Annotated in this window: 48 protein-coding genes (1 of these 48 running past the window's edge); 32 read left to right on the top strand and 16 right to left on the bottom strand. The window is 66.4% G+C overall.

The genetic code is table 11. The features are described from left to right. The 4 genes from KVP70_RS12850 to KVP70_RS12835 form a co-directional block, all read right to left on the bottom strand. Positions 1-286: the 5' end (the start) of an ABC transporter substrate-binding protein gene (locus KVP70_RS12850; protein WP_217942625.1), read on the bottom strand. 797 nt of this gene lie to the left of the window's left edge; only the first 286 of its 1,083 coding nucleotides appear in the window; its start codon is at positions 284-286; its stop codon lies off the left edge, out of view. Between the two features lie 108 nt (positions 287-394). Beyond that, a complete protein-coding gene (locus KVP70_RS12845; protein WP_217942624.1) occupies positions 395-919 on the bottom strand; it encodes a PRC-barrel domain-containing protein in 525 nt (174 codons plus the stop codon). 140 nt (positions 920-1,059) lie between these two features. Beyond that, complete coding sequence (locus KVP70_RS12840; RefSeq protein ID WP_217942623.1) at positions 1,060-2,529, bottom strand: sensor domain-containing diguanylate cyclase; 1,470 nt, start codon at positions 2,527-2,529, stop codon at positions 1,060-1,062. A gap of 51 nt (positions 2,530-2,580) precedes the next feature. Beyond that, the gene (locus tag KVP70_RS12835) at positions 2,581-3,951 is read right to left on the bottom strand and encodes a short-chain fatty acyl-CoA regulator family protein (RefSeq protein WP_217942622.1); all 1,371 of its coding nucleotides are present in this window, start codon (positions 3,949-3,951) and stop codon (positions 2,581-2,583) included. 140 nt (positions 3,952-4,091) lie between these two features. On the opposite strand from KVP70_RS12835, the gene KVP70_RS12830 reads away from it, so the two are divergent. Genes KVP70_RS12830 through mmsB form a run of 5 tightly spaced genes read left to right on the top strand, consistent with a single transcriptional unit; the run spans position 4,092 to position 9,562 of the window. Beyond that, a complete protein-coding gene (locus KVP70_RS12830) occupies positions 4,092-5,594 on the top strand; it encodes a CoA-acylating methylmalonate-semialdehyde dehydrogenase (protein ID WP_217942621.1) in 1,503 nt (500 codons plus the stop codon). Between the two features lie 5 nt (positions 5,595-5,599). After that, complete coding sequence (locus KVP70_RS12825) at positions 5,600-6,760, top strand: acyl-CoA dehydrogenase family protein (protein WP_217942620.1); 1,161 nt, start codon at positions 5,600-5,602, stop codon at positions 6,758-6,760. Continuing rightward, on the top strand, positions 6,757-7,542 hold the full coding sequence (locus tag KVP70_RS12820; RefSeq protein WP_217942619.1) for an enoyl-CoA hydratase: 786 nt from the start codon (positions 6,757-6,759) through the stop codon (positions 7,540-7,542). Before KVP70_RS12825 ends, KVP70_RS12820 begins: the two co-directional genes overlap by 4 nt. Continuing rightward, positions 7,535-8,662: an enoyl-CoA hydratase/isomerase family protein gene (locus KVP70_RS12815; protein WP_217942618.1), complete on the top strand. Its 1,128-nt coding sequence runs from the start codon at positions 7,535-7,537 to the stop codon at positions 8,660-8,662. Before KVP70_RS12820 ends, KVP70_RS12815 begins: the two co-directional genes overlap by 8 nt. Before the next feature lie 12 nt (positions 8,663-8,674). Continuing rightward, positions 8,675-9,562 carry a 3-hydroxyisobutyrate dehydrogenase gene (gene mmsB, locus KVP70_RS12810; protein ID WP_217942617.1) on the top strand — a complete coding sequence of 296 codons (888 nt, stop codon included), beginning with the start codon at positions 8,675-8,677 and terminating at the stop codon, positions 9,560-9,562. Between the two features lie 3 nt (positions 9,563-9,565). Here the strand turns inward: mmsB and KVP70_RS12805 are convergent, their stop codons facing one another. Both KVP70_RS12805 and KVP70_RS12800 read right to left on the bottom strand, forming a co-directional pair. Next, positions 9,566-10,804, bottom strand: coding sequence for a D-amino acid dehydrogenase (locus KVP70_RS12805; protein WP_217942616.1), 1,239 nt, complete (start codon positions 10,802-10,804; stop codon positions 9,566-9,568). Positions 10,805-10,808: 4 nt separating this feature from the next. Continuing rightward, complete coding sequence (locus KVP70_RS12800; protein ID WP_229224789.1) at positions 10,809-12,077, bottom strand: serine hydrolase domain-containing protein; 1,269 nt, start codon at positions 12,075-12,077, stop codon at positions 10,809-10,811. 149 nt (positions 12,078-12,226) lie between these two features. Between KVP70_RS12800 and KVP70_RS12795 the strand changes: the two genes are divergently transcribed. The 7 genes from KVP70_RS12795 (at position 12,227) to KVP70_RS12765 (ending at position 20,195) form a co-directional block, all read left to right on the top strand. After that, positions 12,227-13,111 carry an N-acetylmuramic acid 6-phosphate etherase gene (locus tag KVP70_RS12795; RefSeq protein ID WP_217942615.1) on the top strand — a complete coding sequence of 295 codons (885 nt, stop codon included), beginning with the start codon at positions 12,227-12,229 and terminating at the stop codon, positions 13,109-13,111. Positions 13,112-13,136: 25 nt separating this feature from the next. Continuing rightward, positions 13,137-14,027: a LysR family transcriptional regulator gene (locus KVP70_RS12790; RefSeq protein ID WP_217942614.1), complete on the top strand. Its 891-nt coding sequence runs from the start codon at positions 13,137-13,139 to the stop codon at positions 14,025-14,027. Positions 14,028-14,223: 196 nt separating this feature from the next. Continuing rightward, the gene (locus KVP70_RS12785) at positions 14,224-16,989 is read left to right on the top strand and encodes a TonB-dependent receptor (protein ID WP_262311688.1); all 2,766 of its coding nucleotides are present in this window, start codon (positions 14,224-14,226) and stop codon (positions 16,987-16,989) included. Next, positions 16,989-18,020 (top strand): S66 peptidase family protein, encoded by a 1,032-nt coding sequence (locus tag KVP70_RS12780; RefSeq protein ID WP_217942613.1) that lies wholly within the window; start codon positions 16,989-16,991, stop codon positions 18,018-18,020. The genes KVP70_RS12785 and KVP70_RS12780 overlap by 1 nt, the downstream gene beginning before the upstream one ends. Positions 18,021-18,102: 82 nt before the next feature. After that, positions 18,103-18,579: a helix-turn-helix domain-containing protein gene (locus KVP70_RS12775; RefSeq protein WP_217942612.1), complete on the top strand. Its 477-nt coding sequence runs from the start codon at positions 18,103-18,105 to the stop codon at positions 18,577-18,579. After that, positions 18,540-19,295, top strand: a complete 756-nt coding sequence (locus KVP70_RS12770; RefSeq protein WP_229224787.1) for a nucleotidyl transferase AbiEii/AbiGii toxin family protein — start codon at positions 18,540-18,542, stop codon at positions 19,293-19,295. The genes KVP70_RS12775 and KVP70_RS12770 overlap by 40 nt, the downstream gene beginning before the upstream one ends. Positions 19,296-19,397: 102 nt before the next feature. After that, entirely contained in the window at positions 19,398-20,195 is a 798-nt protein-coding gene (locus KVP70_RS12765) for a ferritin-like domain-containing protein (RefSeq protein ID WP_217942611.1), read from the top strand. Between the two features lie 14 nt (positions 20,196-20,209). Here KVP70_RS12765 and KVP70_RS12760 read toward each other — a convergent pair whose 3' ends face one another. Continuing rightward, the gene (locus tag KVP70_RS12760) at positions 20,210-21,010 is read right to left on the bottom strand and encodes an AraC family transcriptional regulator (protein WP_217942610.1); all 801 of its coding nucleotides are present in this window, start codon (positions 21,008-21,010) and stop codon (positions 20,210-20,212) included. Between the two features lie 97 nt (positions 21,011-21,107). Between KVP70_RS12760 and KVP70_RS12755 the strand changes: the two genes are divergently transcribed. Next, complete coding sequence (locus tag KVP70_RS12755) at positions 21,108-22,265, top strand: FAD-dependent oxidoreductase (protein WP_217942609.1); 1,158 nt, start codon at positions 21,108-21,110, stop codon at positions 22,263-22,265. A 22-nt stretch (positions 22,266-22,287) separates the two neighbouring features. Here the strand turns inward: KVP70_RS12755 and KVP70_RS12750 are convergent, their stop codons facing one another. From KVP70_RS12750 to KVP70_RS12740, 3 genes are read right to left on the bottom strand one after another with little or no spacing between them, the layout of a single operon-like run. Continuing rightward, positions 22,288-23,220: a diguanylate cyclase domain-containing protein gene (locus KVP70_RS12750; protein ID WP_217942608.1), complete on the bottom strand. Its 933-nt coding sequence runs from the start codon at positions 23,218-23,220 to the stop codon at positions 22,288-22,290. A 13-nt stretch (positions 23,221-23,233) separates the two neighbouring features. Next, positions 23,234-27,805, bottom strand: coding sequence for a PAS domain S-box protein (locus KVP70_RS12745; RefSeq protein ID WP_217942607.1), 4,572 nt, complete (start codon positions 27,803-27,805; stop codon positions 23,234-23,236). A 16-nt stretch (positions 27,806-27,821) separates the two neighbouring features. Next, positions 27,822-28,193 (bottom strand): response regulator, encoded by a 372-nt coding sequence (locus KVP70_RS12740; RefSeq protein WP_217942606.1) that lies wholly within the window; start codon positions 28,191-28,193, stop codon positions 27,822-27,824. A 150-nt stretch (positions 28,194-28,343) separates the two neighbouring features. On the opposite strand from KVP70_RS12740, the gene KVP70_RS12735 reads away from it, so the two are divergent. The 8 genes from KVP70_RS12735 (at position 28,344) to KVP70_RS12700 (ending at position 38,795) form a co-directional block, all read left to right on the top strand. Beyond that, positions 28,344-28,868, top strand: a complete 525-nt coding sequence (locus tag KVP70_RS12735; protein WP_307730275.1) for a chemotaxis protein CheW — start codon at positions 28,344-28,346, stop codon at positions 28,866-28,868. Then, the gene (locus tag KVP70_RS12730; protein WP_217942604.1) at positions 28,865-30,364 is read left to right on the top strand and encodes a CheR family methyltransferase; all 1,500 of its coding nucleotides are present in this window, start codon (positions 28,865-28,867) and stop codon (positions 30,362-30,364) included. The genes KVP70_RS12735 and KVP70_RS12730 overlap by 4 nt, the downstream gene beginning before the upstream one ends. After that, complete coding sequence (locus KVP70_RS12725; protein WP_217942603.1) at positions 30,361-30,900, top strand: chemotaxis protein CheW; 540 nt, start codon at positions 30,361-30,363, stop codon at positions 30,898-30,900. Before KVP70_RS12730 ends, KVP70_RS12725 begins: the two co-directional genes overlap by 4 nt. Next, positions 30,893-32,911 (top strand): response regulator, encoded by a 2,019-nt coding sequence (locus KVP70_RS12720; RefSeq protein WP_217942602.1) that lies wholly within the window; start codon positions 30,893-30,895, stop codon positions 32,909-32,911. Before KVP70_RS12725 ends, KVP70_RS12720 begins: the two co-directional genes overlap by 8 nt. Continuing rightward, positions 32,908-33,939 (top strand): chemotaxis-specific protein-glutamate methyltransferase CheB, encoded by a 1,032-nt coding sequence (gene cheB, locus KVP70_RS12715; RefSeq protein WP_217942601.1) that lies wholly within the window; start codon positions 32,908-32,910, stop codon positions 33,937-33,939. Before KVP70_RS12720 ends, cheB begins: the two co-directional genes overlap by 4 nt. Beyond that, the gene (locus KVP70_RS12710; RefSeq protein ID WP_217942600.1) at positions 33,936-36,845 is read left to right on the top strand and encodes a response regulator; all 2,910 of its coding nucleotides are present in this window, start codon (positions 33,936-33,938) and stop codon (positions 36,843-36,845) included. Before cheB ends, KVP70_RS12710 begins: the two co-directional genes overlap by 4 nt. Before the next feature lie 26 nt (positions 36,846-36,871). Then, positions 36,872-37,249 carry a response regulator gene (locus KVP70_RS12705; RefSeq protein WP_217942599.1) on the top strand — a complete coding sequence of 126 codons (378 nt, stop codon included), beginning with the start codon at positions 36,872-36,874 and terminating at the stop codon, positions 37,247-37,249. 76 nt (positions 37,250-37,325) lie between these two features. Beyond that, positions 37,326-38,795, top strand: coding sequence for a CHASE3 domain-containing protein (locus KVP70_RS12700; RefSeq protein ID WP_217942598.1), 1,470 nt, complete (start codon positions 37,326-37,328; stop codon positions 38,793-38,795). Here the strand turns inward: KVP70_RS12700 and KVP70_RS12695 are convergent, their stop codons facing one another. Then, positions 38,796-39,464: a DUF6901 family protein gene (locus KVP70_RS12695; RefSeq protein WP_217942597.1), complete on the bottom strand. Its 669-nt coding sequence runs from the start codon at positions 39,462-39,464 to the stop codon at positions 38,796-38,798. Positions 39,465-39,598: 134 nt separating this feature from the next. On the opposite strand from KVP70_RS12695, the gene KVP70_RS12690 reads away from it, so the two are divergent. The 4 genes from KVP70_RS12690 to KVP70_RS12675 are packed head-to-tail and all read left to right on the top strand — an operon-like array spanning position 39,599 to position 43,815. Further along, positions 39,599-39,982 carry a translational machinery protein gene (locus tag KVP70_RS12690; protein ID WP_217942596.1) on the top strand — a complete coding sequence of 128 codons (384 nt, stop codon included), beginning with the start codon at positions 39,599-39,601 and terminating at the stop codon, positions 39,980-39,982. A gap of 40 nt (positions 39,983-40,022) precedes the next feature. After that, the gene (locus KVP70_RS12685; protein ID WP_217942595.1) at positions 40,023-41,384 is read left to right on the top strand and encodes an MBL fold metallo-hydrolase RNA specificity domain-containing protein; all 1,362 of its coding nucleotides are present in this window, start codon (positions 40,023-40,025) and stop codon (positions 41,382-41,384) included. Further along, on the top strand, positions 41,381-42,919 hold the full coding sequence (locus tag KVP70_RS12680; protein WP_217942594.1) for a thymidine phosphorylase family protein: 1,539 nt from the start codon (positions 41,381-41,383) through the stop codon (positions 42,917-42,919). Before KVP70_RS12685 ends, KVP70_RS12680 begins: the two co-directional genes overlap by 4 nt. Next, positions 42,919-43,815: a ribose-phosphate pyrophosphokinase gene (locus KVP70_RS12675; protein WP_217942593.1), complete on the top strand. Its 897-nt coding sequence runs from the start codon at positions 42,919-42,921 to the stop codon at positions 43,813-43,815. The genes KVP70_RS12680 and KVP70_RS12675 overlap by 1 nt, the downstream gene beginning before the upstream one ends. Before the next feature lie 5 nt (positions 43,816-43,820). Here KVP70_RS12675 and cadA read toward each other — a convergent pair whose 3' ends face one another. The 4 genes from cadA to KVP70_RS12655 form a co-directional block, all read right to left on the bottom strand. Continuing rightward, positions 43,821-45,665 (bottom strand): cadmium family heavy metal-translocating P-type ATPase, encoded by a 1,845-nt coding sequence (gene cadA / locus KVP70_RS12670; RefSeq protein WP_217942592.1) that lies wholly within the window; start codon positions 45,663-45,665, stop codon positions 43,821-43,823. After that, positions 45,658-46,428, bottom strand: a complete 771-nt coding sequence (locus tag KVP70_RS12665; RefSeq protein ID WP_217942591.1) for a substrate-binding periplasmic protein — start codon at positions 46,426-46,428, stop codon at positions 45,658-45,660. The genes cadA and KVP70_RS12665 overlap by 8 nt, the downstream gene beginning before the upstream one ends. Before the next feature lie 12 nt (positions 46,429-46,440). Further along, positions 46,441-47,379, bottom strand: a complete 939-nt coding sequence (locus KVP70_RS12660) for a porin (protein ID WP_217942590.1) — start codon at positions 47,377-47,379, stop codon at positions 46,441-46,443. A gap of 189 nt (positions 47,380-47,568) precedes the next feature. Beyond that, entirely contained in the window at positions 47,569-48,615 is a 1,047-nt protein-coding gene (locus KVP70_RS12655; RefSeq protein WP_217942589.1) for an ABC transporter substrate-binding protein, read from the bottom strand. Between the two features lie 209 nt (positions 48,616-48,824). Here KVP70_RS12655 and KVP70_RS12650 point away from each other — a divergent pair, with 209 nt between their 5' ends. From KVP70_RS12650 to KVP70_RS12620, 7 genes are all read left to right on the top strand, one after another. Continuing rightward, positions 48,825-50,657 carry a glycoside hydrolase family 35 protein gene (locus tag KVP70_RS12650; protein ID WP_217942588.1) on the top strand — a complete coding sequence of 611 codons (1,833 nt, stop codon included), beginning with the start codon at positions 48,825-48,827 and terminating at the stop codon, positions 50,655-50,657. 172 nt (positions 50,658-50,829) lie between these two features. After that, positions 50,830-51,519, top strand: a complete 690-nt coding sequence (locus KVP70_RS12645; protein WP_217942587.1) for a hypothetical protein — start codon at positions 50,830-50,832, stop codon at positions 51,517-51,519. Continuing rightward, positions 51,512-52,438 carry a hypothetical protein gene (locus KVP70_RS12640; protein WP_217942586.1) on the top strand — a complete coding sequence of 309 codons (927 nt, stop codon included), beginning with the start codon at positions 51,512-51,514 and terminating at the stop codon, positions 52,436-52,438. Before KVP70_RS12645 ends, KVP70_RS12640 begins: the two co-directional genes overlap by 8 nt. Then, positions 52,375-53,358: a hypothetical protein gene (locus tag KVP70_RS12635; protein WP_217942585.1), complete on the top strand. Its 984-nt coding sequence runs from the start codon at positions 52,375-52,377 to the stop codon at positions 53,356-53,358. The genes KVP70_RS12640 and KVP70_RS12635 overlap by 64 nt, the downstream gene beginning before the upstream one ends. A 136-nt stretch (positions 53,359-53,494) precedes the next feature. Continuing rightward, positions 53,495-54,808 (top strand): hypothetical protein, encoded by a 1,314-nt coding sequence (locus KVP70_RS12630; protein ID WP_217942584.1) that lies wholly within the window; start codon positions 53,495-53,497, stop codon positions 54,806-54,808. Positions 54,809-54,853: 45 nt separating this feature from the next. Next, positions 54,854-55,210, top strand: coding sequence for a hypothetical protein (locus KVP70_RS12625; RefSeq protein ID WP_217942583.1), 357 nt, complete (start codon positions 54,854-54,856; stop codon positions 55,208-55,210). Continuing rightward, the gene (locus KVP70_RS12620) at positions 55,200-55,508 is read left to right on the top strand and encodes a hypothetical protein (protein ID WP_217942582.1); all 309 of its coding nucleotides are present in this window, start codon (positions 55,200-55,202) and stop codon (positions 55,506-55,508) included. The genes KVP70_RS12625 and KVP70_RS12620 overlap by 11 nt, the downstream gene beginning before the upstream one ends. A 192-nt stretch (positions 55,509-55,700) precedes the next feature. Here the strand turns inward: KVP70_RS12620 and KVP70_RS12615 are convergent, their stop codons facing one another. Beyond that, positions 55,701-57,413 (bottom strand): hypothetical protein, encoded by a 1,713-nt coding sequence (locus tag KVP70_RS12615; RefSeq protein ID WP_217942581.1) that lies wholly within the window; start codon positions 57,411-57,413, stop codon positions 55,701-55,703. Positions 57,414-57,671 lie beyond the last annotated feature (258 nt).

Here is a 57,671-nt window from a genome sequence, read left to right as displayed (position 1 = left end):
ACACGCCCAGCCGGTTCCAGAAGCCGCCTTTCTCGACGTCGAAATCGATGGCCACACGGTTGATGCTCAGGTTCTTGCCCTCCACCAGGCCGCTCTCCTGCAGCGACTTGATAAAGCCGGTGTAGGCTTGCTGGTAGGGTTCGATGTCGGTGACCTGCAATATCTCGACCTTGAAGACGCGGGCGTCGTCCATGGTCTCTGGCGGCAGGGGTTCGAAGGCGAGGGCGGGGAGGTTGCCGGCGCACAGCGCCAGCGCGATCAGGGGAAGTGCGATGGATTTTTGCATGGTGGGTCTAATTGCTGTCGATGCAATAATTAGACCAGAGATGCCCGTCAGGCACGCTCGCAATCGCATGCCTTGACGAGCCAATCTGCGCGTTCTGTGGGCCAGCCGCTACAGGTTGCCGCTGCCGCTGCCGCTGCTGCCAGGGGTGGTGCGGCTGGCGCTGGCGCCCGGATCGCTTTGCAGACTGCCGGTGCCGGTGCCCATCACGCTGCCGCTGGCGGTGCGGGCGCCGGGGGCGTTCTGCTGGGTGCCGTAGAAACTGTGGATCTGGCTGCTGAACTCGGCGCTGGCCATGTCGGGCCAATTATCCTTGTTGAAGCCGGGGGCGTTCTTCAGGTGCTCTTTCGAAACATCCAGCAGGAAGCGTTTGTTGGCGGTATCGAGTTGCATGGCCTGCCAGGGGACGGCGAACAGCTTGTCGCCCATGCCCAGCCAGCCGCCGAACGACAACACCGCATAGGCAACCTGGCCCTGGCGCATGTCGAGCATGATTTCCTTGATGTCGCCCAAGTCTTCGTCCTGGAGGTTGTAGACGTCTTCACCGATCAGTGTGTCGGCGCCCATCAGCCGAGGGCCGGGGCCGGCCGAGGTATCGCTGTAAATGCCATAGGTATCGCGGTCTAGGTAGCTCATGTTGGTCTCCAGATGGTGAGTAAGGTCCCTCGTTGGATCGCGAGGTGACAACGCTCATCATGCTTGGAGCATCCCGGTACAGCTATAGGTGCGCGAGCGGTGTGGCTGTAGGACAGGACTGAGTTCCTGGGGAACCAAACTCAGGCCGCCGCCGCCACCACCCGGTTGCGGCCGTCCCGCTTGGCACGGTACAGCGCGTGATCGCTGCGTTCTATCCATGCTTCATGACCGGGGTCTGCCGGATTGACGAGTGCGATGCCGACGCTGACCGTGAAGTGGAAAACGCCGTGCTCACTGGCCACCGGCGCCGCCGCCACGCGGCTGCGCAGGCGTTCGGCGAAGTAGTAGGCGCCTTCGGCGTCGGCTTGTGGCAGGATGATGACGAATTCCTCGCCGCCGTAGCGGCAGGCGCAGTCCACCTCGCGCGACAGGGCGCGGATCGCAGTCGCCAGCACCCGGATCGCCTCATCGCCGACCGGGTGGCCGTGGCGGTCGTTGATCTGCTTGAAGTGGTCGATATCGATCATCACCAGCGCCGCCTGCGCGCCAAGCCGCTGGGCCCGAAGCCATTCGGCGGCGATGCGCTCGTCCGCCACGCGCCGGTTGTGCAAGCCGGTCAGGCTGTCGGTGCCGGCCAGCATGTACAGCCGCTGGTTCGCATGGCGCAAGTCGGCCAGCAACTGGTTGGTCAGCGTCTGCCAGTGGATGAACATGTGATAGCCGAACACGGCGATAAACACGACGATCAGCGCGAACACCCAGTAAAACGCCCAGGTCGTATCGCGCGCCACCTCCAGCGCCCGCGCCAGCCCCGCAGGAATGGCGGCCGCCTGTGCCTGCAGCAGATTGTCGGCCAGTTGCAGGGTGACGAAACCGTAGACCAGCACGCCGATCGTCACGCAGCCGAGCCAGCGCAGCACTGAACCGCGCGGATCGCGGCTGGATTCCACCAGCAGTTGCGGCCGTTGCTGTTGCCAGCGCTCCAGGTGCGGCCACATCAGCGCCAACACGGGCGCGCAGAGCAACACGCTTTGCAGGAAGGCGCCCAGCCACCAGCCCTGCCAGATCGGCAGCAGGGCAGTAGAGTCGATGCGGTTGGTGTAGCACCAAACCAGCGCGCCGCTCGAACTGAAGATCGCGCCGACGAATGCCAGCTGCACGTAGAGCAGCATCGCCCCCACGCTGGTCAGGCGCCGGCTGGCGGAAATGGCCCGGTAACCCAGCCCCATGACCGCGAAGCCGAGCGGATTGGCGCCGCTGAACAGCAGCGCCCAGGGCAGCGGCATGCCGCCGTACAGGGCCAGTGTCAACGTCGCCAGATAGGCCGGAATGGCGCCCCACCACCAGCCGCAGGTGAGCGTCCACAGCAGGCAGATCACCAGCGGCGGATAAACGGTGATGTACAGCTCGACCCCGCCCAGCCGCACCGGCAGGCCGGACCATTTGTAGATCACGGAAGCCAGCCCCAGCCCGATACTGGCGGCCAGCGACAGCAGCCACAGCGCCGCGATTGTCCGCTGTTCGGCCCGGTCGCCGTGCCGGAACAGCCGACGCACCGACACGGCGCGCGCCATCTGCGGCAGCTCCGACGGCGGCTGGCTATGTTTCATGGAGAAATCCTAGTTGCATACAGGATTGTAGCGCGAGGCGATGTCGATTTGCTATGCCGGCCGGACGGCCACAGGTTTTTGTCGCAAGATGGACGGAAACGCCCGTTGCGGACAGTCATTGCGTTCGCAGACTTTGCACCCGTTGCCGATCGGCGTGGCGACGTCCGGATTGGCCAGGTCCAGGCCCTTGGCGTACACCATGCGCTGCGCCTGGCTGATATCGCAACCCAGCGCGATGGCAAACGACTTGCCCGGCGCCATGAAGCCGGCCGGACCGCTGCTGACCTGGCGCGCAATCCACAGATGGGTGCTGCCATCCGGCATGCGCGCCACCTGTCGCAACACCTGGCCCGGCAGGCTGAACGCCTCATACACCACCCACAGCGGACAAGTGCCGCCCGCGCGGGAAAAGTGGAAGGCCGCCGCCGACTGCCGCTTGGAAATATTCCCGGCCCGGTCCACGCGCACGAAAAACACCGGCAGGCCGGCAAATCCCGGACGCTGCATGGTGCTGAGCCGGTGGCAAACCGCCTCGAAGCTGACGCCGAACTGTCCCGCCAGCAGCGCGATATCGTAGCCGCAAGCCTCGGCTGCCGCCAGAAAGCGGCGGTAGGGCAGCCTGACCGCCCCGGCAAAGTAGTTCGACAGCGCCAGGCGCGCGCCATCCCGCGTTGCGTCGCTGGAAAACGATGCTGCCCGCACCAGCGACGCGATCGTCTCCCCCTGTTCCAGCAAGCCCAACTGCGCCGCCATTTGAAACGCACGTTGCCCTTCAGTGATCGTATCGGGCAGCCAAAGTATTTTTTGATCTGGATGATATTGTCGCCGCGCCGCCGGCAGCCCGGACTGATGCGAGGCCAGCACCGTCACGCCATGCCGCTCGGCCAGCCGGCGCTGCAAGGCGGCCGCGTCTGGGTCCATCTGCAACTCGGCGGCGCGGTCGAGCTCATCGATATAGTTCTGGCGCTGGTTCAGGTAATCGCGCACTTCCTCATCCACCGAGGGCGGCGCCACGCTGATGCCGCGGTTGCCGTCGTCGAACTGCGATTCCAGCGCCGCCGCGCGCCCGGCCACCATGCGGTAGCGGCTCTGCATCTGCACGATGGCGCGCGCCACGCCCGGCATGTTCTCGACCAGCGTCTTCAGTTCCGCCAGCGGGGTATCGGCGTCGGGCAGTTCGCTGAAGGCATCGCGCAGGTCGGCCACCAGCCCGGCGCTGTCGTGCTCGGAAAAAATCTGCGGGTCCACGCCCAGCACCGCGCCCACCCGCAACAGGATGGATACGGTCAGCGGCCGCTGGTTGCGCTCGATCTGGTTCAGGTAGCTGGGCGAAATGTCCAGCAGCTTGGCCAGCGCGGCCTGGGTCAGCTTGCGTTCCTCCCGCAAGCGCTGCAAACGCACTCCCATGAAAACCTTAGACATCTTCGCAACCTTCGCAAAATTCCGGCATCAGCTTCGCAATTCCTCGCATTTTTACGTCTTTACGCTTGTTTGCAATAAGCGAATAATGCAAACAATTAGCAAAAAACGCAAGCTTTTGAAACACCACCAGGAGACCGACGATGACCACAGCTATCCCCACCGTACCCTTGCTGATTAACGGCGAATGGGTCGAATCCCGCACCACTGTCTGGCGCGACGTCGTCAACCCGGCCACCCAGGAAGTGCTGGCCCGCGTCCCGTTCGCCACCGTGGACGAAGTGGCGCAGGCGGTTTCCGCCGGCCAGCGCGCCTTCAAGACCTGGCGTAAAACGCCGATCGGCGCGCGCGCCCGCATCTTCCTCAAGTACCAGCAGCTGATCCGCGAAAACATGGCCGACCTGGCCGCCACGCTGACCGCCGAACAGGGCAAGACCCTGCTCGACGCCGAGGGCGACATCTTCCGCGGCCTGGAAGTGGTCGAGCACGCCGCCAACATCGGCTCGCTGCAAATGGGCGAGTTCGCGCAGAACGTGGCCGGCGGCGTCGACACCTACAGCGTGCTGCAACCGCTGGGTGTGTGCGCCGGCATCACACCGTTCAACTTCCCGGCCATGATACCGCTGTGGATGTTCCCGATGGCCATCGCCTGCGGCAACACCTTCGTGCTCAAGCCGTCCGAGCAGGACCCGCTGGTGACGGTCAAGCTGGTCAGGCTGGCGCTGGAAGCCGGCATTCCGGCAGGCGTGCTGAACGTCGTGCACGGCGGCGAAGAGGTGGTCAACGCCCTGTGCGACCATCCCGATATCCGCGCCGTGTCCTTCGTCGGCTCCAGCCATGTCGGCAAGCATGTGTATGAACGCGCCACGCTGTCCGGCAAGCGCGCCCAGTGCATGATGGGCGCCAAGAACCACGCCGTCGTGCTGCCGGATGCGAACAAGGAACAGACCCTGAACCAGCTGCTGGGCGCGGGCTTCGGCGCCGCCGGCCAGCGCTGCATGGCGGCGTCGGTCGCGGTGCTGGTGGGCGAGGCGCGCGCATGGCTGCCGGAGCTGGTGCGGAAGGCCGCTGCGCTGTCGGTCGGCGCCGGCAAGAACAATCCCGACCTCGGCCCCGTCATTTCCTGCGCCGCCAAGGAGCGCGTGCTGGCGCTGATCGGCAAGGGCCTGGAGCAGGGCGCCCAGCTGGCGCTGGACGGCCGCGCCATCAAGGTCGACGGCTACCCGAACGGCAACTTCATCGGCCCGACCATCCTGTCCGGCGTTAAGCCCGGCATGGCGGTGTATGACCAGGAAATTTTCGGACCGGTGCTGATCGTCGTCGAGGCCGACACGCTGGACGAGGCCATCGCCCTGGTCAACGCCAACCCGAACGGCAACGGCACCGCGCTGTTCACGCAAAGCGGCGCCGCCGCGCGCAAGTTCCAGGAAGACATCGACGTCGGCCAGGTCGGCATCAACGTGCCGATTCCGGTGCCGGTCCCGCTGTTCAGCTTTACCGGCTCGCGCGGCTCCAAGCTGGGCGACCTGGGACCGTACGGCAAGCAAGTGGTGCTGTTCTATACCCAGACCCAGACCATCACCCAGCGCTGGTTTGCGGACGCGGCCTCGGTCGGCCAGGTCAACACCACCATCAGCCTGAAGTAATGAGCATGGACTTCGCGCTCAACGAAGAGCAGCAAGCCTTCCAGCAGGCGGCGCGCGAGTTTGCCGAGGGCGAGCTCACGCCCAACGCCGCCCGCTGGGACGCGGAAGGCCACTTCTGCCGCGGGACGCTGGCCAAGGCGGGCGAACTCGGCTTCTGCGGGCTGTACACGCCGCAGCATCTCGGCGGGCTCGGCCTGTCGCGGCTGGACGCGTCCATCGTCTTCGAAGAGCTGGCCGCAGGCTGCACCTCCACCACCGCCTACCTGTCAATCCACAACATGGCGACCTGGATGGTGGCGCGCTGGGGCAGCCCGGCCGTGTGCGAGCACTGGGTGCCGCGTCTGGCCAGCGGCCAGGCGCTGGCCAGCTACTGCCTGACCGAAGCGCAAGCCGGTTCGGACGCGGCCTCGCTGCGCACCCGCGCCGAACGCCAGGGCGACCGTTATGTACTCAACGGCAGCAAGGCCTTCATCTCGGGCGCCGGCAGCACCGACCTGCTGGTGGTGATGGCGCGCACCGGCGACAGCGGCGCCGCCGGCATCTCGGCCTTCGCGGTCCCGGCCGACACGCCCGGCATCAGCTTCGGCAAGAACGAAGAGAAGATGGGCTGGAAAAGCCAGCCCACCTGCGCCATCCATTTCGACAACGTGGCGATCCCGGCCGCCAACCTGCTCGGCGAGCCGGGGCAGGGCTTCGCCATCGCGATGAAGGGCCTGGACGGCGGCCGCATCAACATCGCCGCCTGTTCGGTCGGCACGGCGCAGGCGGCGCTGGCGCGGGCCGGCAATTATCTGAAGGAACGCATCCAGTTCGGCCGCGAGCTGGCGCAGTTCCAGGCCCTGCAATTCAAGCTGGCTGACATGGTGACCGAGCTGGTCGCCGCGCGCCAGATGGTGCGCCTGGCCGCGTGGAAGCTGGACCGGGAAAGTCCGGACGCCAGCGTCTACTGCGCCATGGCCAAGCGCTTCGCCACCGACGCCGGCTTCGCCGTCGCCAACGAAGCGCTGCAACTGCACGGTGGCTACGGCTACATCCGCGAGTATCCGCTGGAGCGCCACGTGCGCGACACGCGGGTGCATCAAATCCTCGAAGGTACCAATGAAATCATGCGCCTCATCGTCGGCAGGGCCATCCTGCGCGAGGGCGCCACGGAGCACATCAAATGAATAAAACCTACGCGAACCTGCAAGTCGAACGGCGCCAGCACACGGCCGTCGTCACCCTCGACAACCCGCCAGCCCACACGTGGACGCTGGAAAGCCTGGCGGCACTGGCCGAACTGGTGGCCGACCTGAACGCCGAGCGCGACATCTACGCGCTGGTGATCACCGGCGGCGGCGCCAAGTTCTTCTCGGCCGGCGCCGACCTGAAACTGTTCGCCGACGGCGACAAGGCCGTGGCGCGGGCGATGGCGCAGCGCTTCGGCAAGGCATTCGAGGCCTTGTCCGGCTTCCGCGGCGTCAGCATCGCCGCGATCAACGGCTACGCCATGGGTGGCGGGCTGGAGTGCGCTTTGGCCTGCGACATCCGCATCGCCGAAGAGCATGCGCAAATGGCCCTGCCGGAAGCGGCGGTCGGCCTGCTGCCGTGCGCCGGCGGCACCCAGCAACTATCGTGGCTGGTCGGCGAAGGCTGGGCCAAGCGCATGATATTGTGCGGCGAACGTATCGACGCGCGGCGCGCGCTGGCGATCGGGTTGGTGGAGGAAGTGGTCGCCACCGGCGCCGGATTGGATGCGGCGCTGGCCCTGGCGGAGAAATCGTGGCGTCAGAGCCCGAGCGCCGTCACCGTTTGCAAGGCGTTGATCCAAGGCGCGCGCAGCCTGCCGCCGCAGCACATGCTGCCGCAGGAACGCGAACGCTTTGTCGATCTGTTCGACACGCAGGATCAAAAAGAGGGCGTGCAGGCCTTCCTGGAAAAGCGTGCCCCGCGGTGGTCCAATGCGTGAGACGGTCACTCTGGAAAACACACCGGCCGTGTTGCTGGAAGCGCGCGAAGCTGCCGGCGGCAAGCGCATCGGCGTCGCCACGCTGAACGCCCCCTCGTCGCTGCACGCGCTGACCTTGAACATGATACGCATGCTCCACATGGCATTGCAGGACTGGGCCGGGGACGACGCGATCGCCTGCGTCGTGCTGCAATCGAGCTCCGACAAAGCCTTTTGCGCCGGCGGCGACGTGCGCACACTGCGCAACGCCATCCTGGCCGAACCCGGCGCCATGCCCAACCAGCTGGCGCAGGCGTTCTTCAGCGAGGAATACCGGCTCGATCATCTGATCCACACCTATCCGAAACCCCTGGTGGTGTGGGGCGGCGGCATCGTCATGGGTGGCGGGCTGGGCTTGCTGGCGGGCGGCAGCCACCGCGTGGTCACGCCGACCACCCGCATCGCCATGCCGGAGATCACCATCGGCCTGTTCCCGGATGTGGGCGGCAGCTGGTTCCTGCCGCGCATGCCAGGCCGCAGCGGCCTGTTCCTCGGCCTGACCGGCGCCTCGCTGAATGCGCATGACGCGCTGTTCACCGGCCTGGGCGACTATTTCCTGCCGCAAGAACAACGCGTCGCCGTGGTCGAAGCCTTGTGCGCCACCGAATGGAGCGCGGATGCCGCCGTGGTGGTGGATCGGCTGCTACGTTCGCTGAGTCTGGCGCCTGAGTCACTGCCGGTATCGGAAGTCCGCCAGAACTGGGATACCATCACAGCGATGACCGCCAGCCGCGAATTGAACGAGGTGGTGGCCGCCATCACCGGCTACCAGGGGGATACGGTCTGGCTGCAACGCGCGGCGGCGGCGCTGGCGAAGGGAGCGCCGTCGTCGGTTGCGCTGGTGTGGGAGATGCAGCAGCGCAGCCGCCACCTCAACCTGGCCGATGTGTTCCGGCTCGAACTGATCGTCGCCCTGCAATGCTGCGCTCATCCGGATTTCGCGGAAGGCGTGCGCGCGCTGCTGGTGGAGAAGGACAATGCGCCGCAATGGTCGCCGCGCACCTTGGACGAGGCCCTGGCCAGGGTCGCAGAATTCTTCGAGGCGCCGGGCCCGCAGCATCCGTTGGCGGACTTAAACTAACAAGGAGACAAAATGCAGATCGCTTTTATCGGACTGGGTAACATGGGCGCGCCGATGGCGCACAACCTGCTGCGCGCGGGCCGCACGGTGTCGGTGTTCGACCTGTCGGCGGCGGCCATGGAGAGCCTGCACAGCGCTGGCGCGCGCGTCGCCGCATCGGCCGCCGCAGCGGTGCGCGAGGCGGACGTGGTCATCACCATGCTGCCGGCTGACCGCCATGTGCGCGAACTGTATTTGGGTGAGCAGGGCATCCTGGCCCATGCCGCCGCCAACGCGCTGTTCATCGACTGCAGCACCATCGCCGCCGACGCCGCGCGCGAGGTCGCGGCCGCCGCCAACAAGCTCGGCCTGGCGATGATCGATGCGCCGGTCTCGGGCGGCACCGCCGGCGCGGCCGCCGGCACGCTGACCTTTATCGTCGGCGGCGAAACGGAAGCGCTGGCGCGCGCCCGGCCCGTGCTGGAGCAGATGGGCAAGAACATCTTCCACGCCGGCGGCCCCGGCGCAGGCCAGGTCGCCAAAATCTGCAACAACATGCTGCTGGGGATACTGATGGCGGGCACGGCGGAAGCCTTGAACCTGGGCGTCGCCCATGGCCTCGATCCGAAAGTGCTGTCGGACATCATGGCCAAGAGCTCGGGCCGCAACTGGGTGCTGGAACTGTACAACCCATGGCCCGGCGTGATGGACAACGTGCCGGCGTCACGCGGCTATGCGGGCGGCTTCGGCACTTCGCTGATGCTGAAGGATCTGGGCCTGTCCCAACAGGCAGCGCAGTCGGCGCAGGCGGTCACGCCGCTGGGCAGCCTGGCGCGTCAGCTGTTCCAACTGCACCAGCAGCAAGGCCACGGCCAGGAAGATTTCTCCAGCATCCTGCGCCTGTTCCAGCAGCCATCGTGATCGTCAGCGGCGCAGCGTCAGCCCATCCAGCGCGATGGGCGATGCCGCGCCGCGCAGCATGCCCGCCAGCAGGCTGGCCGAGCCGCAGGCAAAGGTGAAACCCAGCGGGCCGTGCCCCACATTCAGCCAGAAATTTCCGTAGCGCGTGGCGCCGATGATGGGCGCGCCGCCCGGCGTGGCGGGACGCAGGCCCGCCCAGGCGTCGGCATGATCGTAATCCGCCGCGCTGGGCATGGCTTCTTTCGCCAGCCGCACCAGCCCCTGCACGCGACGCTGACTGATGCGCGTGTCAGCGCCCACCATGTCCACCATCGCCGCCACGCGCAACTGCGAGCCGATGCGCGCGTACAAAACCTTGCGTTCAAAGTCGGTCACGCTGATCTCCGGCGCCACGTCGCCGACACGGATGGGCGCGGTCAGGCTATAGCCTTTGAGCGGATAGAGCGGCAGATAGATGCCGGCACTCGCCGCCAAGTCGCGACTCTGGATGCCGGCGGCCAGCACGAAATGGTCGGCCCGCAGCGGCCCGGCGGCGGTGCGCAGCCAAGCCACCTTGCCGCGATCGGTCCGTATTCCAGTCACATCGCGATGCAGCACGCCTTTGAAATTGGGATGGCTTTGCAAGCGGTGCATCAACTTCACACAGAACGCGTGACAATCCGCCACCGCCTCGCCGGGATTGAAGATGCCGCCCGCCAGATCGCCTTGCAGCGCCGCCAGCGCCGGCTCGCGCAGTGCCGTGGCGGCTGGTGTCAGCACCTCGGCATCCACGGTGGCCAGCGCGGCCGCGTGCTCGAACAGGCGCTCGCTGCGATACACCACCAGCTTGCCGGCCTCGCGCCATGCGAAGGCCGCCAGCGGCACCTGCGGCGACAAGTCGTGCATCGCCTGCCGGCTCAAGGCCCCGAGTTGCAACAGTGTGGCGGTGGTGCGCCGGTTGGCGGCGGCGTTGCAGTTGCCGAGGAATTGCGCCAGCCAGCGCCACTGCCGCCAGTCCGCCTCCAGCCGGAAGCGCAGCGGGCCATCCGGTTGAAACAGCCACCGCAAGGCCTTCAGCGGCACGCCGGCGTCGGCCAGCGGCGACACGTAGCGATAGCTGAGTTGCCCGCCATTGCGATAGCTGGCCATGCTGCCGACCTCGGCCTCACGCTCCACCAGCGTCACCCGATAGCCCGCCTCGGCCAGCCACCATGCGGAGGTCAAGCCCACCACGCCGCCACCGATGACGATCACCTCGCTCATGGCGTCACCGGCCGAGGATGGCGTGGCGATACAGCGCCGTCAGGATGCGCTCTTCGCTGCGCGTCATCGCCGAGTAGCGGCCGGGATTGCGATCCGGGTCGGCTCCTGTGCCGCCGATCAGCGACACCATGCCATTGCTACGCCGCAGATCGACCACGAAGGTGGAAATCAAGCCATAGGCCTCGCCCAGATGGCCCACCGCGCTGAAGCCGCCACCCTCGACCAGCCGCCGGTCATCGAAACGCTGGCTGCCCAAGCCCCAGCTGTGATACAGGCCGCGATGGGTGTCGCCGTTGCTGCCGTTGTGTTTCCACTGCTGGCGGAACATCAGCGCCACCGATTCCGGCTGAAGAATCTGGCGGTCCTGATAGCGGCCGTGGTTGGTCAGCATCTGCATGATCTTGCCCAGATCGGCGGCCGAGATACGCAGGCCGCCGGTCGGGCTGAACAGCGTACCGTTGCTGCCGGCGACGTAGCCGGCGAGGCCGGCGGGCGCCACCGGCGGGCGGACGCCGTAGTCGTCCACCTGCGCGATCCATGGTCCGTCGGGATTCCACACCTCGCTATCGACGGCGCGCTTGCGGTACAGCGTCGCCACGTTGTCGATTTCCTCGGGCGAGAATTCGGAAGGATTGTAGCCGCCGCGCAGGCCCATCGGTTCCAGCAACAGGCGCTTCATCAGGCGGTCGAAACGCTCGCCGCTGACTTTCTCCATGATGGTGCCGATCACGCCCCAGTTCAAATTGGTGTACGTGAAGTAGCCACCGGGACCGTGATCGCCGGCCCACATGCCGGCCGCGCCGCCAGTCAGGCGGTCGCGGATGGCGACGTCGGCGCCCCAGAAATAGCCGGCTTCGTCGCGCAAGGACGAGGTATGCGTCAGCAGCATGCGCAAGCTGATCGGCTGGTCGGGGAAGTGCGGATTGCGCAGCGCATAGCCGAGATAGCGGCTCACGTCCGCATCGAGCTCCAGCTGGTGCTGTTCAATCAGGCGCATCACGCCGAAGGTGGTCATCATCTTTGAGACCGAAGCGATGCGGAACAGGGTGTCGGCGTTGGCCGGCGCGGCCGCCGCGCCGATGCGGCGCTGGCCGGTTTGGTACTGGTAGCGCACCTTGCCGCCGCGCACAGCCAGCACCGACAGGCTGGCCAGCGGCATCGCCGGGTCGGCGGCGATGGCGGCCAGTTCCTGGTCCAGCGAGGCGGCCATGCCGCCGCCGCTGGCCCCCGCCATCAGCAACATCCCCATCAAGGCCTGCATTTCGCGTTTCATGGTGGCCCTAGAATTGATTCGATGGCCAAGAATACTGCGCGCGCAGCCCGCCTGCCAATGAAAACCGGCACTTGCCGTATAACTTTTCGGAATGAGTGCCCGGCAAGCTTTCATGACTGCGCGGCGGGCTTCACGCTTACACTTTCGACATGCTCAAAACCGAAACCCCCAGTCAGGAACATGCCGGCCTGGACCAGTATCCGGTGGCCGTGCTGGTCGAGACGCTGATCGCCGACCAGCTCAACGCCGTCGCAGCCGTGCGCGCCGCGGCCGGCGTGATCGCCGCCGTGGTCGAGGCCGCAGTACCGCGCATCGCCGCCGGCGGACGCCTGATCTACGTCGGTGCCGGCACCTCGGGGCGGCTCGGCGTGCTGGACTGCGTGGAGCTGCACCCGACATTTTCGTGGCCGCACGAGCGTGCCTTGTCGCTGCTGGCCGGCGGCAAGGGCGCGATGTTCCAGGCGGTGGAGGGCGCGGAGGACGACAGCAAGCAAGGCTTCCTCGATCTGGCGGCCTTGCTGCCGCGAGCCAATGACGTGGTGATGCTGCTGGCCGCCTCCGGCAGCACGCCGTATGTGCTGGGAGCGCTGGACGCCGCCCGCACCGCCGGCGCGCTCACCGTCGGCATCGCCAACAACGTCGACGCCCCGGTCGCCACGCGGGCGGAGTTCGGCATCACGCTCGATACCGGCCAGGAAGTTATCTCCGGCAGCACGCGCTTGAAGGCCGGCACCTCGCAGAAGATCGTCCTCAACACCATCTCCAGCGCCATCATGGTGCGCCTGCACAAAGTCCATGGCAACCTGATGGTCGACATGAAGGCCACCAACGCCAAGTTGCTGCGCCGCGCCGTGGCGCTGACCATGCACGCCACCGGCGCCGACGCTGCCAGCGCGCACTTCGTGCTGGAGCAATGCGATTACCACGTCAAGGCGGCGATCGTGGTGCTGCTGCGCCAGGTTCCGGTGGCGCGGGCGCGCGCGCTGCTCGACCAAACGGAGGGCAGCGTGCGGGCGGCACTCCTGCTACAGTAGCGCATCGTCATAGCGAAAGAGGAAGATGCGGCTGCGTCACATAGAGGTTTTTCACGCGATTATGCAAGTGGGCACCATCAGCGGCGCCGCACAGGTGCTGCACATCTCGCAGCCAGCCGTCACCAAGGTCTTGCAGCACTGCGAACTGCAACTGGGCATGCCGCTGTTCGAGCGCGTGCGCGGCAAGCTGTATCCCAAGCCGGAAGCGCACCGCCTGTTCGCCGAAACCGAAAAACTGAACCGCGACCTGCAAGGCATACGCCGCCTGGCCGCCAGCCTCAAGGGCCGCGCGGTGGAGACCATCCGCCTGGTGTCGACCCCGACCGTGGCCGCCAGCGTACTGCCGCAGGCGATGGGCAACTGGCGGCGCGCCTTCGCCGACACCCGCTGCGAACTGGCGACCCACCACACCAGCGAAATCGTCAACGCGCTGCGGCTGGGCGAGGCCGACTTTGGCCTGTCGCTGCAGGACCCGCGCCATCCCGGTATAGTCGCCGAGCCGATCGCGCAGGGCGTGATGACGGTGATCGCACCGCCGGGCCGCTGGTCCGCCGCGCAAATCGCGCAGCCGTTCACCGCGCCGGCGCTGGAAGGTGAGCTGATCGGCTACGCCGACAACGATCCGCTCGGCGACCAGGTGCTGGCCGCCTGCGAAGCACAAGGCATCACGCCGCATTTCCACACCGTCGTGCAGACCTACCAGATCGCCCGCTCGCTGGTGGAAGCGGGCGGCGGCATGGCGGTGGTCGATCCCTTCACCGCCGCATCGGGACGCGGACGCCTGCAAAGCCGGCCGTGGGCGCCGGAAATCACGATCCAGCTGTATCTGCTGACGCCGGCCCACGCGCCGCTGTCGCACGGCGCCAGCCAGCTGGCCGCCAGCATCGCCGAGGCCGCTCGCGCGCTGCTGGCCTAGGTCTTTATTCCTGGGAAATGTGGTTTAAAAGATACAAATGCCTTTCCTGAAAGTTCACGCCGCTGGCATGCTGCGGGGGAGAGCGCGACTTCATGACTAAAAGTTATAGCGGCAAAAGCTAATTTCATTGGCTGGTCAATGAGGCAAGGCGCTAATCTGGAAAAATAAGCATTCAGTTTCACCACAGGGAGAGACCGTGAAGGTTAAAAAACTGGCGCATATGATTGCGCTGATGGGCGTGTTCGCCCCGGCGGCAGGTCCGGTATTCGCACAGGACGGCGCCGCCGTCATGCAGCGCGTGGAAATCACCGGCAGCAGCATCAAGCGGCTGGCGAAGGAGGGCGCGTTGCCGGTCCAGGTGATCAACTACGACACCATCGAGAAATCCGGCATCACCAGCACCGAGCAGCTGATCCGCAGCCTGTCCGCCAACGGCACCGGCGCAGACAACATGACCTCCGGGAACAACGTCTTTGGCGCCGATGCCGACCGCGTCAGCGGCGGCGCTTCGTATGCGTCGCTGCGCGGCCTTGGTCCCAACAGCACCCTGGTGCTGCTCAACGGCCGCCGCATCGCCACTTTCGGCGCCAGCGCCAAGGCGGTCGACTTGAATGCGATCCCGCTGGGCGCCATCCAGCGCGTGGAGATCTTGAAGGACGGCGCCTCGGCCATCTACGGCACCGACGCCATCGGCGGCGTCATCAACTTCATCTTGCGCACAGACTATCACGGCCTCGAAGTCTCGCTCAACGACAATTTCACCCAGCATGGCGGCGGCGCCAACCGCAGGCTGTCGCTGTTGGGCGGCGTCGGGTCGTTGCAGAAGGAGGGTTTCAACGTCATGGGCAGCGTCACCTATGACAACAACGAAAAGCTGAGCTCGCACGACCGCGCCTTCGCCAACGGCTTCCAGCCCGAGCGCGGCCTGTCGCCGGACACCACCGGCACGCCCTATGCCAACCAGCTGAGCGGCGCCGGCACCGCCCTGGGCACCGGCTTCAAGCGGCCGGGCGATCCGACCACCTATCTGCAAGCGAACCCGCTCAGCTTCCAGGGCAAGTGCGATTCCATACCAGGCATGTCGCAATACCAGACCGCGTTGTGGAAGGATGTCACGGCGGCCACCCGCAGCACCTATTCCTGCGCCTACGACTACGGCGCCGACTACATCATCAACTTCCCGGTCGAGCGCCTGAACGCGGTCGCGCGCGGCACGCTGCAAATCAGTCCCGACCACAAGCTGTTCGTCGAGGCGCTGTACGGCCACAACAAGGCCACGGCGGAATTCACCCCGGTGCAGATCTCGACCTCGCTGGCCAACGGCAATGCTTATCCGGTCGGCGGCGCGTACTACCAGGACCTGTCGGCCTTCATTCCAAGCTTCGACAAGACCAAGCCCATCATCTACAAATGGCGCGCCAACCCGTGGGGCAACCGCATGCAGGAGGATGTCACCGACAACGCCCGCCTGCTGATCGGCGCGGAAGGCGTATTGCTCGGCAAGTGGGACTACCGCGCCGGCCTGTCGCACGGCGAGAGCACGACCAAGACCGCGCTGATCGGCGGCTACGGCTACACCAGCAAGATCTACTCCGCGCTGGGCAGCGGCATCATCAACCCCTGGCTCAGCGCCGGACAAAGCCAGACGCCGGAAGCCATGCAGTTGATCGAATCGACCAGATTCAACGGCGCTTTCCAGCACGGCAAAACCAGCTTGACCCAGTTGGACGGCAACCTGTCCGGCGAAGTCTGGCAGTTGCCGGCTGGTCCGGTGTCGATGGCGGTCGGTTTCGACTTGCGCCGCGAAGGCTACAACTTCGCCCAGGATGTCGACGCCACACAGATCCTGCTGTCGCCAGGGAACGCCGCCTTGAACGAAGCCAGCCGCGACATCAAGGCGGTCTACACCGAGTTGATTATTCCGATCACCAAGGAGCTGGAAACCCAGCTGGCCCTGCGCCGCGACCACTACAGCGTATTCGGCTCGACCACCAATCCGAAGATCTCGTTCCGCTACCAGCCGAACGGCATGCTGGTGTTGCGCGGCTCGGCCAACAAGGGCTTCCTGGCGCCGAGCTTCACGCAGCTGTATTCCGGCCGCTTGTCGCAGGAACTGCCGAACGGGATCATCGATCCGGTCTACTGCCCGAGCCATCCCGGCGATCCTGCCTTCTGCGCCATTGCGCGCCTGCCTTACTTCAGCGGCGGCAATCCCGCGCTCAAGCCGGAAACCTCGAAGCAGGGCAGCTTGGGCATGGTGATCGAGCCGGTGCGCGGCTACTCGGCATCGATCGACTACTGGGCCATCAACTCGCAGAACCGCATCCTGAACCGCACGCCGCAGATCGTGCTGGCCAACGCGGCGCTGCTGTCGCAGAACATCATCCGCAATCCCGACAACACGATCAACTACGTCAACGCCGGCTGGATCAACGCCGCCGGCACCAAGACGCGCGGCGCCGACGTGAGCCTGCGCGGCGAGGGCAAGCTCGACAGCTACAAGTGGGCCTTCAACCTGGATGGCACCTACACCCGGAGCTTCAAGTTCGCCGAGATCGAAGGCCAGCCCTACCAGGAATATGTCGGCAACTTCTACAGCCGCGACCTGTACCTGCGCTGGAAGCACAACGCCAGCCTGAGTCTGTCGCGCGGCGACTGGAGCGGCATGCTGATCCAGAGCTACAGCACCGGCTACAAGGACCAGCTGCCGGACGGCGGCAAGGCGGCGCCGCCCCCCGGCTTCAACCCCAACGTGAAGGCCTACACCAAGTACGATTTGTCGGCGAGCTACACCGGCTTCAGGAACGTCACGATCACGCTCGGCATCCAGAACCTGCTCGACACCGATCCACCGTTCACCGCGCACAACGTGGATGAAGTGGTGGGCGCAGGTTGGGATCCACGGGTGGCCGATCCGCGTGGGCGAGCACTCAACGTACTGCTCAAGTATAAGTTCCTGTAATGACGGCAGACCATGGCCGGCGGCGGTTCGGCAATCTGCTGGCCGCCGCGGCGTTGGCGGCGGCTACCAGCGCCGCGGCGGCCGCGCCGGCCGGGAGGAAGACCATGCGACTGCTTAAACCGCGCCGTCTGCAGCCGGGAGACCTGGTTGGCCTGATCGCCCCCGGTGGCCACACCAATGATGCGGCGCTGGCCCAGGCCGTGGCCAATATCGAATCGCTGGGCTTGCGGGTGCGATTGGGCGGCAACATCCACTACGTCTACGGCAATTACGCCGGCACGGTCGAGCAGCGGCTGGCGGATTTGCACGCGATGTTTGCCGATCCGGACATCAAGGCGGTGTGGGCGGTGCGCGGCGGCTCAGGCTGCATCTCGCTGCTGGAGCACATCGACTACCGGCTGATCCGCGCGCATCCCAAAGTGCTGATCGGCTATTCCGACATCACCTGCCTGCACCTGGCCTTGCTCAAGAAAGCAGGGCTGGTGACGTTTCACGGGCCGGTGGCCACGTCCACCTTTTCCGACTACTCGGTGGAGCAACTGCGCAACGTGCTGATGGCGCCGCAAGCCAACTACACGATCGCCATGTCTGCGGACAATCCAGCGCCGCGCACCGTGCACGGCGGCGTGGCCACTGGGCGCCTCATCGGCGGCAACCTGTCGCTGGTCAGCGCGCTGGCCGGCACACCGTACGCGGCCGATTTCAGGGGCGCCATTCTGTACCTGGAGGAAGTCAATGAAGAACCCTACCGCATCGACCGCATGATGACGCAGCTCCAGCTCAGCCTGGGCTACCGCCATGCCGCCGCCGTCGTGCTGGGCATCTTTGAAAATTGCGAAGGCGTGGACGGCGAGAGCGCGCTGTCGCTGGAAGATACCGTCGACCAGCACCTGCTGCCGCTGACCCGGCCGGCCGTGGCGGGCTACTCCTTCGGCCACATCCGGCACCAATTCACGCTGCCCGTCGGCCTGCGCGCCAGGCTGGACACGGAGCAGCAAACCCTGACCTTGCTGGAGCCGGCCGTCAGCTAAAGACGGCAGTCCATTATCCAATTGGAGTGGCCGAAATCAGCGTTATAATGTTCAATATATTTAACATTATGTGGTGACGGGTATGAACCTAGCCCAAATTGGTGGCGAAATTCACAGCAGGCGTATTCAGGTTGGCCTGCTGCAGGAGCATGTCGCCAAATTTTCTGGGCTCTCCCGCGTAACCATTAATCAACTGGAAAACGGCACGCTGAAGGACCTCGGCTACTCCAAATTAAAGACTGTGTTGGATATTTTAGGACTCGATGTGGAGACCGTCCAACCCGCTGGAATGAAGAGTGCGCTTGAGGTTGTCGCGCGCAGCGTCAGTACCAGCTACCGGGACGCGGTCACCCCTCCCATGTTGTCGGCGATGCTACGTTCTGGCGTGGCGCCGGAACAATTTCATCCGCATTTGATGGCTTTGCTCGATGAGACGCCCTTGCCGATTGTAGTGAAGGCGATCGCCGAGGCTGCGACCCCCGATGTACCTGCAAAGAAAATCATGAAGAACCTCAGTCTTTGGGCGACGCAGTGGAAGGTTTGCCGAGCGGTCTGGTAATGGCCAGTTCACCTGTGATTCCCCGGACTTGGGAAACCTTGTTTTCGCACGCGATGACACTCATCGGTGAAATCGCCAAGCACGGCCGCGTGGATCCATTCTGGACCATGGGCGGAGGTACAGTGCTCATGCTTCGGTACAGCCACCGTTACAGCAAGGACATCGATATTTTCGTGCCTGATCCACAGTCGCTGGGTTTCGTCACGCCCCGCCTAAGTGATGTCGCCGAATCGATCACAACCGATTACGTGGAAGATGCCAGCTACGTTAAGCTATTTCTTCCGGAAGGCGAGATCGACTTCGTGGCGGCCCCAAATCTAACGACACCGGGGTTTGAGATGCAGACGATCCTCGGGCATGAGGTGCGGGTGGAGAGTTCGATTGAGATCATCGCGAAAAAAATGTGGCATCGGGGCGATCGCATTACGGGACGCGATATCTTTGACTTTGTCCTGATAGTCGAGCGCGAACCCGAAGTGTTAATGTCGGCGCACGAATTCATGACCAGGCATGTGACGGCGATATTTCAGCAGCTCGATGAACGACATGCACAACTGAAACAACAGTTCGACGCGATTGATGCCCTGAATTTTCATCCGAGCTTTGAGCAGGCCTGTTGTTCGCTGAAAGGTTCGCTGAAAGGTTCGCTGATCGCCATGGTCGACACACAAGCCCAAAAGGATACGGCGCTCCGCCATGGGCAACCGCAGAAGTAGAACCATGACCACGATCAGCATGCTGCGCGGCTCAGTATTGTCGACCCGCATCACGGCAGGGATTTGTTACACTGCGTCCTTTTTCAAGCTTCAAGGAACACCATGGCCATCCCAACCGAGTTGCGCGCCTACGCGCTGCATTGCCTGCTAGAGAACGACCCCGCCTCCAAAGTGGCGGCAGTCGCCGCGATGGCGGCGGCGTCGCGCGCGGGCGAGTGCGGGCTGGAGCCGGCGGGCGCCATCGTGCCGGCAGGCGCCATTCCGGGCCGGCCGGAAAAGCCGGAACTAGTGCCGCCGCTGTCGGTGGGACGGCGTTCCATGGCAACGGTGGAGGGCAGGGCCATGCTGATCCACGCGCTGGCCCACATCGAATTCAACGCCGTCAACCTGGCGCTCGATGCGCTGTGGCGCTTCCCGGACTTGCCGCAGGAGTACTACATCGACTGGCTGCGCGTGTCCGCCGAGGAGGCGACCCACTTCGCGATGCTGTCCGCACATTTGCAAACGCTGGGCTACCAGTACGGCGATTTCCCTGCCCACGACAGCCTGTGGGAGATGGTCGGCAAGACCACCGAAGACGTGCTGGCGCGCATGGCGCTGGTGCCGCGCACGCTCGAAGCGCGCGGGCTCGACGCGATCCCGCCGCTGCGCGCCAAGCTGGCCCAGGCCGGTGACCGCGACGCCGCAGCCATCCTGGACATCATCCTGCGCGACGAGGTTGGCCATGTCGAGATCGGCAACCGCTGGTACAACTACCTGTGCCAGCAACGCGGTCTGGAGCCACGCGCCACCTATGCCGAACTGGCGATCCGCTACAAGGCGCCGACGCCGCGCGGACCGTTCAACATCGAAGCCCGCCTGAAAGCCGGCTTTACCGAGGAAGATATCCGCGCTCTGTAACAGCAAGCGCGGCGCTAAGTCTCCGCCGCTTCTCTGTTTCTAAAATATCGCCCGGGCGACGCGCCGAAATGGCGCTTGAACATGACGATGAAGTTGCTGGTCGTGGCATAACCCAGCGCATCGGACACGGCGTTCACCGATTCGCCCTGGGCCAAGCGCTCCAGCGCGATCGACAACAGGAATTGCTGCCGCCACTGGCCGAAGCTGCAACCGGTTTCGCTGCGAAACAGCCGGCTCATGCTGCGCGCCGACAGACCCGCCCAGTCCGCCCAGTCGGCGAGGCCGCGGCCTTCGCCCGGCGCGGAGGCCAGTTCGGCGGTGATGCGCAGCAGGCGGCGGTCCTGCGGCATCGGCAGGTGCAGGGCCGCTTGCGGTTGCTGGTGCAGTTCATCCAGCAGCACCGACAACACGCGTTGCTGCGGCGGCGTCAGCGCCGCCTGTCCGGTCCACGTGGCGGCCTGGCGCACCAGCGCCCGCATGATCTCGGTCACGCCGATGACGGTGGGGTGGGGCGGCAGTTGCGCGCTGGCGGCCGGCGTCAGCAGCACGGTCCAGCCACTGCCCGCTCCCGTAATGCTCACTTTATGCAGCTCACCCGGGGGCAGCCAGCCCGCTCGTTGCGGCGGCAGCAGCCACGAACCGGTCGCGGTCCGCACATGCACCAGGCCGCTCTCCACGCAGAAAACCTGGCCGCGATGATGACGGTGCCAATCATATTCCCGCGTCCCCAGTTGAAACTCACTATCCTGGCCAGGATCGCCCCTCAGCACGATCAGTTCGGGGCCATCCAGGCGCTCGCTGTGATTTTCCGGCATGGCTCAAATTCATTATTTATTGACCAAACCACGTTATCACTGCATGGCCGAATTGTCCAATACTGGCGTTCTTCGCAACCCATCAGGACTAACACCCATGCAGAAAAATCGATTCCGCGTCGCCATCATCGGCGCCGGCCCCGGCGGCCTTTGCCTGGCCCAGGGGCTGAAGCGGCAAGGCATTGCGTTCGACGTGTACGAACGCGACGCGGCGCTGGACAGCCGCCCCCAGGGCTATCGCCTGCGCATCAATGCCGACGGCCAGGCGGCGCTGCGCGATTGCCTGCCGCCGCAGTTGTACGCCTTGTTGCAGGCCAGTTGCGCGCAGGATCTCGGGCAGGTCCAGGCGCTGGACGTCCTGCTCAACAGCGCGGCGGCCTGGAACGACGCCTGGGACAAGGAGCCGGACCTCAAGGCCCACCGCCAGACGCTGCGCGAGGCGCTGTTGTGCGGCATCGCCGACAGGGTCCACTTCGGCAAGGAGCTGCGCGAGCTCGGCCGCCACAGCGACGGCCGCGTGTCGTTTGATTTCGCCGATGGCACGCGCTGCCGGGCCGATCTGCTGGTCGGCGCCGACGGCAGCCAGTCGCGCGTGGCGGCGCAGTGCTTCCCCTCGGCTGGCGGCGGCGATACCGGCGCTGTTTGCATCTACGGCAAGGCGGCGTTGGATAGCGAGGCGGTCGCGCCGCTGCTGCGCCGGGGCACGTCGGTGGTGTTCGGCGACGATCTGGCGCTGGTGCTCGACGCCATGCGCTTTGCCGACGCGACGTCGCTGACGCCGGTCGACGACTACCTGTACTGGGCGATGATAGGGCGGCGCGAACGCTTCGGCCTGGGCGCCCAACTACCCACGGCGGACGGCGCCGTGCGGCGCTGGCTCACCACCGTCAGTGAACATTGGGCAACGGGACTGCGCGCGGTGTTTGACGCCACGCCGGACGGCACGCTGGCCATGCTGCCGGTGCGGCAGGCGTGCGCGCCGTTGGCGACGGTCGCGGGCAGGGTGACCGCGCTGGGCGACGCGCTACATGTGATGAGCCCGGCAAGTGGCCTGGGTTGCAATAGCGCGCTGCGCGATGCCGCCGCGCTGGCCACGCAACTGTCGGCGACGTTGGCGGGCGCTGCAACGCTGGAGCAGGCCGTGGCGCGATACGAACACGAGATGCGACTGCGCGCGGGCGCGGCGCTGGCGGCCTCGACGCGAGGCGGCCAGCAGTTGTACGGCGCTGTGCGCGGGGCGGCGGACGGGCGCTGACGGCCAGCGGCCCGCCGCGGCGTCAGTCCTGGTCGCTTGCGATGACGACCTGTCCCCGCCCCAGCTGCTTGGCCTGGTACAAGGCGGCATCGGCCCGTTGCAGCAGGGTGGCGGGCGCATCGTCCTGCAGCGGACACATGACAGCCACGCCGACGCTGACCGTGACCACGGGCGCGGTTGCCGAGTCCAGATGCTCGATGGCCAAGTCCCGCACGGCCTGCTCGACCCGCTCGGCCAGCGCGCGGGCGGCTGTGGCGTCGGTTTCCGGCAGCAGGCAGAGGAACTCTTCGCCGCCATAGCGCGCCGCCAGGTCGCCGGCCCGCTGCATGGCCGAGGACAGCGCGCCGGCCACCCGTTTGAGGCAGTCGTCGCCGGCCTGGTGGCCATAGCGGTCGTTATAGCGCTTGAAGAAATCCACATCGATCATCAGCGCCGCCAGCGGCATGCCGCTGCGCAGACAGCGCCGCCATTCGATCTCCAGCCGCTCGTTCAGGTGGCGCCGGTTGGCGATGCCGGTCAGGCCGTCCACGAAGGCCAGCGCGTGCAGCGCGTCGACATACTGCTTCAGTTGCAAATGCGCGCGCACCCGGTGGCGCAGCGTCAGCGGATTGACCGGCTTGGTCACGAAGTCGGCGCCGCCGGCTTCCCAGCAGGCGTTTTCCTCCTCCGGCGTGGTGCCGGCGGTCACGAAGATGACGGCGATGCCGCGCGTATCGGGGCTCTGTTTCAGGCGGCGGCATACTTCCAGGCCATCCAGGCCGGGCATGACGACATCGAGCAGCACCAGGTCGGGCGCGCTGCGCTCGCACAGCTCCAGCGCCTGCGCGCCGCCGGTGGCGACAAACAGTTCATATTCGTCCGCCAGGATCTGGTGCATCAGCCGCAGATTGGCCTGCTGGTCATCCACCAACAGCACTTTGCCGCGTCGTGCGCCGGGCTGTACGTTTATGGTCATTTTATCTTTCCGGTTACGATGGTTCGGCCAATAATTGACGCTGCATGGCGTCGCAATGCTGCGCCGCCGCCGCGAAGTCGAAGCGTTCGATGGCGTCGTTCATCTCGGCGAACGCCGCCGGCATGCACTGTCCATAGTCGCGCAGCAGGGCCTCGAACAGCGGCAAGGCGTCCAGATTCGAGGCCGCCAACAAGCCGTGCAGCTTGCCCAGCGTCGCCGGCAGCGCCGCCGGATCGGCCGCCGCGGCGGACAGCGCCGGTTCCAGGCGTTCCAGCTCCAGTGCCAGCGCGGAGGCGCTTTCAGCCGCCTGGCGCGCCACCGTCATCAAATCCGCGTGCGCGGCGGCCCACGCGGCGGGACTGGCCTGCTCGCGCACCAGCTGCTCCAGCGCGGACGCGGCCGCCGCCAGCGCGTCGGCCCCGACGGTGCCGGCCACGCCCTTGAGGCTGTGCAGCGCGGCCGCACTGGCCGCGCTGGCGCCGGGCAGCAGCGGCACCTGGTCCTCCAGCGTGGCCAGTTCCGCCGCGAAACCGCGCAGCGCGCGCCGGTAGAACAGCATATTGCCGCCGAAGCGGGCCAGCGCCGTCCCGCCTTCCAGGCCAGGCCGGGTCAACTGCGGCGTCGACCGGGCCGGCGCCGCCGCCAACGCGTCCGGCTTGTTTCTGCCGGTATGGCGGCAGATGGTCTCGACCAGTCCGGGCAGGTCGAACGGCTTGCCGACATGGTCGTTCATGCCGGCGGCCAGCGCCAGTTCACGGTCGCTATCCATGACATTGGCGGTCATGGCGATGATGGGCAAGCGCTCGCCCTTGGGCTGCGCGCGGATGGCGCGGGTGGCGGTGTAGCCATCCATCTCCGGCATTTGTATATCCATGAGCACGCAGTCGAAGGGCGGCAGCGCGTCCTGGACCGCCCGGATCGCCGCCTTGCCGTCGTTGGCGACCTCGACATTCGCGCCGGCCTGGCCGAGCAGTTCGAACGCCACTTGCTGGTTGGTCGGATTGTCCTCGACCAACAGCAAGCGCATGCCGGCCAGCGGGCGCCCGCCGGTGGCTGGGCGGACGGTGGCGCTATCCAGCGTGCCGGCCGCATGGAGCGCCTTGGCAACCGCGTCGAACAGCATCGACGGTGTGGCCGGCTTGACGACCACGCCGTCCAGCACCGTGTCGTCTTTCTGTTGCAGGGCCAATGCTTCCCGTCCGTACGCAGTGACCATGATGATCAGCGGCGGCCGGCCGGACGAAGCCCGCTGGCGGATGCGCAGCGCGGTGTCCCAACCGTCCATGCCGTGCATGCGCCAGTCGATGAACACCACGTCATAGGGACGAGCGGCGCCGCGCCCGATGGCGGCCAGGGCGTCGCCTCCGCCGGGCACGGCATCGACCGTCCAGCCAAACGACGCCAGCATGGCGGTCATCGAGGCGCGTGCGGTCTCGTGGTCATCCACCACCAGGCAGTGCTGCGGCTTGAGCCCGGTGGCGCCGGGGCCGGCCACCGCCGGCGCCGGCGCGCGCTGGCAGGCGATGCTGAAGGAGAAGGTGCTGCCCTGGCCGACGACGCTCTCGACCGTCAGCACGCCGTCCATCATGGCCACCAGGCGCTGGCTGATGGACAGCCCCAGGCCGGAACCGCCGTAGCGGCGCGCGGTGGAGGCCTCGGCCTGGGAAAAGCCGACAAAGATGCGCTGGCATTGCTCCGCCGAGATGCCGATGCCGGTATCGCGGATGCCGAAGCCCACGCGCAGCGCGTCGGCGCCGTATTTGGCGAGGTCGCGCGGTTTCGGCGGCAGCGCTTGCACCGACACCACCACTTCGCCTTGCTGGGTGAATTTGATGGCGTTGCCGGCCAGGTTGATCAGCACCTGCTGCAAGCGCATGGCGTCGCCGATGATCCAGTCGGGCAGGGCGGGGTCGATCTGGTAGGAGATTTCAATCTCCTTGTCGGCCAGGTTGGCCGCCAGGATCACGCTGATCTCGCGCAGCAGCTGGTCGTTGCTGAAGGGATGGGGATCGAGCGTGAGCTTGCCCGCTTCCACGCGGGAGAAATCGAGGATATCGTTGAGGATGCCCAGCAAGGCGCGGCCGGCGCCTTCGGCCTTGCTGGCGTAGTCGAGCTGGCGCACGTCGAGCGCGGTGGTTTTCAGCAAGGCCAGCATGCCCAGCACCGCATTCATCGGCGAGCGGATCTCATGGCTCATATTGGCCAGGAACTCCGACTTGGCCCGGTTGGCGCTGTCGGCCGCCTCGGTGGCGGCGCGCAGCGTGGCTTCGGCCTGATGCTGGGCCGTGATGTCGCGGTTGATGCCCAGCACCCTGATCGCCTTGCCCTGGGCGTCGCGCTCGACCGAGGCGGCCGCCTGGATGTAGCGCAAGCTGCCGTCGTCGCGCACGACGCGGAACACCGGATCGTATTTGTCGGTGCCGGCGACCAGGCCCATCAGTTTGGCCACGGTGGCGTCGACATCGTCCGGATGGATGTGCTGGCGCCAATGCTCGTGGTGCAGTGCGCCGCCGTAGGCGTCCGGCGCGATGTCGTAAAAGTCGTACATGCGCGGGTTCCACTCCAGCAAGCCGGTGTCCAGGGTCCAGCTCCAGATGCCCAGTTCGGCCACTTCGGCGGCGTCGAGCAATTGATCGCGGGCAGCGACCAGCACCCGCCGGTCCTGCTCGCGCGCCGTGATGTCGGAGGCGATGCCCAGGTAGCCGTTGATGGCGCCGTCCGCGCCGCTCAGGGCGGTCACCGACAGCAGCACCGGGAAGCGCGTGCCGTCGCGGCGGATGTAGGTCCATTCGTTCTCGTCCGCCAGGCCGCGCCGGGCCTTGGCGACGAAGGTCTCGAAGCCGGCTTCCACCGGGGTGTGCAATTCCTGCGACAGCACGGCCGCCCGCGCCACCACTTCGTCCGGATCGTGCAACACGGCGGGCGTCATCCGCCCCAGAACTTGATCTGCCGCATAACCGAGCATATGCTCCGCGGCCGGATTGAACAGCTGAATGACGCCCGCCTCGTCGGTGGCGATGATGGCGTAGGAGGCGTGGTCGAGAATGGCCCGTTGCAGCATGGTGACCGATTCAAGATGCAGGGTGCGCTGGCGCACCTGCTGCTCAAGCGTCGCGTTCATGTCGCGGATGCGCTGGTTGGCCGTTTCCTGCTCGCCGATGTCGCGCACGGTCTTGGCGGCGCCGATCACGCGGCCGTCGGCGTCGCGGATCGGCGACGAGGTGATGGAGACGGTCAACAGCCTGCCGTCCCGGTGGCGGCGCCGGGTGTGCAGGTCGGCGACGCCGTCGCCGGCGGCGATGCGGCGCAAGATCTGCGCTTCCTCGTCCGCCGCATCGGCCGGGACGATGAGTTCCGCGAGCGGGCGGCCAATGGCCTCCGCCGGCGCATAGCCGAACATCTGCGCCGCGCCCTGGTTCCAGCTGGTAACGACGCCGTCCAGCGTCTTGCCGATGATGGCGTCGTGGGAGTTTTCCACAATGGCGGACATGCGGGCCTGGTATTCATCCACCTTGCGCCGCTGGCGCAGATACAGCTGGGCCGCCGCGCCGACCAGCACGGCGCCCACCACCATCGCCAACAGGACGCCGAGCCGCATCGTCGTCATGGCGCTGGCGACGGCGGTATCGGTGGTCGCCAGCATGAAGTGGTAGTCGCGCGCAGGCGCGGCCGGATCGAGTCTGATCCGCGTTTCCGCCACAAACAGCGACTGCCCATTGTCGGCCGTGACCCGCTGCAATGCGGTCGACAATTCGCCGCCGTGGGCGGGAGTGAATTCGTCCTGCCGGCGCCAACGCCGTCCCAGTTCAAAACCATAGGTGCGCGACGGGTCGGGGTGCAGCACGAAGTCGCCGGCGGCATTGGTCAGGTAGGCGCGGAAGCCGGTCGGCAGATTGGCGCTGAGCGGGCGCATGATCGCAGCGACGTCATAATTGATGACCACCACGCCAAACACCTGTCCCGCGCTGTTGTACACCGGCGTGGCCGCGCGCAGGGTGGCCAGGTGCGGTAGCTGCAGCACGCCGCGTTCGCGGTTAAGGTCAATTTCCGACAGATAGGTCTGGCCGGCCGGCAGGCGCATCGCCATGCGCATGTAGTCCCGGTCACCTTTTTGCTGGAGCTCGGCCTTGGCGGTAACGGCCAGCTTGCCGCCTGTGCGGTCGATCCGGATGCGCTCCCTGCCATGATCGGCCACGCCGATCAGGCGCAGCTGGGTGATGTCCGGGTTGGCGGTGGCGTAGGCGCTGAAGATGTTGACCAGCCGCGCTTCCCAGTTGGCGCTGGGCGTGCTTTCCTGGGCATCGAAACCGCTATTGCCCTCGGCGCGGGCCAGCCCGGCGACGGGCGGCACGCTGGCCAGGAAGATGGCGTCGCGCCGCAAGTCTTCCAGCTTGCGCTGCAAGATGCCGGCGTTGGCGATGCTGCGGCCGCTAATGCGGATTTCCAGCTCCGTCAGCGTTTGCTGGCCTTCATAGCGGCCGAGCGCGTACAGGACGAAGACCACGGTCACCAGCGCGGCGAGGGCGGCGGCCAGCGCGCGCCGGGCACTTCCGCGCGCCAGCGGGCGCGATATCAACGACTGCATGGCCGTGGCCCTTTCGCTACTGGTCGGGTGGCTTGGCGCCGCCGAGCGAGGCGGCGACATGATTGAGCGCGTCCAGCACGGTGCCGGGATTGAATGGCTTGAGGATGAAACCGTTGGCGCCGTCCCGCATCGCAGTTTCCACTGTGCCACGGTCGTTGCAGGCTGTCACCATTAAAATCGCACAGGCGGGCAACAGCGCGCGGATGCGCCGCAACAGTTCCGGGCCGTCCACGTCCGGCAGGCGCACGTCGAGGCAGACGATGGCGGGGCGGATGGCCAGCAGCCGTTCCAGCGCCTGCTCCGCGGTCCCGGCCTCGCCAACCACCTGATACTGCTCGCCTTGTATCATCATGCGCAACAGCGTGCGCGTCATGGCGTTGTCGTCCACGATGAATACCGGGGTTCTCGTATCCTGCGCTATCGACGCCTTCTCCTATGCCTTTGCGACACTGACTATAGCGCAGATTATGGTGCCCTGAGCCAATTTACGTCATGTGATTTTTGGATAGATTCTCTGTTAGAATCTTCTGTAACCTTCATGGAAGCGCAGCCCGCTTCCCACGCATTGTGCTGCTCAGTGAAATGGGTCTCCATGACATTCGATAGCGAGGCATTGCATTCAGTCCTATTGTGCCGCAGCGGGCAACGCCTGTGTGCGCTGCCGTTGCGCCATGTGCGTGAAATCATGCGGGCTCTGCCGGTCGATCCGATGCCCGCCATGGCCGACTTCCTGCTCGGCCTGGCCCTGATACGCGGCGTCCCGGTTCCGGTCATCGATTGCGCCCGCCTGGTCGGACCGTCCCGTTCGCCCCAGGTGTCGCGTTTTGTCGCCCTGACCGTCGGCCCGCGCCAACTGGCGCTGGCGGTGGACGGCGTGATCGGCGTGCGCCAGCTGGCCGCCGCCGCGCTGGCCGAGATCGCCCCCTTGCTCGACAGTAGCGACGACGGCCTGGTGCAAGCGATCGCCACCCTCGACGCCGAATTGCTGCTGGTGTTGCGCGCCGGCCGCATGGTGCCCGAGGCCATGTGGCAAGCCCTGGCGGTCGGGGAAGCGGCCGCATGAACCTCGATCCAACCTCCACCCAGGTGGCGCAATTCCGCGACCTGATCGTCGAACGGCTGGGCCTGCAATTCGATGAGACCAAGCTGGGCAACCTGGCGCGCGTGCTGGCCCTGCACGCGGGCGGCGACAGCGCCGCCTTTATCGCCAGGCTGGCGGCGGCGCCCGCGCCCTGCGAGGCGCTGCACCGGCTGGCGGTCGACCTGACCGTCACCGAAACCTATTTCTATCGCAACATCGAGCAGATCCGCGCCTTTGCCGAAGTGGCGCTGCCGGCCTGCTGGCAGGCGCGCGAAGGTTTGCCGGTGCGGGTGCTGTCGGCCGGCTGCGCCTCCGGCGAGGAACCGTACACGCTGGCCATCACCGCGCGCGAGGCCGGCCCGCTGGGCGCCGGCAGCGTCGAGATCCGCGCCGTCGACGCCAATCCCGCCATGCTGGCCAAGGCGGCGCGGGCGCGCTACTCGGCCTGGTCGCTGCGCGAAGTGAGCCCGGCCATGCGGGCCCGCTGGTTCAGCGGCGAAGGCGAGCTGTATGCGCTCAACGACAGCGTGCGGCGCTCGGTGCGCTTCGACCAGCGCAACCTGGCCCAGGACGACGATGAACTGTGGGCGCCGGGCAGCTACGACATCGTCTTTTGCCGCAATGTGCTGATGTACTTCAGCCCGGCCCAGGCGCAGGCGGCGGTGGCGCGCATCGCCGGCGCGCTGGCGCCCGGCGGCTACCTGTTCATGGGCCACGCGGAAACCTTGCGCGGCCTGTCGCACGATTTCCACCTGTGCCACACCCACGCGACTTTCTATTACCGGCGCAAGCTGTACGCCGGCCAGGCGCCGCTGCCGGCCGACTTCAACCAGCCGCCGTGGAACGGCGTGCAAACCCGGCCGGTGCTGTTCGACGACCCGGCCTGGGTCGACGTCATCGCCCGCGCCGCGCAGCGCATCGACACGCTGGCGGTGGCGGCGCCGCGCGCCGGCGCCATGCCGTCGGCGCCGGCGCAGGCCGACCTGCACCACGCGCTGACCTGCCTGCACAACGAACAGTTCGAGCAGAGCCTGGCGCTGATCGACAAGCTGCCGCAGCAACATGCGGACGACCCCGACGTGCTGCTGTTGAAGGCGATCTCGCTCAGCCAGAGCGGCGCGCTGGCGACGGCGCAAAACGTCTGCCATCAGTTGCTGGCGCGCGACGAGCTCAACGCCGGCGCCCAGTACGTGCTGGCGCTGTGCCACGAGGAGGGCGGCGACAGCGGGGCGGCGCTGGCCCACTACCGCAGCGCGGCCTACCTCGATCCGGGCTTCGCGCTGGCGCGCCTGCACATCGGCCTGCTGGAGCGGCGCATGGGCGACGCCGAGGCGGCCCGGCGCGACTTGGCCCAGGCCCTGATCCTGCTCCAGCACGAGGAAGCCTCGCGCCTGCTGCTGTTCGGCGGCGGCTTCCCGCGCAGCGCGCTGGTGGGCTTGTGCCGGGCCGAGCTGGCCGCGCTGGGAGCGGCGCCATGAGCCAGCAAAACCTGCCGGCCGACAGCGCCCGCCAGTTGCGCGAGCAATTCGACCGTTCGTTCGCGCTGGCGCCCAGCCTGCCGGCGGCCGGCAGCGTCAACCTGCTGACGATACGGATAGGCGCCGAGCCCTATGCGATCCGCCTGGCCGACATCCGCGGCCTGCACGCCGACCGCCGCATCCTGGAGGTGCCCAGCCCAATGCCGGAACTGCTGGGCGTGACCAATTTCCGCGGCCAGATCGTGCCGGTCTATCAGCTGACCAGCTTGCTGGGCAAGGCCGCCGCCGGCGCGCCGCGCTGGATGGTGCTGGTGCAGGGCAGCGCGCCGCTGGCGTTCGCCTTCGAAGCCTTCGAATCCCACATCTGCGCCAGCGCCGAACAGCTGATCGCGGCGGCCGACGCCGGCGGCCACGGCCAGCAATGCGAGGCGGTGCGCACGGCCGCCGGCGTGGTGCCGGTGCTGGCCATCGCCGCGCTGGCGGCCGAGGTCGAGGCGCGCACCGTGCGCGCGCAGCAGGGAGGCGGCCATGGCTAAAGATCCCTACCGCTATTTCCGCATCGAGGCGCGCGAGCTGATCGAGCAGATCGGCCAGGGCGTGCTGGCGCTGGAGCAGGGCGTGCGCGACACCGAGCAGGTGGCCTTGCTGCTGCGCTGGGCGCACACGCTGAAGGGCGCGGCGCGGGTGGTGCGGCAGGCGGAAATCGCCGACCTGATCCACGGTGTCGAGGAAATGCTGGCGCCCCTGCGCAGCGACGACGCGCCGCTGCCGCGCAGCACCGTCGACCAGCTACTGGCCGCGTGCGACCGCGTCAACGGCTTGCTGGCGCAGCTGCCGCAGCCCGAGGCCGCCGCCGCGCCCGGCCCGGTTGTCGCCAGCGGCGGCGCGCCGGCTGCCGAAGGAGAGGCAGAAGCGCCGCAGCGGCTCGGTCGCGCCGACGTGCTGGAAGTCGACGTGCTGCTGGAGGGACTGGGCGAGATCGGCACCGAACTGGCGGCGATGCGGCGTGCCATCGGCACGCTGGACGCCTTGCGCGAACTGGCGCTGGCGGGCGACGCCGCGCAGGGCGGCCGGGTGCTGGTGGCGCAGCTCGACACGCTGGAGCGCCGCATGGCCGGCGGCGCCGAGCGCATCGACCGCGAACTGCGCCAGACCCGCGACGCCGCCGAGCGCCTGCGGCTGGTGCCGGTGGCCGGCATCTTCACCACACTGGAGCGCTGCGCGCGCGACGCCGCGCACAGCAGCGGCCGCCAAGTCGTGTTCGAAGCCAGCGGCGGCCAATTGCGGGTCGACGGCGAAGTGCTGGACGTGGTACTGGGCGCCTTGCTGCAACTGGTGCGCAACGCGGTGGCGCACGGCATCGAGCCCCCGGCCGAGCGGCTGGCGGCGGGCAAGCCGGCGCCCGGCCGCATCGTGCTGGAGGTGGCGCGGCGCGGCTACATGGTGTGGTTCCGCTGCCGTGACGACGGCCGTGGCATCGACCAGGCGGCGTTGCGGCGCTCGCTGGCCGAACGCGGCCTCGATGCGCCGGACGACAGCGCCGGCCTGCTGGCGCGGCTGATGCAGGGCGGCGTCAGCACCAGCAGCGTGGTGACCGAGCTGTCCGGGCGCGGCATCGGCATGGACGTGGTGCGGGCCGCGATGGGCAAGCTGGGCGGCAGGGCCCAGGCCGCCAGCGGCGGGGGCGGCGCGAGCTTCGAGCTGAGCGTGCCGCTGACGCTGGCGGCGCTGGACGTGTTGCTGGTCGAGGCCGACGGCCAGACCATGGCCCTGCCGTTGGACGCCGTGCATGGCGCGCTGCGGGTGCCGCTGGAGCAGGTGGTGCACACGGTGGACGGCGGCGCCATCGTCTACCAGGGCCAGCTGCTGCCGCTGCTGCCGCTGGCGGTGGGCGCGGCCGCGCGCCAGGGGCAGCAAGGTCAGCACCTGTGGTCGCCGCGCGCGATGACGGCGGTGGTGATCCGCAGCCAGGGCGAGCTGCTGGCCCTGGCCGCCAGCCGGCTCGGCGGCGTCGACAGTGTGGTGCTGCGGGGGCTGCCGCCGCTGGTGGTGGCCGATCCCATGGTGCTGGGCCTGTACCTGGACATCGAGGGCGAGCCGCGCCTGGTGCTCGATCCCGAGGAGCTGGGACGGGCGCTGACCCGGCGCCGCAGCAGCGGGCGCGAAGTGGCACCGCCTTGCCTGCCGATCCTGATTGTCGACGATTCGCTGACCACCCGCATGCTCGAGAGCAGCATCCTGGAATCGGCCGGCTACCAGGTGGCGCTGGCGGCCTCGGCCGAGGAAGGGCTGGAGCTGGCGCGGCACAACCGCTACGCGCTATTCCTGGTCGACGTCGAGATGCCGGGCATGGACGGCTTCGGCTTCATCACCGAAATCCGCGCCGATCCGCAACTGCGCGACATCCCGGCCATGCTGGTGACCTCGCTCGACACGGCAGCGCACCGGCGCCGCGGCGCCGAGGCCGGCGCCAACGGCTACATCGTCAAGAACGAATTCGATCAGACCGCCTTCCTGGCGCGGATCGGGGAACTGGTGCAGCGATGAGCAAACTACGGGTGCTGGTGGTGGAGGATTCGCTGACGGTGCGCATGCACCTGTGCGAGCTGCTGGCGGCCGATCCGGCGATCGAGCTGGTCGGCGCGGCCGAGGACGGCAAGCAGGCCATCGAGCTGTGCCTGGCGCTGCGGCCGGACGTGATCTCGCTCGACATGATGATGCCGGTGATGACCGGGCTGGCCGCCACCGAATACATCATGGCCTATTGCCCGACGCCCATCCTGGTGGTGTCTTCGTCGGTCAACCGGGGCGAGCTGTTCCGCACCTACGAGGCGCTGGCGGCCGGCGCGCTGGACGTGATCGAGAAGCCCCGGCCCGACCAATTCGGCTGGGGCGAGCACTACCTCGCCATGCTCAAGCTGGTGGCCAGGATCAAGGTGGTGACCCATCTGCGCGGACGGCGCGCCGCCGCGCCGTTGGCGCCGCCGGCCGCCATCCCGCGCCAGGGCTTGCGGCTGATCGCGGTCGGCGCATCGACCGGCGGGCCGCGCGCGCTGGTCGACGTGCTGGGCGCGCTGCCGGCGGATTTCCCGCTGCCGTTGCTGGTGGTGATCCACATCGCCGAGCCGTTCGGCCCCCCCTTCGTCGACTGGCTGGACGACCACTGCGCGCTGGACGTGCGGCTGGCGCGCCATGGGCAGCCGCTGCCCGCGCGCGGCGTGGTGCTGGCCGCGCCCGGCATGCACCTGGAGCTGCGCGGCCGCCAGCTGGTGTGCGAGCGCGGGCCGGAGCGCCACTCGTGCCGGCCCGCGGTCGACGTGCTGTTCGAATCGGTGGCGCGCGAATGCGGCGGCGCGGCCGCCGCCGTGCTGCTGACCGGCATGGGCCAGGACGGCGCGCGCGGCATGCTGGCGGTGCGCGACAGCGGCGGCCTGACCATCGCCCAGGACGAGGCCAGCAGCGTGGTGTACGGCATGCCGCGCGAGGCGGCGCTGCTGAACGCGGCGCAGCGCATCCTGCCGCTGGCGGAGATCGGCCCGGCGCTGGCCGCGCTGGCGACGTGGAGGGCGCCATGACCGCCCCGGTGCTGATCGTCGACGACAGCCTGACCGTGCGGGCCGACCTGGAGGAGGCGTTCGAGGAGCACCGGATCGCCACCATCGCCTGCGCCACCCTGGCCGAGGCGCGCGCCGTCATGGCCAGCCAGCCAGTGGGCCTGATGATACTGGACGTGATGCTGCCCGACGGCGATGGCATCGACCTGCTGCGCGAAGTGCGCGCCACCGAGGCCGGCGCCAGCTTGCCGGTGCTGGTGTTGTCGAGCGAGGCCCAGGTCAGCCACCGCATCCGCGGCATGCTGACCGGCTCCAACGATTACGTCGGCAAGCCCTACGACCGCGACCGCCTGGTGGCGCGCGCGATGCAGCTGCTGGAGCTGGCCGGCGCGCCGGCCGACGCCGCGCCGCTGGTGCAGGTGATCGACGACAGCCTGACCTACCGCGAACAGCTGGGCGCGCTGCTGCGCGAGCAGGGCTACCAGGTGGCGCTGGCCCACACCGGCGAGGAAGGCTTGCGGGCCATGGCGCTGCGGCGGCCGGCGGCGCTGGTGGTGGACCGGGTGCTGCCCGGCATCGACGGCGCCGGGGTGGTGCGCCGCTTGCGGCTCGATCCGGCGCTGCGCACCGTGCCCTGCATCCTGCTGACCGGGGCCGACGAAGTGGGTGCCGAACTGCACGCGCTGGAGGCGGGCGCCGACGCCTTCGTGCGCAAGGACGGCGACGCCGGCATGCTGCTGGCGCGGCTGGCGGCGGTGCTGCGCAATGTGGACGGCGGCGGCAAGCCGATGGCGCCGCAGGCCGGCCAGCGCATCCTGGCGGTGGACGACAGCCGCACCTATCTGTTCGAGCTGGCCGAGGTGCTGGGCGACGAGGGCTACGACATGATCCTGGCCGAATCCGGCGAGCAGGCGCTGGCGCTGCTGAAGGTGCAGAAGGTCGACTGCGTGCTGCTGGACCGGCTGATGCCCGGCCTGTCCGGCACCGACACCTGCTACCGCCTCAAGGGCGACCCCGCCACCCGCGACATTCCGCTGATCATGCTGACGGCCATGGAGGACCGGGCGGCGATGATCGAAGGCCTGTCCACCGGCGCCGACGACTATGTGCTGAAGTCGAGCGACTTCGACGTGCTCAAGGCGCGCGTGCGGGCCCAGCTGCGGCGCAAGCAGTTCGAGGACGAGAGCCGGCGCATCCGCGCCGAGCTGATGGGCAAGGAGTTGGAGGCGGCCGAAATGCGCGCCGCGCGCGCGCTGGCCGACTCCCGCGCCGCCCTGTTGACCGAGCTGGAACAAAAGAACCGCGATCTGCAGCAGGCGGTGCAGGCGCTGGAGGCGGGCCAGCGCGAGGTGGCGGAAAAGAACCGCCAGCTGGAGCAGGCCAACCGGCTCAAGTCGGAGTTCCTGTCGAATATGTCGCACGAGCTGCGCACGCCGCTGAACGCCATCATCGGCTTCTCCGACCTGATGGCGCGCGGCATCACCGGCGAGCTCAGCGCCAAGCAGCAGACCTGCGTCGGCCATGTGCTGGCCAGCGGCCGGCACCTGCTGGGCCTGATCAACGACATCCTCGACCTGTCCAAGGTGGAGGCCGGCAAGATGGACCTGGCGCTGGAGCCGGTGGACGCCAACACCACGCTGCGCGCCTGCCTGTCCATCGTGCAGGACAGCGCGGCGCGGCGCGGCATCGGCCTGGAGTTCCTGCCGTGCGCACTGCTGGGGCCGGTGCAGGTGGATCTGCGCAAGTTCCGGCAAATGGCCTACAACCTGCTGTCGAACGCGGTCAAGTTCAGCCATGACGGCGGCCGCGTCACGCTGTCGCTGCACCGCGTGCGGCGCGCGGACGTGGGCTACGGCGAGGATGGCGAATGGACCAGCCGGCTGCTGCCGCTGCCCGCCGGCGCCGAACCGGACTTCATGGAAGTGCGGGTGCGCGACAGCGGCGACGGCATCGCCGCCGCCGACCTGCAAGCCTTGTTCGAGACCTTCAGCCAGCTCGATTCGTCCAGTTCGCGCCAGCACGAGGGCAGCGGACTGGGCCTGGCGCTGGTCAGCCGCCTGGCCGAGCTGCACGGCGGCACGGTCGGCGTCACCAGCGCGCGCGGGCTGGGCGCGCAGTTCTCGCTGTGGCTGCCGCTGCGGCTGGAAGCGCAGGCCAAGGCGCCCGATCCGGCCAGCCGCCGGGTGCTGGTGATCGAGGACGACGAGCACGCCGCCGAGCTGCTGCAGCTGCATCTGGAGAGCATCGGTTTCGCCGTCAGCCACGCGCGCGACGCCGCCACTGCGCTGGCCATGGCGCGCAGCGAAGTGCCGGACTTGATCACGCTCGACCTGCTGCTGCCCGACGCCAGCGGCTGGGCGGTGCTGGACGAGATCAAGAGCAATCCGCGGCTGGAGAGCGTGCCGGTGGTGATCGTCTCCATCCTGGCCGAGGAAATGAAGGCCTGCGTGCTGGGCGCGGCGCAGCTGCTGCAAAAGCCGGTGTCGCACCAGAGCCTGCGCGACGCCGTGTATGCGCTGGGCCTGGGCAACGACGACGCGCTGGCGCCGACGGTGGTGATCGTCGACGATGCCCACACCTGCGTGCGCCTGCACAACGACCTGGCCGCGCTGAACTACAAGGTGCAGTGCTACGCCGACGGCGCCAGCGCGCTGGCGGCCATGCCGGTGCTGCGGCCGGACCTGCTGATCATCGGCCTGGTGCTGGCCGACATCAGCGGCTTCGAGGTGATCGCCGCGCTGCGCCAGGGCGCCGCCGCCGAGGTGCCCATCCTGGTGCTGAGCGACCGCAGCGTCAGCGAGGACGACAAGCGGCGCCTGAGCGGACAGGTGCTGCGCATCATGGAAAAAGACAGTTTCAGTCGACGGCAATTCCTGTTCGAGGTGGGCCGCGCGCTGCAGCGGCGCGCCGGCGAACCGCGGCCGTGAGCGCGGCACGATAACCGGGGGGGATGATGGCACGCATACTGATCGTTGAAGATACGCCTGGCAATATGCTGCTGACCAGCATCATGCTGGAGAGCGGCGGCCACACGCTGTACTGCGCCGAGCGGGCGCGCGCCGGCATCGATATCGCCCGCGCGCAGAGGCCCGACCTGATCTTGATGGACGTGCAGATGCCGGAACTGGACGGCATCGCGGCGGTCGCCATCCTCAAGGCCGAGCCGCTCACGCAGGCGATACCGGTGGCGGCGCTGACCGCCTACGTGATGAAGGGCGACCGCGAACGCATGCTGGCGGCCGGCTTTGACGGCTACATCGAAAAACCCATCGATTACGACAGTTTCATGGCCGAGGTGGCACGCCTGCTGGGGCCGGCGCCGCCGGCCTAGCCAGGGCGTCGCCATTGGACCACGCAAGGGTGGGCGGACCGATCCGCCGGGTGAGGACTTGAGGGAGCGAGGCATCATGAACAGAAACTGGACCTTTGGACGCAAGCTGGCGTTCGGCTTCGCGGTATCGTCGACCTTCCTGATCGCGATCGGCGTCGCCGCGTACTGGAGCATCTATGTGCTGGTCGCCACCGCCGGCGCGGTCAATCACACGCAGAAAGTGCTGGAGCATGTCTCCGGGCTACTGAGCGAGGTGACCGAAGCCGAGGCCGGCCAGCGCGGTTATCTGCTGACTGGCGATCCCAGCCATCTGGAGCCGGTCGAGTCCGCCGTCGCCGGCTTGCCCGCGGCCATGGCCGAACTGCGCACCTTAACCATCGACTATGCCGACCAGCAGGCCAGGATAGGCCAGGCCGAAGCGCTGGCGGTCAGCAAGCTCGGCTTGGTTAAGCGCATCATCGACTTGCGCAAGGCCGGCCAGACCGATGAAGCGATGAAGCTCGTGTTGAGCGGGCAGCCCAAGAAGCTGATGGACAATCTGCGCGCGGTGTGCGATCAGATCATCCGCGATGAACGCACGCTGCTGAGCAAGCGCGAGGCCGAAGCGGACACCACCGCCAACCGGGCCAAGCTGACCATCGTCGGCGGCACCTTGCTGTGCCTGCTGTTCGTGATCGCCGCCGGCTTCACCATCACGCGCTCGCTGACCGACCGGCTGGGCATGGCGGTGGGCCATGTGCAGAGCTCATCGGCCGAGCTGCAGGCGGCCGCCACCCAGCAGGCGTCCGGCGCCCGCGAGCAGGCCAGCGCCATGAGCGAGATCAGCACCACCATCAGCGAGCTGGGCGTGACCTCGCGCCAGATCGCCGAGAGCGCCCAGCGGGTGGCGCAGATCGCCGAGCAAACCGCGGGCGCGGCGCGCAGCGGCGAGGGCACGGTGGAACGGGGCCAGGAATCGATCGCCGGCATCCGCCGCCAGACCGACCTGGTGGTCACCCACATGCTGGACCTGGGCCGCAAGTCGCAGGAGATCGGCGCGGTGCTCGAGATCGTCTCCGAGCTGGCCGAACAGACCAACATCCTGGCCATCAACGCCACCATCGAGGCCAGCGGCGCGGGCGAGGCCGGCCGCCGCTTCGCCGTGGTGGCCGAGGAGATCCGCAAGCTGGCCGACCGCGTGGCCGCCTCGACCAAGGGCATCCGCATCCAGATCGACGATGTGCGCGGCGCCGTCAACACCACCGTCATGGCCACCGAGAGCGGCGCCAAGGCGGTCGACCTGGGGGCGCGCCAGTTTGCCGAGGTGGCGCTGGCGTTCAAGCAGATTTCCGACTTGGTCAGCACCACCACCGAGGCGGTGCGCGAGATCGAGCTGTCGACCAAGCAGCAGGCCACGGCGGCCGACCAGGTACGCATCGCCGTGTCGGACGTGGCGCAGACCACGCAGGAGACCGAGGCGAGCTCGGCCCAGACGCTGCAAACCGCCTCGCAGCTGGCCGGCTTGTCGATGGACCTGCGCCGGCTGGTGCATCCGCAGGCGGTGTGATCAGCGAACGGCGGCAAACGCCGCCCTGATGTCGTCCAGCTTATCGTCGATCGAGTAGGGCAGCGCCTTGGCCAGCAAGTCGAGGATGACCAGCCCGTTGATGGCGCCGTCCTCGTCGACCGCGTGGCGCAAGCGTTTCGCCATCGCGCTGTTGACGGTTTGCAGCGCCAGATAGCGCGCCTTCAGGCCGTCCAGCTCCCAGTCCGGCACGCCGCCGTCGCGCGCGATGAAATACTGCCCCAGCAAATAGGTGGAGGCCGCGCGGTAGATGGTTTCCTCCTCGGACGCGAACGGCAAATGGAAGTGGGCCATCGGCCGCAGAAAGTCCGCGTGCGGACAGGCGCTGCTGGCGACCAGCAGGCCCATCAAGGCTCCCACGCCGCGCTGCACGGTGGTCAGCTTGGCGACGCTGCGCTCCGCCATCTCGACCCGCACCTCGACCTGCTCGTAGGAGCGCAGCTTGCCCATGATGGCGACCAGCGGCACCAGGCGCAGCGCCATCGGGCAGTGCGGCGTGCTGTCGGGCTGCAGCGGACAGTTGGGGCACTGCTGCAGCGCCAGCGCGGTCCATGCCGGAAAGTCGGCCGGCGAGTCCCCGGCGTCATCGCCGACCGCGCAGCGCGCGCTCTGGCCGTCGGCGAAGCGAAAGTGATAGACCACGTTTTGCATGGACGGCTCCCGGATAGGTCGGACTACACAGGCTACTCCTAATCGGTTCAGCTCGGCAGATTTTGATCTGTATCAAGGATTTTGTTTCTCCACCTTAATAGACTGCATATGTTACCTAACCACCGGAGTAATTCATGTCTTTCAATCATGTCGTAGCGTGGATCGACCACGTGCAGGCCCACGTTATCCACTTCAACGCCGAAGCCGCCGACAGCGAAGTCATCAAGACCGTCTCGACCCACCCGCGCCTGCATGCCAAGGCGGGCGCCATCGGCGCCGGCCGCGCGGCCGAGAGCAAGCCGTATTTCGACGATGTGGCACACGCGCTGGCCAGCGCCACCGAAATCCTGATCGTCGGCCCGGCGCAGGAAAAGCTGGAGCTGATGAAGCATCTGATCAAGCATCATCCGGCCGTCGCCCACTGCGTGATGGCCGTCGAAAGCGCCGACCATCCCACCGACGGCCAGCTGCTCAAGTATGCGCGCAAGTATTTCCTGAAGGCGGACATGCTGCGCTGATCGCGGCCGGCATCCGTTCAACCCAGCAGAGGTGGAAAACATGAACATACAATTCCTCGGAGCGACCGGCACCGTGACCGGCTCCAAGTATCTGCTGACGTCGGGCGATACGCGCATGCTGCTCGATTGCGGCCTGTTCCAGGGCTATAAGCAACTGCGGCTGCGCAACTGGGCCGACCTGCCGGTGGCGCCGTCGTCGATCCAGGCGGTGGTGCTGACCCATGCGCACCTGGACCACAGCGGCTACCTGCCGCTGCTGGTCAAGAACGGCTTTCGCGGCAAGATCCTGTGCAGCGAGGCGACCTTCGATCTGTGCAAGATCCTGCTGCCCGACAGCGGCCGTCTGCTGGAGGAGGAGGCCAACCACGCCAATCGCCACAACTATTGCAAGCACGCGCCGGCGCTGCCCCTGTACACCGAGGCGGACGCCGAACGGGCGCTGAAATTCTTTTCCCCGGTCGAGTTCGGCAAATCGTTTGCGATTTGCGGTCCGCTGCGCGGCCAGATGGCGCTTGGCGGCCACATCCTGGGCGCGGCCATCGTCACCATCAACGACGGCCAGCGCAGCGTGACCTTTTCCGGCGACCTGGGCCGGCTGCACGATGCCATCATGGTCGAGCCTACCCACATCGCCCGCAGCGATTACCTGGTGCTGGAATCGACCTACGGCGACCGCCTGCACAATCCGGCCGATCCCGCCATCCTGCTCGGCCAGACCATCCGCGAGACCGCCGCGCGCGGCGGCGTCACCATCATTCCGGCGTTCGCGGTCGGCCGGGCGCAATCGATCTTGTACGCCATCCACCAGCTCAAGCAGAAGGGCCAGCTGCCGTCGGGGCTGCCGGTCTACCTGAACAGTCCGATGGCCACCGACGCCACCGCGCTGTACACGAAGCACCGCCAGCTGCACCGCCTCGACCGCCAGCAGTGCGAGGCCATGTGCCACGCGGCCCACATCGTCAACAGCGTCGAGGAATCGATCACGCTGAACCAGAAGCAGCTGCCGATGGTGATCATCGCCGCCAGCGGCATGGCCACCGGCGGCCGCGTGCTGCACCACCTGAAAGCGTTCGGTGGCGATTCGCGCAACACCATCCTGTTCGCCGGCTTCCAGGCCGGAGGCACGCGCGGCGCGGCCATGCTCGATGGCGCGCCGGAAATCAAGATCTACGGCGAATACGTGCCGCTGCGCGCCAGTGTGCGGCAGATCGACAATCTGTCCGCGCACGCCGACGCCGGCGAGATCATGACCTGGCTGGGCCACTTCGAACAGCCGCCCAAGCGCACCTTCATCACCCACGGCGAACCGGCGGCGGCCGACGCGCTGCGCCACCGCATCGAACAGACGCTGCACTGGGATTGCCACGTGGCCGACTACCTGGAACGGCAGGAGCTGGCATGAGCCGCGCGGCCGCGCCGCTCGCCGGCTTGGTGGCGCCGGTGCCCGGCCTGAGCCTGCGCCGCCTGCGCATCGACACCTACCAGGAACCGGTCGCCTATCTGCGCAGCGATTGCCCGGTCTGCAGATCGGAAGGCTTCGAATCGCGTTCGCGCATCGAGGTCTGGCTGGGCGAGCGGCATATCGTGGCCACGCTGAACGTGGTGCACGGCGACTGGATCGACGTCGACCAGCTGGGCCTGTCGGAGGCGGCCTGGTGCGCGCTGGGCGGCAGCGAAGGCGCGCCCTTGCGGGTGGCGCACGCGCAGCCGGTGGCGTCCATGTCGGCGGTGCGGGCCAAGATCTACGGCCGGCCGCTCGGCATCGACGCGGCCCAGGCCATCGTGCGCGACGTGGTCGACGGCCGCTATTCGGACATCGAGCTGGCGGCCCTGATCACCGCCTGTTCCGGCGACCGGATGGACGTGGCCGAAACCATCGCCCTGACCCGCGCCATGGTGGCGGTGGGCCAGCGGCTGCACTGGAACAGCGAGCTGGTGGTCGACAAGCATTGCGTCGGCGGCCTGCCCGGCAACCGCACCACCTTGCTGGTGGTGCCGATCGTGGCGGCCTGCGGCCTGACCATCCCCAAGACCTCGTCGCGCGCCATCACCTCGCCGGCCGGCACCGCCGACACCATGGAGACGCTGGCGCCGGTGGCGCTGGACTTGCCGGCCATGCGGCGCGTGGTGGAGCGGGAGGGCGGCTGCATCGCCTGGGGCGGGGCGGTCTCGCTCAGTCCGGCCGACGATGTGCTGATCCGGGTCGAGCGGCCGCTCGGCCTCGACAGCGACGGCATGATGGTGGCCTCGGTGCTGTCGAAGAAGATAGCGGCCGGCTCCACCCACGTGGTGATCGACATTCCGGTCGGGCGCACCGCCAAGGTGCGCTCGCAGCAGGCCGCGCACGCGCTGGCGCACCGGCTCGACGCGGTCGGCGCGGCGCTCGGCATCAACGTCAGCGTGATACTGAGCGACGGCAGCCAGCCGGTCGGCCACGGCGTCGGTCCGGCGCTGGAGGCGTGGGATGTGCTGGCGGTGCTGCAGAACCAGGTCGGCGCACCGGACGATTTGCGCCAGCGCGCCTTGCTGCTGGCGGGGCGGGTGCTGGAGCTGGGGCGCAAGGCGGCGCCCGGCGACGGCCACGCGCTGGCGCGCAGCGTGCTCGACAGCGGCGCCGCTTGGCGCAAGCTGCAAGCGATCTGCGAGGCGCAGGGTGGCATGCGTACGCCGCCGCACGCGGCCTACACCCATGTGCTGACCGCCTTGCACCAGGGGCGCCTGATCGCCATCGACAACCGCCGCCTGGCGCGGCTGGCCAAGCTGGCCGGCGCGCCGAAATCGCCGGCGGCCGGATTGGTCTTGCATGCGCCGCTGGGCGCCATGCTGAGCGCGGGCCAGCCTTTGTTGACCTTGCACGCGGAGTCGCCGGGCGAGCTGGCGTATGCGCTCGCTTATGCCGAGTCGCAGGACAATATTTTTTCGATACAGGAGGCGTGATGACTGCGCTGCTGATGGCGCTGCCGGGCGCCGAACAATTCGCCGGCCACCTGCGCGGGCGCCTGGGCTGCGAGGCCGGCGCGCTGCTGGTGCACCAGTTCCCCGATGGCGAGACCTGCCCGCAGCTGACGCCCGCCGTGGCCGATCGCGACGTCATCCTGGTCGCCGCGCTGAACCAGCCGGACCACAAAATCATGGCCTTGTACCTGTGCGCCTGCGTGGCGCGCGAGCTGGGCGCGCGCAGCGTCGGCCTGGTTGCGCCGTACCTGCCGTATATGCGCCAGGACGCCAGCTTCGCGCCGGGGCAGGGCGTCACGGCGCGCCATGTGGCGCGGCTGCTGTCGGGCTGCTTCGACTGGCTGGTGACGGTCGACCCGCATCTGCACCGGTTTCACGCCATGTCGGAGCTATACCCGATCGCCACCGAGGTGGTGCCGGCCGCGCCGAAGATCGCCGGCTGGATCGCGGCCTATGTGGAGCGTCCGGTGCTGGTCGGACCGGACGAGGAAAGTGAACAGTGGGTCGGACAGGTGGCCGCCGCCGTCGGCTGTCCGTACACGGTCTTGCGCAAGGTGCGCAGCGGCGACCGCGAGGTCAGCGTGTCGCTGCCGCCGGCGACGGTACTGGCCGGCTGCACGCCGGTGCTGGTGGACGATATCATCTCGACCGCCCGCACCATGATCGCCGCCACGCAGCAATTGAAGGCGGCCGGCGGCGCGGCGCCGGTCTGCATCGGCGTGCATGCGCTGTTCGCCGACACCGCCTATGCCGACCTGAAGGCGGCCGGCGCCGGGCGCATCGTCAGTTGCGACACCGTGCCCCACGTCAGCAACGAGATCGGCATGAGCGCGCCGATCGCGGCGGCGGTGGCGCGCATGCTGGCCGCGGCGGCCTGAGTTTTTCAGGGCGCGGCCGGGGCGCCGGGCTGGTCCCGGTAGGCCAGCAGGCGCAAGGCGTTGATCACCACCAGCACGGTCGAGCCCTCATGGAACAGGACCGCCGTGCCGATGTTCAAGCCGAAGATGGTCGCAGGGACGAGCACGGCGACCATGCCCAGACTGAGCCAGAGGTTTTGCCGGATAGTCCGGCTGCTCTGGCGCGCCAAGCCGACCACGAACGGCAGCCGTCCGAGGTCGTCGCCCATCAGTGCGACGTCGGCCGTTTCGAGCGCCACATCCGATCCGGCGGCGCCCATCGCGATGCCGACGCTGGCGTTCGCCATCGCCGGGGCGTCGTTGACGCCATCGCCGACCATGGCCACCTTGCCGTGCTGTTGACGCAAGCGCTTGATGGCCTCGACCTTTTGCTCGGGCATCAGGTCGCCGCGCGCTTCGGCCAGGCCGACCATGCGGGCGAGCGCGTCGGCAACCATTTGGTTGTCGCCGGAAATCATGATCAGGCGTTCGATGCCCAGCGCCCGCAGGCTGGCCATCACCGCTGCGGCCGCGGCCCTTGGCGTATCCATCACGCCCACCACGCCCAGGAAACGGTCGCCTTTCAAGACCGCCATCGTGGTGCGCCCGGAGGCCACCAGCTGGGCGTTCGCCTGGACCAGCGCGGCGGGCAGGGATGGGAGCTTGATCTCGGCGAACAGCACAGGTTTTGCGATGTAGACGGCCTCGCCGTTGACGGCGGCCTGGATGCCGCGGCCGGTGATGCTGCGGACGTCGGCCACGATGACATCGGTGAGCGTCGGCTTGCCTGCGGTGAGCGTGCCGGTCTTGTCGAAGGCGATGCAAGTCAGGCTGCCGAGGTTTTCCAGCGGCCCGCCGCCCTTGACCAGCACGCCGCCACGTCCGGCGCGGGCCACGCCGGACAGCACCGCGCTGGGCACCGAAATGGCCAGTGCGCAAGGACTGGCCGCAACCAGCACGGCCATGGCCCGATAGAAGCTGGCGGCGAACGGCTCGTCGACCACCATGAACGCAAACATCAGTACGACCACCAGTGCCAGCACCGCCGGCACGAAGCGGCGTTCGAATTGGTCGGTGAACTGCTGTGTGGGAGAACGCTGGGCCTCTGCTTCGGCCACCATCTGGACCACGCGCGCCATGGTCGACTGGGCGGCGAGGCGGGCCACCATGACCTCGATCGCCCCCGCGCCGTTGATGGTGCCGGCGAATACCCGGTGGTTTGCCGCCACCCGCCCGAAGGCCGCGATCGCGGCATGGCCGTCGGCCACGGGCTGCTTGTCGACCGGGACGCTTTCGCCGGTGACCGGCGCCTGATTGACGCTGGACGTCCCCTTGACGACGACGCCATCCGCGGGCAGGCGCTCATCGGGCTTGACCAGCACGAGGTCGCCCGGTTTCAAGGCTTCGACGGCGACTTGCTCAAGCCGGTCGCCGCGTTTGACGCAAGCCGTTTCGGGCGCCAGTTTGGCCAGCGCCTCGATCGCGCGCCGCGCGCGGCCCATGGCGAAATGTTCAAGCGAATGTCCCAGGCTAAACAGCGACAGCAGCAAGGCGCCTTCGCCCCACTTGCCCAACGCGCCGGCGCCGGCGGCGGCCACCAGCATCAGTGTGTCGATCTCAAAGCGGCGGGCGAGGAGATTGTCGAGCGCCTCCCGGGTGGTGAAGTAGCCGCCGCACAGGTAGGCGGCGCCGAACAGCGCCGTGGCGAGCCAGTCGGGGCCGATCGGCCACCACGTGCCCAGCCAGCCCGCCAGCGTGCATGCGCCGGCCAGCATGGCAAAGATGAGTTCGGTTTTTTCGCCAGACAGGCCGTCATGGCTTGCGCTAGCCACCCTTGCCGTCGCCCAGGTATTTCTGATAGATCGCGTTGAAGCGCCCGCTGTCTTTCAGGTGCTTGAGGCCGGCGTTGAAATCGTCGCGCACTTTCTTGTCGCGGAACACGGCGCGGTAGTCCATCGGGTTGAACTTGACAAAGCTTTGCTCCACCACGGCCTTGGGGTGGAAGGTTTTATTCAGTTTCAGTTGCAGTGTGAAATACTTGAAGATATTGCGATCGCTGAGCACGATGTCGTAGCGGCCGCGATCGAGCGTGAGCACTTGCAGCGCCTGGTCGTTCTGCTCGAAATAATGGCCGGCCTTCTTGACCTCGTCGAGCCATTCCGGATAGCGCTTGGCGGCGCCGGCGAAGGAAATGACGGTCAGGCCGCGCAGGTCTTCTGGCGTTTTGATGTCCAGATGGCGCTCTTTCAGGCTGATGAAGACGTTGTCGTAGAAAACCGCGGGATCGCCGTAGTAGGCGCCCCATTTCTCCATGTCTTCGCCCAGATCGGTCATGGCGGCATCGACATCGCCGGCCTTGAACGCGACCGGGATGCGGGCGAAGGGGTAGTAGTGCGGCTTCATGACATGGCCGCGATAGGCCAGCGCCTCGCGCAGTATTTCCACTTCGATGCCGGAATCGGTCTCGGGAAAACAGAACGGCGGTATCTTCTCGCCGAAGGCCATGCGGACCGTGTCCGCAGCCGCCAGCGGGCTCGATAGGCACGCCAACAAGGTGCTAAGCAGCAGCGGGACCAGGCGTAGACGTGCACTCATGGCGTTCCCCGCTCAGAATTGATGGCGCATGCCAGCGGCGACCAGCCGGCGCGTGCCGCCCGGCAGCGCGGCCTGGTAGCTTGCGGCGCTACCGTTGCGTAAATTCGAACTGACGACATACAAATTGGTCCGCTTTGAAATTGTGTAGTAATACCCCAGCGCCAACTGGGTGGCGTTGGCGTTGCGGACGATGCGGTCGGACTTGCGCACGACGTCGGCGGCGATCAGGCTGCGGCCAAACGGGATGCTGACGCCCACCAGCGTATCACGGGTGTCGAGGCTGGCGCCGTTGCGGCTGCGCGCCAGCACCATCCAGCCACGCAGCGGCCCGAAGTCGTAATTCCCTGCCACCAGAGTGCTGCGCGCGGCGCGGACGCCGAGCGCGTCATTGGTGTCGTGGTACGCCAGTTCGACATTCAACGGTCCCGCCGCATAGCCGGCATCGGCGCTGACCTGACGGTTCGCCGATGCGTTGCCGGCCACCTCGCCGGCGCCATACGCCAGGTCGGCATAGAAGCCATGCAGATCCGGCAACGAGTATTTTACCGTGTTGTCCATGCGCACGCCGGAATCCTGGAACACGCGGGTCGACTCGCCCGGTCCCTTGGCGTCGAACGGGTCATTGGTGGCGATGGCGCCGAAGTAGGGCGTGAACATCCGCCCCAGTTTGATGCTGCCGAAACTCCCGGACAGTCCGACCCAGCTCTGGCTGCCGAAAGGGCGTCCGGCGAACGATGGGTTGCCGGTGTCCGCTTCGATCTGGGATTCGACCACGAAGCTGGCGTGCATGCCGCCGCCGAGCTCCTCGTTGCCTTTGATGCCGAAGCGGGAGGCGGTCTGCTGGCCGCTGTTGACGGCGGTGGTCGACTTGCCGGAATCGCGGTCGGCGACGACGGCCAGATCGAGCACGCCATACAGGCTGACGCCGTTCTGGGCCAGGGCCTGCTGCATGATGCAAGCAAGCGGAAGCAGCACAATTCGCCATGTTTTCACACGATCTCTCCTGCTAAGAAACGGGCAGGGCGCCTTCATGAGCGGACGCCTTGAGTGCAGACAATATTAACGTTCTACACCGCGTAGTGACGGGAATCAAGCATTCTGTAAATTATTTGGCGGCGGCGCGCCGGCTTTACGACACCATCAATGCGACGCCTCGCTGACCGCGACGGAATCTTTCGCCGCATCCATCAAGTCGGCGGGCACCGTAATCCCGAAGCGCTTGATCAGCTTGAAATCGAAGGCCACGCCTATCCTGGCCGGGGTTTCCGCCGGGATCGCGGCTATGGGCTCGCCGGCCAGCAGGCGGGCGATCATCTTTCCAGCCTGCTGTCCCATGCCCGGCAGCGATGGGTACATGCACATGGTCGCCCCCCATCCCGCGCGGGCGTCGGGTTCGATGATGCCGACCAGCGGTTTGTTCGCATAATTGAGCATCGTGCGGGCAAACTCCGGATTGATCCCCATTTGATCGTTTGGCGCGAGAAACAGGTCGACCTGGCTATTGAGTTCTTCGATCAGCGGCACTGTTTGCATCGCCATGCGTTGCGTGCCGTTGTCACCCCTGACAAACTTGACGCTCCGGTAGATGATCTTCAAGTCCTTAAACTCAGGGTCGACGGCCAGCAGTTTTTCCAGCCATGCGCGATAGCTGGCCGACTGCGGCATGTCGCCATGAATCAGGCCTATGGTGCGGGCGCGCGGCATCAGCCGGCGTACGAAGCGCAGGCGATCCTTGACCGGCACCGGAAAGGAAACGCCGGTCATATTCCGGGTCGGCGCCACGCCGAAGCCGCCGATCATTCCCAGGCCAACCGGATCGGTGACGGAAGCGAAGACGAAACGGCTGTTTGGATACTCCGCCGCTATCTTCACAAACGCCTGGGCCGCGATGGTGCCGGCGATGTACACCACGTCAAAGCTCGCTCCGTGTTTGAGCTCCCAGATGTGGGTGGCCGCGCCCTCGAACTGCGAGAGCGAATAGCGTTCGATCTCCAGGTTGCGCCCGGCTACGAAGCCGTGGCCTGCAAGCGCATCGAGCATCGCACCGGTGATGGTGATATAGGGCTCGGTCCTTTGCGTATCAACCACCAGCAGTCGCCTGACCGGCGCGGCGGCGCCGAGCGGAGGCCATGCCACTAGCCCCGCAATCAGCAGCGGCAATGCAATGATGGTGCGGCGCTCGCTCATATACATTCCTCCGGTCATTGCCATGATACTCCGTTCGGCGGCTCAAGGGCCGTGACCGGGCACATGCCGTGGCCATTCCAATCGCAAGTTAAATTACGTTGTAACTTTCGATATGAGAATGTGTTTGACGTCATAGCTTTCGTTATGGTCTTATGTTTACGTTTTAGTTCTTTCGAAAAGAAAAGTAACAATCACTTGAGGAGACTACCTTGCAATACAAGGACATGAGGCGACTGGCGGCACTGGGCATCATGCTGACGGCGCTGGGCGCCCAGGCGGCGCAGCATTTTTCCGTGGCGGGAGACCACTTCGAGCTGGACGGCAAGCCCTACGTCATCCGCGCCGGCGAAATGCACTATGCCCGCGTTCCCCGCGCATTGTGGCGCGAGCGCTTGCAGCAACTGCGGGCCATGGGCCTCAATACCGTCACCACCTACGTGTTCTGGAACCTGCACGAAGCGGAGCCGGGCCGCTTTGACTTCAGCGACAACCTGGACCTGGCCGCCTTCATCCGCACCGCGCGCGAGGTCGGCCTGACGGTGGTGCTGCGGCCCGGCCCCTATGTCTGCGCCGAGCTGGACTTCGGCGGCTTTCCCGCCTGGCTGCTGCGCACGCCCGGCCTGAGGGTGCGCAGCATGGACCCGCGTTTCCTCGAAGCGACGGCGCGCTACTTCAAGCGCGTGGCGCAGGAGGTGGCGCCGCTGCTGTCCACGCGCGGCGGCCCGATCCTGATGACGCAGGTGGAGAACGAGTACGGTTCCTACGGCGAAGACCACGCCTACATGGCCACCATCCAGAAGCAGCTGATCGACGCCGGCTTCGATCTGCCGCTGTTCACCTCCGACGGCCCCGACCCGACGCTGCTCGACCGCGGCACCTTGCCCGGTCTGACGCCGGTGGTCAATTTCAACGGCACCGTGGACGAGGTGAAGGACGCCTTCGCGCAGCTGGCCGCCTTCCGCCAGAACGTGCCGCGCATGGCCGGCGAATACTGGGCCGGCTGGTTCGACCACTGGGGCGAGCGCCGCCATCAGACCAGCCCCAAGCTGGCGGCCGACGCGGTGGACTGGATGCTGGGGCAGGGCATCTCCTTCAATCTGTACATGGCGCACGGCGGCACCAGCTTCGGCTGGCAGCCCGGCGCCAACAGCCACGGCACGACCTATCAGCCGGACACCACCAGCTACGACTATGACGCCGCCATCGACGAAGCGGGCCGGCCTACGCCCAAGTTCTACGCCATCCGCGCCGCGATCGAGCGCCATCTGGCGCCGGGCGAAAGGCTGCCGGACCTGCCGGCGCAGACCGCCACCATCGCCGTGCCGCGCTTCGCGCTGGACGAGTCCGTGGCGCTGGTCGATACGCTGCCCAAGCCGATCGCATCCCGCCTGGCGCGCAATATGGAGGCGTATGGACAGGGCTACGGCTTGATCGTTTATCGCAAACGTTTTGCCGAGGGCGCATCCGGCAAGCTGGATCTGGGGGCGGTTCGCGATTACGCCCACGTTCTGGCGGACGGCGCCACCTTCGCCACACTGGATCGCCGGCGCGACGAACATGTGACCGAGCTCGACCTTGCGCCGGGCGGCACGCTGGACATCGTGGTAGAGAACATGGGCCGGGTGAATTTCGGCCCCACGTTGGCGGACGAGCGAAAAGGGCTCACACGTTCTGTATCGCTGGCAGACAAGCCTTTGCTGGACTGGGAAGTGTTCCCCTTGCCGCTGGCGGATGTGTCTGGCCTGCGCTTTGCACGCGGTACGCCGGCGAAACGCGGCCCCACATTCTGGCGCGGTCATTTCAGCAGCAGCGCGGCGGGCAGCACCTTCCTGGACACGCGCGCCTTGGGCAAGGGGCATGTGTGGGTGAACGGCCACCACCTCGGACGTTACTGGCGCATAGGCCCGCAACAAAGCCTGTTCCTGCCGGCGCCTTGGCTGCGCAAGGGAGACAACGAAATCGTCATCCTCGACATGGATGGCGCGCCGGAGGCGCCCAGCGTGCAGGGCTTGCGCGACCCGGTGTTCGCCACGCCAGGCTGATACCGGTTAGGGCCAGCCAACGCTAATTGTGCCGAGGGGTTTTTGCTGCAATAATGGGCTCATGAGGATCACAAGCGCCCCCACCTGTGCGACGTCCGAGTCGGCCAGCGGCAAGTCGTTAAACGGCGACGGCGATTCCGGCGGGGCGGCAGACAGGCGCCAGAATGGACCGTTGCAACAGTTCGTACCCAAGATCGCCGACGAACATCTGGAACTCGCCCGAGGCGACGGCGACCAGGTGGTGACCAGCGGGATGTGCATGGGGGCAATTGCGGCGGCGACCGGCCACTTCTGGGAAACTCTCCAGGAGCTGCCCGCGAACAAGGACGTATTGCAGGGACACCGCGATGCACACGTGTTGCGGGAAGGCGACCGGATCACCGTGCCCCCACTCAAGGCAAAGGAAGAGGCGTGCGCGGTGAACCGGCGCCACCGCTTTCGCCGCAAAGGCGTGCCGGAGAAGCTGCGGCTGCGCATGGTCGACATTTCCGAAGTCATGGCGAACCAGCCGTACATCCTTGTGGTGAACGGCGAGCGCCGGGACGGGACGACGGATCAGGATGGATTACTTGACGAGTGGATTGCGCCAAGCGCGCAAAGCGCGACTCTGTATATCGGGGACGACACCTATGAATTACAGTTGGGCGCGCTGCAACCCGCGTCGACTCTCCCTGGGGCGATGGCCTACCTGCTGAACCTTGGCTACCTGTCCGAGGCAACTGAGGTGGAAGAGCAGATCCGTGCGGCGATCGGCGCGTTCCAGGTGGACCGCTTCCTGGAGCCGACCTTTGCGCTGGACGAGACGACCATTGACGCGATCGAGGCGCAGTACACACATTGGAGGGCGACGGCGAATGCCTAAAGAAAAAACGAAGCGGCAGAGTTTGCGCGAGAGTCTCTCCCCAATGTACCGCGAGTTGACTCCGGAGGAGGCGAGAAAGGCACTGGAGCAGCGGTTTCTGAATGATTTAGAGAAGCAGCGCGCGCCGAAGACGGTGCGAGTACGCCGTGGCTGGAACGAGAACACGCTTGCCAAGTCGCCCAGATTTTGCGGTTTTTTGCAGAACATCGAAGGCGTCCCCACGAACGAGCGCACGTTGCAAGACCCGCACTCGTACTGGTACTTGCAGTTTGAATGCGTGGATGCAGAATGGGTGGACGGCCGGGTCGACGGGATGCAGCGCGACGAACGGTTTGAGTGGGTCACGCGATTCCTGCAGGGCAGATCGTTCGACGATGCATGGGCTGCGTCGACGCACCCGGCTCGGTATGCGCTGTCTTCGGTACATCAGCGGTTTGCCGCAGACCTGGCAAAGATGAACCCCTTGGAAGGTATTTATGAGTGCCTGGTGGACCCGAGCTATCTGTGGCAGGCGAAGATCGATAGTCCCAAGGAAGCACAATGGTTTGAGCTGATTCTGGTGGAACGTCCCGACGATCCGGACGAAGAGACGCATGGGTTCTTTTTCTTCGACGAGGCGGCGGAGGACGGACGTGCACGACTCGCACAGGCGCAGTTGGGATGGCTGCGGCAACTGACGCCGGGGCATCACGAGTTTCTAACAGCTATTAATTTTCCGAATTTCGAACCGCCGGAAATCGGCGACCCCGCCATTGAGGTAAACCTAGACGCGCCGGATGAGCCGCCCGCGGCGGACATAGAGGAAGAGCCCGCAGCGGACATGGAGGAAGAGCCGCCCGAGAACGGAGGGGCGAGATGTTTAAGGGGCCGTACGCAATCAAAAGCGCCGCAGACCGAGCCCCGTTCTATCAGACGTTGAAGGACGCGCGGGAGTGGCTGCGAGGCACGTCATCGATCCAGATGGCGCTTTGGGAAGCGGTGCGGATGTTGCCCTGCCTGGGTATGGCGCGGCAGTGGCTTGCCGCGGCCGCCGCGGAACTCCGATCACTGACGACCGGGTTGCAGCCGTACGCTGCGTTAGCTGGTACGGGTGGCCTGCGCCTGCCGAAAATGGACCGGCGCGAGATGGTTGCCGCACCGCTGGCCTACCGTGGACACCCTGGGCCGAACACCATGGCTGCAGCGGGTCCCCACCGACCGTTTGTAGGCGCGGTGAACGTGGGGCAAGGCGGCCTGAACATGATATCGGACAGCAATGGCCGGATAGTGGCGTATTTCGATTTCGGATGGACCATTAACAACGCCTTTGCCCCGACCGTTTTTGGTGTGGAAACGTTGCCGGATCTATGTTTCTGCGCCCGTCCAATCATCATTATCTCGTCCATGGACTCTGACCATGTGAACATGATTTCCAAGATGCCCGACAGCCGGGGATTGCGCTGGATTCTGCCGCAGGAGCTGTCTTCAACACGCGCCACCAAGCGTATTGCGAAGATCACTGCGGCGGGAGGTATTGCATACCTGTTTCCACGAGGTGGACCGCGGCGGCATCTGCGGTTCCCCTGGGGCTTTGTGGAACGCTGCAATGGCGACGCATCGAACCGCGGCGGCCTGGCGGCGTTTGTCTGCGTGGACGATGGCGGCATGGTTGGCCTCGCCGCGGCCGGTATCCCAATCGCGGCAAGTGGCAGCATTTCGGTGGTATGCAATCGCGGCGGCGCCCCGGGCCGCAACGCGCATAGCAACTGGGCACGCCATTCACGACGCCGTCACTGCGATTGCAGCCGCGGGTGTCTCCCTGGGGAGGGCGCGCTCGAACGCGGCTGCCGCAGCATTTGACACCCTGCGCGCCGCGAAGGTCGAACCAGCGGAATGGGCAGCGCTGGTGTGGACGGTACAACACCCCGCGTGGGGGCCCGGAACCGCGCCGCAACTGTTGACGGGAGTTCCGCCCTACCACGCGACCGAGCGGTTTGTGATGCTGTGCGGCGATGCGTTCTGCTGGGACGTACCGTCGCTAAACGACATCCCGCCGCCGGCGGTGGTGGGCATGCAGGCCGGCCATCACGGCTCGATCCAGAGCGACGGCGGATACCTGACGACCGACGCCATGCCGTGGGCACCGGGCAGCCCGCGCAGCGCTGCGGCACAAGCGGCCGCCGGGATCGCGGATGTCGTGAACCAGGCGGCAGCGGCGGGGAACTCACTGTACCCGGCGATTGCGGTCGGAACCCTGACAGCGCTGGTCGCCCCGGCAGTGACGGCGGTGGTGAATGGACTGCTGGACACGTATGCCGTTGCCCCCCAAGCCATGCAGCTGAACGCCAACCAGGCCCTTCGCATGCGGGCAGCGTTTACGGCAGCGGCGGCGGTCATCTCACACACAGCGCTCGGCAACTACCGGCGCCGAGGCGCCGCGGCCATTCTCGCAGGATGGGCGCACTCGGATGCGTGCAACCCGGGATCGTTTGTGCGGGCCGTTTCGGTGCCGCTGGGGCACGACGCGGCGATTACCGCGGCGGAACTGGCTGCAACAGGGTTGCTGCGCGATGCTGACTGCCAGCACGCGCACGTCATTCTGAGCGGCCTGCCGGCGGTGGTGGCGGACAACATCGCTGAGGCGAGCGCCACCGCAGCGAACCTGATGGATCTCGCCAGGTTCGACGATACGCTGTGTGTGAATACGGTGACGAACTGTCTGACGCGTCGGCACGCCGCTAACCCGCCGGTAGACCCTGTCCAGCATGCGGCCGCGATCCTGGCCGGTTTCACCGGATATCCGGCGACGCAGGCAGACACGCTACGGCTTGCAGCGCTGCATACGGCAGCAGGCGTGGTGGCGCACAGATTGAACGTTCCCGCTGAGGTCATAGAGGCCGCGATGGAGCCCATGAACACCCGTGCCGCTGCCGTAGCCGGAGCCTTGGCGGCGGCGGGCGGCGGTGCGGTCAACTCAGGCCAGATAGGGTACTCGTATGGGGTAACGCGAGTCGCGCCGTATAAACACGGGTACGCATCGACCAGTGCGCAGTTCGGACGGGTCGGGCATGCGCATCCGGCAGCGGTGCGTCTGTATGAATCACACGGATGGCAACATCGCTTCAACACGTCCCAGAATGCGCACCTGAATGCAATTCAGGGAGACCCTGCTAGTCCACGTGGCAACGTGGCCTTATGTTGGGATGCGGCCAATCACACGCGCTACGCCGGGCACTACACCGGCGCGCCGGGCGCAGCCCACGTGCGCACCTGTGTGACCTGCGGCAAGCAGATGACTTTTAACTGTTGAGCGACAGAGCGGGGAAGCGGCATGTTCACTGTGCGAAGAGACCAGATGAAGGTTTTGGAGGCGATGGCGCTCGAGAATTTCATCGGGCGGTTGCGGGCGCAGCTCGCCGGCTTGGAGGAAAGGGCCGACAGCGCCGCAGCGACAGGCGTGGTGGAAGGTGACGCGCTGCTGCAGGAAGTGCGAGCCGGCGTGGCGTTGGCACAGTCGTTTCACCTGGAAACAGAGCGCGATGTGGCGGCGCTGGTCACGACGCTGAAGAACCATTTTGGAAGTTGCGCTCCCGACCTGCCTCGGCCCGCGTTGTCGATACTGACCACCTGGGGCGTGGAGCCGCAAGATAAGCTGCGACGTTTTGCGGAGTTGGCGGGCGGGCCGCCAAGGATGGTGGCAGATGGTCAATGAATTCAGCGACAAGCGGGTGGGGTCGGCCGTGCAGGATTGTCCGCTGCGAAAGCAGCAGTCGGCGCCCCCCCATTGGATCGAGCTAGAGCTGCTGGGTGAAGATGATATGCCGATCGCACATGCGGCGTATGAGGTACGCGTGCCGGACGGCAGCGTGGCCAAGGGCTTCCTGGACGACACCGGATTCATCCGCATCCCCAAGGTTGCAGGGGAGGGAGCCTGTCAGGTGCTGTTCCCTGAGTTGGATGCGGAAGCCTGGTCGGCGATCGACGCTGTCGACGCGCGCGACGCGGATTGACACCGTAGCGTGCAGGCCGAAACAGGCTCTCGATATGGCGCAGTCGCACGGCCTATGCCCAAGGGTGTGTGATGGGGATGTTCGGGCTCGTCGTGCTGGCCCGCGCGCTATGGACCGGCCTGGGTGGGCATACCCCGGCAGCGGAAACGATGGGCATCGTCGGTATCCTTGCCTCTGGCATGCTACAAATTTTTATGCTTTGAAAATTTCGTCCAACGCTACCAAAGACGCGCGCAGTTTCGTGGACAAGTCTTCAATATGTCCTTTAGGAGAACCATATTGTTTGAGTAGATCTCGCCGAATTGTCGCTGCCTCGTTTCCTGCCGCGTGCGCACTGAGCTTGGATCGAAGCCGCTGTATTTCAACCAACGGCGACACCAACTCCTCAATGCGATCGACATCGACTTGCATGGCGACCAAGCATTCTCGCAGCCACTTTAATGATCCCCATCCTGGTTCGCCAACGCGTCCCAGCTTCTTCGCAGTCGTTTCAAAATACGATTTTTTCATCCCTTCGATCACGCACTTCGCCATTCCAATCAACGTGTCGTTCCACGTCTTGTTGGACGTCGTCAGCGGATAGTGCAGTTGAGCGACCAGCGCTTTCTCATGCAGTGTGAACCAAGCGGGTTGCCGCCGGCCCAGGTCATCCAGGGTCGACTTCAGCGATCTAAGACCGTCAGCCGTAGTATCGAACGTGCCCTCGAAGTCCGTCGCGTAAGAGCGCTTGGATATCGAAGCCTTCGGCGGTTCGTTGAACGACGTCCAATAAAGCTGTTCTGCATACGGTAGATAACCCAAGTAGCGAATCAAAGTATGGACTTGGCCAGCTTCGTTAACGTCAAACGTTCTCAGCGACCAGGAATTCCGACAACTGATTGAGCGGGACTCGAGGCTATACTTGTCTGGGTCTGCCTTGTATTTGTCGAGCACATCAGGCTTAAAGAAGACCGGGGACGTTTGGAATGGCAAAGGCGACTCTGGCTGAAAGTACGAGGCCAATTGGTCAGGGTCGCAGCTGACGTCTGCAATGCAGCTGTTCTTGAAGTCTTGCGTGACAAAACTGGCAAATTGCTTGGGCGCCTTTCCTGCGAGGTAGATTTTCTCGCCGAGCTTCTTTGCACTCAGTGGCGGGAAGACAACCTGGGCACCCCTGAAGTAGCTTGCCCCATTGCCATCCAAGCGGTACTTCATGACGAGAGTGCGTGCAGGATCACAGAACTGCTTTTCTTGACCGCCATCGAATCCATGAAATTCTGCCGGGGTGACGGTGGAGTCAAACATTTGAACCAAGCAGGTCCCGGTTGCCGCCATATGCAGATTGAGTAGGTCACGATTTAGAGAGACAGTTTTCGCCGCGTGACGTCCGCCTGGCAGCTCAATCGCATCCACTTTTGCCAGTTCGACTACGTCGCCGGAATCGTCGAGGCGACACCATGCATCGCGCTCATCGACCCAGTGAAGCCCGTGCGCGTTCGTGAGCTCTTGGCTCAATTCGAAGTAGGACTTGGCATTACGAAGACCCTCAAACGATCTGCCGAATACCAGTCTCTTTCCACCTCGGAAACTGGGATCCCTGCTATGGCTATGTGGTTCGTTATATTCGACCCGTGGACCGGATCCACCGCCATAGACCAACCCGCAGCTGGGGCTGTCGAACGGACTACCACTCCATGACGTATAGCGGCCACGACGTGTTAGGTCCGCCTCTGTCTTTGGAATCAGTATTGAAGTGACATACAACGAAGCGCCTTCGGCGTCTGTATTTCCGTACAAGACGATCGAATTGGAGGTGTGCTGACTGACCAGAAACCGATGAAGATGCTGCTGTTCGGCGACGATTTTATCCTGTAGAGAATCTGACTCGGCTGGCATGAGAATCTCTAAGAACTGCTTTGCTTCCACTGTATATCCTTACTTCTCGTTTTGAAATTCCTGCATGGTCATCCGTCATTCTAGTCGACCTTGGTCGACAATAGGGGCGGCGGCAAGCTGCTGATTACGGTCACCAGCCCATAAAAAATGCCGACCATAAAGGGCTCTATGCCGTTTTCAGTGGAAATTGACATCAGGCGAAGTGGCGCGTAACGCCATGTTCGCGCGGCACGGCGGCGAGCAGCGGATTGGACGGCAGGTGTTTGAGCTTGGCCATGCGTAAGTAAG

Origin of the sequence: Duganella violaceipulchra (assembly GCF_019166075.1) — a bacterium.
Taxonomy (GTDB): Bacteria; Pseudomonadota; Gammaproteobacteria; order Burkholderiales; family Burkholderiaceae_D; genus Rugamonas; species Rugamonas violaceipulchra.
This window is presented reverse-complemented; position numbering and strand designations above follow the sequence as displayed.

Excerpts from the sequence above, each read along its gene's own strand:
- KVP70_RS12725 (WP_217942603.1), top strand. The coding sequence starts at position 30,361 with ATGAGCCAGCAAAACCTGCCGGCCGACAGCGCCCGCCAGTTGCGCGAG.
- KVP70_RS12780 (WP_217942613.1), top strand. The coding sequence starts at position 16,989 with ATGACGGCAGACCATGGCCGGCGGCGGTTCGGCAATCTGCTGGCCGCC.
- KVP70_RS12820 (WP_217942619.1), top strand. The coding sequence starts at position 6,757 with ATGAATAAAACCTACGCGAACCTGCAAGTCGAACGGCGCCAGCACACG.
- KVP70_RS12620 (WP_217942582.1), top strand. The coding sequence starts at position 55,200 with ATGGTCAATGAATTCAGCGACAAGCGGGTGGGGTCGGCCGTGCAGGAT.
- KVP70_RS12750 (WP_217942608.1), bottom strand. The coding sequence starts at position 23,220 with ATGACCATAAACGTACAGCCCGGCGCACGACGCGGCAAAGTGCTGTTG.
- KVP70_RS12710 (WP_217942600.1), top strand. The coding sequence starts at position 33,936 with ATGACCGCCCCGGTGCTGATCGTCGACGACAGCCTGACCGTGCGGGCC.
- KVP70_RS12690 (WP_217942596.1), top strand. The coding sequence starts at position 39,599 with ATGTCTTTCAATCATGTCGTAGCGTGGATCGACCACGTGCAGGCCCAC.
- mmsB (WP_217942617.1), top strand. The coding sequence starts at position 8,675 with ATGCAGATCGCTTTTATCGGACTGGGTAACATGGGCGCGCCGATGGCG.
- KVP70_RS12760 (WP_217942610.1), bottom strand. The coding sequence starts at position 21,010 with ATGCCGGAAAATCACAGCGAGCGCCTGGATGGCCCCGAACTGATCGTG.
- KVP70_RS12795 (WP_217942615.1), top strand. The coding sequence starts at position 12,227 with ATGCTCAAAACCGAAACCCCCAGTCAGGAACATGCCGGCCTGGACCAG.
- KVP70_RS12765 (WP_217942611.1), top strand. The coding sequence starts at position 19,398 with ATGGCCATCCCAACCGAGTTGCGCGCCTACGCGCTGCATTGCCTGCTA.
- KVP70_RS12640 (WP_217942586.1), top strand. The coding sequence starts at position 51,512 with ATGCCTAAAGAAAAAACGAAGCGGCAGAGTTTGCGCGAGAGTCTCTCC.
- KVP70_RS12825 (WP_217942620.1), top strand. The coding sequence starts at position 5,600 with ATGGACTTCGCGCTCAACGAAGAGCAGCAAGCCTTCCAGCAGGCGGCG.
- KVP70_RS12665 (WP_217942591.1), bottom strand. The coding sequence starts at position 46,428 with ATGAGTGCACGTCTACGCCTGGTCCCGCTGCTGCTTAGCACCTTGTTG.
- KVP70_RS12660 (WP_217942590.1), bottom strand. The coding sequence starts at position 47,379 with ATGCAGCAGGCCCTGGCCCAGAACGGCGTCAGCCTGTATGGCGTGCTC.
- KVP70_RS12675 (WP_217942593.1), top strand. The coding sequence starts at position 42,919 with ATGACTGCGCTGCTGATGGCGCTGCCGGGCGCCGAACAATTCGCCGGC.
- KVP70_RS12735 (WP_307730275.1), top strand. The coding sequence starts at position 28,344 with ATGGAAGCGCAGCCCGCTTCCCACGCATTGTGCTGCTCAGTGAAATGG.
- KVP70_RS12790 (WP_217942614.1), top strand. The coding sequence starts at position 13,137 with ATGCGGCTGCGTCACATAGAGGTTTTTCACGCGATTATGCAAGTGGGC.
- KVP70_RS12680 (WP_217942594.1), top strand. The coding sequence starts at position 41,381 with ATGAGCCGCGCGGCCGCGCCGCTCGCCGGCTTGGTGGCGCCGGTGCCC.
- KVP70_RS12815 (WP_217942618.1), top strand. The coding sequence starts at position 7,535 with ATGCGTGAGACGGTCACTCTGGAAAACACACCGGCCGTGTTGCTGGAA.
- KVP70_RS12720 (WP_217942602.1), top strand. The coding sequence starts at position 30,893 with ATGGCTAAAGATCCCTACCGCTATTTCCGCATCGAGGCGCGCGAGCTG.
- KVP70_RS12685 (WP_217942595.1), top strand. The coding sequence starts at position 40,023 with ATGAACATACAATTCCTCGGAGCGACCGGCACCGTGACCGGCTCCAAG.
- KVP70_RS12705 (WP_217942599.1), top strand. The coding sequence starts at position 36,872 with ATGGCACGCATACTGATCGTTGAAGATACGCCTGGCAATATGCTGCTG.
- KVP70_RS12695 (WP_217942597.1), bottom strand. The coding sequence starts at position 39,464 with ATGCAAAACGTGGTCTATCACTTTCGCTTCGCCGACGGCCAGAGCGCG.
- cheB (WP_217942601.1), top strand. The coding sequence starts at position 32,908 with ATGAGCAAACTACGGGTGCTGGTGGTGGAGGATTCGCTGACGGTGCGC.
- KVP70_RS12805 (WP_217942616.1), bottom strand. The coding sequence starts at position 10,804 with ATGAGCGAGGTGATCGTCATCGGTGGCGGCGTGGTGGGCTTGACCTCC.
- KVP70_RS12700 (WP_217942598.1), top strand. The coding sequence starts at position 37,326 with ATGAACAGAAACTGGACCTTTGGACGCAAGCTGGCGTTCGGCTTCGCG.
- KVP70_RS12775 (WP_217942612.1), top strand. The coding sequence starts at position 18,103 with ATGAACCTAGCCCAAATTGGTGGCGAAATTCACAGCAGGCGTATTCAG.
- KVP70_RS12830 (WP_217942621.1), top strand. The coding sequence starts at position 4,092 with ATGACCACAGCTATCCCCACCGTACCCTTGCTGATTAACGGCGAATGG.
- KVP70_RS12625 (WP_217942583.1), top strand. The coding sequence starts at position 54,854 with ATGAAGGTTTTGGAGGCGATGGCGCTCGAGAATTTCATCGGGCGGTTG.
- KVP70_RS12840 (WP_217942623.1), bottom strand. The coding sequence starts at position 2,529 with ATGAAACATAGCCAGCCGCCGTCGGAGCTGCCGCAGATGGCGCGCGCC.
- KVP70_RS12730 (WP_217942604.1), top strand. The coding sequence starts at position 28,865 with ATGAACCTCGATCCAACCTCCACCCAGGTGGCGCAATTCCGCGACCTG.
- KVP70_RS12655 (WP_217942589.1), bottom strand. The coding sequence starts at position 48,615 with ATGAGCGAGCGCCGCACCATCATTGCATTGCCGCTGCTGATTGCGGGG.
- KVP70_RS12845 (WP_217942624.1), bottom strand. The coding sequence starts at position 919 with ATGAGCTACCTAGACCGCGATACCTATGGCATTTACAGCGATACCTCG.
- KVP70_RS12635 (WP_217942585.1), top strand. The coding sequence starts at position 52,375 with ATGTTTAAGGGGCCGTACGCAATCAAAAGCGCCGCAGACCGAGCCCCG.
- KVP70_RS12835 (WP_217942622.1), bottom strand. The coding sequence starts at position 3,951 with ATGTCTAAGGTTTTCATGGGAGTGCGTTTGCAGCGCTTGCGGGAGGAA.
- KVP70_RS12800 (WP_229224789.1), bottom strand. The coding sequence starts at position 12,077 with ATGAAACGCGAAATGCAGGCCTTGATGGGGATGTTGCTGATGGCGGGG.
- KVP70_RS12755 (WP_217942609.1), top strand. The coding sequence starts at position 21,108 with ATGCAGAAAAATCGATTCCGCGTCGCCATCATCGGCGCCGGCCCCGGC.
- KVP70_RS12745 (WP_217942607.1), bottom strand. The coding sequence starts at position 27,805 with ATGCAGTCGTTGATATCGCGCCCGCTGGCGCGCGGAAGTGCCCGGCGC.